The organism is Allobosea psychrotolerans (assembly GCF_002917105.1).
GTDB classification, from domain to species: domain Bacteria; phylum Pseudomonadota; class Alphaproteobacteria; order Rhizobiales; family Beijerinckiaceae; genus Allobosea; species Allobosea psychrotolerans.
In genome coordinates this window covers 338,588-394,710 of the sequence record NZ_PQFZ01000005.1, presented here as the reverse complement: position 1 = coordinate 394,710, position 56,123 = coordinate 338,588, and the positions used below count along the sequence as shown (strand labels likewise).

Below are 56,123 nucleotides of genomic sequence, written 5' to 3'. Positions count from 1 at the left end.
CGACCGATGCGGGGGGTATTGTCGGAGACGAGCGAGCCGGCCTCCAGCTTGGTCCCGAAATACCGGGCATCCGGGTCGGCGACGACAATGCGCGGATCTCCGATGGCCTTGAGATAGCGCGCGACGAAATCGCAAAGGCGCGCGCGTTCGGGACCGGAGATTTCGATGATGCCGTTGACCGGCGCGGCCAGGGCGGCCTCCGCCACGAAATCGGCGACATCGTCTGAGGCGATCGGCTGCAGATTGCCCGTCGACAGATGGGTCGTGTCGCCGACCGTTCCAGCTTGGGCGATGCCGCCGAGGAATTCCATGAACTGCGTCGACCGCACGATCGTATAGGGAATGCCGGCCTCGCGGATGATCGCTTCCTGCGCCAGCTTCGCGCGCAGATAGCCGCTATCCGGCAGCCGATCGGTTCCGACGATCGAGAGCGCAACATGGTGCTTGACCCCGGCCTTCTTCTCCGCTGCCGTCAGGTTCTGGCCCGAGATCTGGAAGAATTCGAGCACGGCCTTGTCCTCGAAGGACGGCGAGTTGGCGAGGTCGATCACCACCTCGGTCTTCTCGAGCGCCTCCGCCAGGCCTGCGCCGGTGATCGTGTTGACGCCGGTATTGGGGGCGGCGGCGATGACGTCATGCCCCTGTCGGCGCAGGCGCTCCGCGGTCTTGGAACCGATCAGGCCGGTCCCGCCGATAATCACGATTTTCATCTGCTGTCTCCTTTCGCAGCATCCAAGCGGCGCGCCGTTCACCAAATCCGTGGGCGAACGGCGCTGCCGGTGCGGAAAACCAGGGGTCAGTAGTCCCAGAAAGCCGGGACCCAGCGGAAGGTGTCGCCCTCGGCGGCCACCCGGCCGACGGACGGGAACGGCAGATGGGTCGCCACGAGCTGTTCGCCGGTCCCCGCGAGCTCGGTCAAGAGACGGATCCGGACGCGTGCTGCTTCCTCGGGATCGTGCTCGAAGCCGTTGTGCCAGTCGGGGTGATCGAACCCGACGGTGAAGACGGCGTCGCCAGCGAAGGTCAGCCGGTCGCTGCCGGACGCCAGGCGGACCACGCTGTGGCCGGGCGTGTGGCCACCGGTTCGGCGGACGATCACGCCCGGCGCCACCTCATGCTCCTCCTCGAACAGCCGCAAATGGCTGCGATACTCCTGCGCGAACCGTTTAGCGGTTGCCCTGAGCGCGTCGGGGAAGCCCTCTGGCATGTTGACCTGGGTGAAGTCTGGCGCTTCCCAGAACTTGACCTCGGCGGCGGCGACATGGATCCGCAGGTCCGGACGCAGCCGGTCTTTCACACCCTCGACGAGCAGCCCGCCGACATGATCCATATGCATGTGGGTCAGCACGACATCCGTGACGGACGCCAGATCGATGCCGGCGGCGGCAAGCCGCTTGACCAGTTGTCCCGCCCTCGGCAGGTTCAGATTGGGATCCAGCCCCAGTCCGGCATCGACGAGAATGGTCTGATCGCCGCTGTGCACGACGACGACGTTGAGCGACCAGTCGAAAGCGTCCTGCGGCAGGAACATCTCGTTCAGCCAGCTCGCCCGCTCGGTCGCGTCGACATTATGTCCCAACATCTTGGTTGGAAGCGGCAGCACGCCATCGCTGATGACCAGCACGTCGATTTCGCCGACCTTCACCGCATAGCGCGAGGGAACGAGCTCCTCCGGCCCCGTCCTGCCGGGGCGTGAGCTAATGTCCAGGCTCATGATTGTCTCCTCTTGACCGCCGTTCTGCACGGCACCGAGACGCTATTGGGAGGCGTCCTGCCGGTCGATTGGGTCAAGGAATAGGGCGAACCATACCATGTTATAGGTTCAGGCCGTCAGGCTGGCTTCCTGATCAAAGACGCGCTGCCCCAATACGTGGAGATTTGCCGTCTGGGGTTGGCAAGAATGCGGACGAGGCAAGAACGGCCTTTTCAATACTGCACGCCGAGAGTGCATCTCCTAGACATTGGTTTAAATCCACTAGACCGTTGTTTGATTCCGCTGGACACAGAATCCGAGCCTATTGGCCGATGCCGCTGCCACTGACGGAAGTGGCCGATACGGCTGAATTGCAGGATCAGCAGGAGGCTCTCGTGGGACAGCCACAAACGATGAAGACCTTTAATACCTCATCCGACGAAGGGCCGGGGCCCGACGACCTGGTTCCGTCGCGCTACGCAGTGCGCGTCGGCGACATCGATGTACTCGTGATCAGCGACGGCGTTCTGGAGCCGCCGGCCGAGTCGATGGCGACCAATGCCGACCCGGCGACCCGGAACGCCTGGCTCGACCGTTCATTCCTGGCGCATGATACATTCGATTGGGCACTGAATGCGGTCGTGGTGCGCAGCGGAAACCAGACCATTCTCATCGACAGCGGGATTGGTGGCGAAGTTCCGGACTTCACGCGGGCCGGGCTGTTCGGCCATCGACTGGCGGCCGCAGGCGTCGATCTGGCTTCCGTGACCGACGTGGTGCTGACGCACATGCACTTCGACCATATCGGAGGGCTGCTCGTCGAAGGGGTTAAGGAGCAGTTGCATCCGGACCTGCGGATCCATGTGTCCGCCGCGGAGGCCCGGTTCTGGGAAGCGCCTGATTTCTCCCGCACCGGCATGCCGCCGGCGCTTGCTGAAATCGCCAGAAATGCGTCGAAGCGCTTCTTGAAAATCTATCATGCCAAGCTGCGCACCTTCGAGCAGGAACAGCAGGTTGCGCCGGGGGTGGTCGTCACGCGCACCGGCGGCCACACTCCGGGGCACAGCGTGGTCCGCATCGCGTCCGGCAGCGACAGGCTAATGTTCGGCGGCGACGCCATATTCCCGGTCTCGTTCGACCATCCCGAGTGGCACAACGGTTTCGAACACGACCCGGAGGAGGCGACCCGCGTTCGGCTGCGCCTGATGCAGGAACTGGCGACGACCGGCTCCTGGCTGATATCCACGCATATGCCATTCCCATCCGTCGGCCGCGTGGCGGCGGAAGGCGAGCTCTTTCGCTGGGTGCCCGCCTGGTGGGACTACTAATCGGCCGGTCGGGGCGGGGCCAGGCTGGAGGCCGGCAGCGCCAGAGCGCCGAAGATCTCAACTGAACCCTGCCAAGTGCCGGGATTGCACGCGCTGCGCATCCTGACGTGGAGCCGGCCAATCACAGCGTCACATCGCTGGGAACGGACGGTTCCACCTCACGTAAAACGGATCTGAGGGATGCAGGCCAATCTCAGGCGTGCTGCCCGACGGCGTGGAATGCAGGTGCACAGGGACTGTCCGGTTTCGGGCAACCTCCCAATGTCCACTCCCGGCGCACCATGTTCAGTCGCTCACGCGGCAAGGCGGGTTCCGCGACGTCCTGATTCAATAGATGCTGCGTGGATCCAGCGCGTCGCGCAGACCATCTCCCAGGATATTCACCGCGAGCACGGTCGCAGAGAGGAAAGCTGCCGGGATCAGCACGATGTAGAACTTCAGCTGCCAGAGCGTCCTGCCCTCCGCCATGATGTTTCCCCAGGACGGCGTGATCGGCGGTGTGCCGGCGCCGATGAAGGACAAGACGGCCTCGGTCACCATGGCCGCCGCGCAGATATAGGTCGCCTGGACGATCAGGGGCGACAGGGAATTCGGCAGGATGTGGCGGATGATGATTCTCGGCGTGCTTGCCCCGGCTGAGATCGCGGCCTCGACATAGGGCTGTTCGCGCAAGGAAAGAACCGTCGAGCGCACAAGGCGGGTCACGCGCGGTATCTCGACGACGGTCAGGGCGACGATCACGTTGAGGACCGAACCCTTGGTCAAGGCCATGAGGGCGATCGCCAGGAGCATGGAAGGGATCGACATCAGGCCGTCCATGATCCGCATGACGACGACGTCGATCCGCTTGATGAAGCCCGCGATCAAACCCAGGAAGAGGCCGCCGATCGAGGAGAATACCGCGACGGAAAACCCGACCAGCAGCGAGATGCGGGCGCCGTACAGGACGCGCGAGTAGAGATCGCGCCCGAGCATGTCGGTGCCGAAGAGGAACTGGGCCGAGGGCTCCCGCAGCCGGCGTGCCAGCGACGTCGCGGTCGGGTCTATCGTGCCGAGCAGGGGAGCGCATATCGCGATCGCGACCATGACGATGAGCACGGTCGCGCCGGTCGGGATCGTCGGATGGCGCCGCATCTGGGTGAGGGCCGCCGAAAGCCGCGAGCCCTCCGGCTGCAACGCCGCGGCTCCGGCATGACATGTGGGTGAGCTCAATAGCGGATCCTCGGATCGACAAGCGAGTAGATGAGGTCCACGGCCAGGTTGACGAGCACGTAGACGAAGGAGAACACCAGCACGAGCCCCTGGATGACCGGGTAGTCACGGCGCAGGATGGCATCGACCGTCAGCCGCCCCATCCCGGGGATCGTGAAGACGGTTTCGGTGACCACCGTGCCGCCGATCAGGGCGGCGAAGCCGATGCCGATGACGGTGATGACCGGGACGGCGCCGTTCTTGAGCGCGTGGAGGAAGAGGACCTTGCGCGGTCCCAGCCCCTTGGCGCGGGCCGTCCGCACATAGTCCTGCTGCAGCACCTCGAGCATGGACGCCCGTGTGATCCGCGCGATCAGGACGATGTAGACGAAGCCGAGCGTGATCGCGGGCAGGATCAGCCGCTGCAGCCAGGGCCAGACCCCTTCGGAGAGCGGGGTGTAGCCCTGTGGAGGCAGCCATTGCAGCTTCAGGGCGAAGACCCAGGCAAGGATGTATCCGACCACGAACAGGGGGACCGAGAAGCCGACGACGGAGACGCTCATGATCGCGCGGTCGATCCAGCTGCCGCTTTTCCAGGCCGCGACCACTCCGAGCGGAATCGCCGTGCAGATGGACAAAAGAAGCGTCAGCAGCATGACCGAGACCGTTGGTCCCACCCGCTCCGCCATGAGTTTCGTCACGGGTTGGCCGGTGAAGACGGAATTGCCCAGATCGAAATGGACGAGCTGCCACAGCCAGGTACCGAACTGCACGAGGAACGGCTGGTCCAGGCCAAGGCTCTGCCTGATCCGCTCGACATCCGCCGCGGAAGCCTGGTCTCCCGCGATCATCGTTGCGGGATCGCCGGGCGCCAGGAACAGCAGCGAGAACACCGTCAGCGCGACGACCAGCATGACCGGTATCGTCGCGAGGATGCGCTTCAGGATATAAGCGAGCATGGAGCCAGCCTCCTCACAATGCAGGGACGGCCGGATCAGCCGCGGCGGATGTTCCAGAACACCGTGGCGGTCGGCACCCGATCGACGAGGTCTTTCTTGAGCGCGGTCTGGCGGTAGACGGCGCCGAGCGGAATGGCCGGCAATTCGTCCATCGCGACAACCTGCATGTCCTGCGCGATGCGCTTGCGGTCGTGGACGGATGAGGCGTTGAGCCAGGCGTCGCGGAGCTCTTCCAGCTTCGGAATGGTGGGCCAGCCGAACCACGCATTGCGCCCATTGCCGCGCAGCATGATGTTGGTGCCGGGATCGACGAACCAACTCCCGGGGAACAGCCAGCAGCTCAGCGACCAGCCGCCCTTGTCGACCGGCTCTTCGGAGCGGCGGCGCTGGGCGACGGAGGCATTGTCGAGGAGCGCGATGTCCAGGTTCAGCCCGAGCCTGCCAAGCATGTCCGCCGCGACCTGGGCCAGCGGCGTGGTGGAAGCGGGGCTGTCGGCTGCGCCAAGCAGACGGACGCGCTCGTTGGCATAGCCCGCCTCCTTCAGAAGTTGCCGGGCCTTTTCGATACTGCGCGGACCCTTCAGCGCCTCGAGGCCGGCATCGCTGGCCAGCGCCGTGCCGGGCGGGAAGAAGCCGCTGCCGGTGGCGAAGTTCTGCGGGTTGGTCCCGGCAACGGACATGCAGAATTCGGCCTGGTCTATGGCGGGGAGAAGCGCCTGGCGGATCTTCTTGTTGTTGAACGGGGCATGGAGCGCATTGATCCGCATCATCGCCATCGAAGGAATGTCCTCGAGGCGCGGGAGATCGATATCCTTGAAGCCGGCGAGCAGCTCGACCGTTTCGGAGGTCGGGCCGCCGATCCAGTCGACATCGCCCGTCTGGAGGGCCGCGGCGGCCGTCGCGGCGTCGGGAATGCGGCGCCATTCGACACGCTCGAAATGCACCATCTTCGGACCGGCGGTGAGGCCGCGCGCCGTATTGGGCGTTGGCCGGTAGCCCTGGAACTTCTCGAACACGGCGAGATTGCCGAGCTGGAACTCATCCGCCTTGAACTTGAACGGGCCGGAGCCGGTCCGGTCGGTGATCTGCGTCTTGACGTCGGTCTGCGCGACCCGTTCGGGCATGATGAGGGGCACGGGAGCGCTGAGCTGCCCCAGCACCGCGGGCAGGATCGGAAATGGCCGCTTCAGGCGGAAGCGCAGCGTCCGGTCGTCGACCGCGACGAGTTCGTCCGTCAGTGCGAACAGCGTCGCGCCCATGGGGGCCACCTGCGACCAGCGCTTCAGGCTGGCGACGCAATCGCGGGCGCGGATCGGCACGCCGTCATGGAAGGTGATGCCGGCGCGAAGCGTGATCGTGCAACTGCGACCGTCGTCGCCCCAGAGCAGGCCCTCGGCAAGCTGTGGCTGCGGCTGGAAACTGGCATCCAGCCCGAACAGCGTATCGTAGATCATGTAGCCATAGTCGCGGGTGATATCGACCGTCGACCACATCGGGTCGAAGATCGTGAGGTCCGTGTAAGGTACGAACCGAAGCACCTTTTGCCGGGATTGCTGCGAAAGTGCCGGAGCGCTGATGCCGGCCAGTGCTGCGGCGGCGCCGGCCTTCATGAAACGACGTCGATCCATGCTGGTCCCCTGTTGGTTTGCGCGGCCCAAGGGGGCAACGCGGATTGGTCGAATGCGTCAGAGCGCGTCGCCGCGTGCGGCCTCGACCAGCTCGATGGCCTGCGAGAGGCCGTGCGCAATGCGATTGGCGCGCTGGCGCAACTGCACCCGCGCCATTCTGGCGGCATCGGCGTCGAGGCGATCGAGCGTCAGTGCCGCCGCCAGCCCCGGCAGGATGCGGCTGGCTCGGCCGAGGTCGAACTCGAAGGCGCTGCGCGCGTGATAGAGAACCGGATTGAGGTGGCGCCCGAGCCGCAGCAGGAGCCGGTCGTCGGCTGCGGTCGGCGTCCAGCCGGCGAGCGCATCGGCCAGTCTCTCGGCGAGGCCGGTCAGGCGCGCGATGTCGGCAAGCCCGGGGGCGGCCTCGCGATAGGCACGCAGGCCTGCGAGCACGTCGCCCGCCATGGCTTGGGGGCTGAAGGGCAGGGCCGGCGCGTCGATCAACCCCGCGACCAGGTTGCGATAGATCAGCGTGTCGATGGCCAGGACATCGGCATCCATATGCTCGATCGTGTCCTGATCGGTGTGCCACCACCAGGCCAGCCCGCTGCCGTGGAGATGTTCGGGACTGGCGGCCGGGAGAAAGGCGCTGACCTGAGCCGAAGCGAGCCCGATCCCGCTGAAGCTCTGGTCCGAGTTCCGCGCCGAGCGCCGCGGATCGACATAAGGATCGAGGCGCTTGACCGAGCGGTCGACGAACTCTTCTTCCTCTTGCGTCTGCTTGCCGACCGTTCCGTCAAGAACCTGCCGCACGTAACCGGCCAGTTCGGCCGTGGTGTTTCGCAGGGCCTTGGTCGTGCCGCCGCGGCTGCCGACGATGTCGACATTGAGATAGGCGATGGCGTCGCGGTAGAGCGAGTCGCGAAATGCGTCGGCATACCAGGACGAGCCGGCATACCCGCCCTGTTCATGGCCCGTCCAGAAGGCGAACTTGATGCCGTAACGGGGCTGGGGCTGCTGCTTCAGCAGCCGCGCCAGCTCGATCAGCAATGCGACGCCGGCCGTGTTGTCGGTCGCCCCGTCGCCCCATGTGCAGTAATGCGCCCCGAGCAGGACATAGCCCGGCTCGCGCCCTTCGATCTCGCCGAGGGGTTGTCGGGCGGCACGCCATTCCGTGCGGATGTCGCTGGCCATGGTGACCTGCGAACCGCTTGCGATGGCCTGCTCCAGAACGGCCGAGGCATCGCGCGAGACCTGAACGGCGGGCACGCTTGGCAGCAGGGCCAGATCGGCAGGGCCTGTCGGCGCCCCCCAAAGCGGCGACGCCTGGACGTAATGGCGCTGCGGGCCATGCGAGATCGCGATGACACCCAGTGCGCCGGCGCGCTGCGCGCTGATGCAGGCGTCGTAGCGCGGCAGGCCGTCGATCACCAGAAAGGCGCCCTGCAGGTCGCCCGGCGCCAGAGAACGGGTGACGCGACCCGTCAGATTGTCGGCGGGAGCGGTAAAGGCGGAGCCGTTGGCCGGAAGCACGCTGTCGCCGAGCGTCAGAGACGCTTTGACGGGCCAGCTGACAAAGGCCTCGAGCTCGAGGACCTGATTGGCAACGCCGGCGGAGGTCAGCCGCTCGCAGATGAGGCTGCAGGCGGTCGCGGCGCTGTCCGATCCCGGCAGTTTCCGGCCGAGCGCGGACAGGGTGGCCACCGTCTCCTGCAACCTCTGCGTGGAGATGCCGGCAGCTTTCGGGTCGGTGATCATCGCGCGCGTCTTCTGGCCCTCGGCCGTCATGATGGTGGAGTTTGCGGAGCCATGGCCGGGCAATCGCTCCGGCCATCGCTGGTCATCGAGCGACAGAGACATTCCAGTAGCGCGGCTTCTGGCCGGCCCAGGATTGGAATCCGGTGACGCTTTTCCGGAAGGCCACCGTGGTGGCGCGCGTGCCCCACACGACGAGCGGCGCTTCCTCCATCTGCAGGCGATGCAGCTCATCGTAGAGCGCCTGCTTGTCCTGGTTCTCGTCGGCAAGGACGAGCTTCTTCAGGAGTTCCTTCGAGGTCGGGCTGTCCCAGACCTTGTCGGCCTGGCGCCCCTTGTCGCCGGTGAAGCGCTCGATGATGAAGAGCGGATCGAGGTAGGGCGTGAGGTTCCAGACCATCATCTGGTAGCGCCCGCTGTAAAAGCGCTCGAACTGCGTCGCGAATTCCAGGATCTCGACATCGACGTTGAGGCCGACGGCCTGCAGCATCGACTGGAGGTAGATCGCGGTATCGCCCATGACAGGCGATGCCTTGCTGGTGATCAGAACAATGCGCTCGCCCTTGTAGCCCGAGGCCTTGATCAGGGCGCGCGCCTTGTCGGGATCGTATTCGGCGCCGCTGCGCTGGACCTTGCCGTAGTATTTGCTCGTCAGCGGGATCAGCGACGCAGAGGCGATGCTGTCATCGTCCAGCACCGCCTTGGCGAGGCTCGACCGATCGATCGCATGGCTGATCGCCTGGCGGATCCGCGGATCGGCCAGCATCGGATCGCGGGACTGCAGCGGGATCGTGTAGATGCCGGCGACCGGTGTGGTTACGACCGTGACGTTCCTGTCGCTGGCCAGGTCCTTGATCGAAGCCGCGTCGACATCGGTCCAAAGATCGAGCTGGCCTTGCAGGATGCCGAGCTTCGCAACCTGCGCGTCCGGAATGAGAGTGATCCGAACCTTCTCGAGCTTGGCTTCCTTGGCGCCGGAAAGGCCGTCCGCAGGTTCCGTCCGCGATTTATAGTCGGCGAACTTCGTGAGCTCGATGAACTGGCCCTTGCGCCACTCGGTCATCCTGAAGGGGCCGGTACCGATCGCCGTCGCCCAGTTGCCGTTGGCATCGACTGCATCGGGATGAGCGATGCCGGTGGAATCGCAATCCGCGCGGGCCATGGCGCTCAGGAAGGAGCCGCTGGGCTCGGCGAGCTGGAATTCCACCCGGTGGTCGTCGAGCGCCTTGACGGACTCGATCTTCGTCGCGTTCGTCCCGTTGAAGGCGCCGCGGCAGGGCCACGCGGATTTGGGATCGAGGAAGCGCTCCCAGGTCCAGACGACTTCCTTCGCGGTCAAAGGCGCGCCGTTGTGAAACGTGATGCCGTCGCGGAGCGTGAAGACATAGGTCCTGCCGTCGGCGGAGGTGTCGATTTTTTCGGCCAGCATCGGGGCCACGCTTCCGTCGGCCCGCCAGGCGACCAGGCCCTCATAGATGTTCTGGAGGACACTTCCCGTTGCCGTGTCGGGACTGCGCCCCGGCATGACGCCCCGGATGTCCGATGTGAGCATCGTCCGAAGCGTCTGGGATGAGGCAGGACCTCCGGTTGCCGCGAATGCGGTCAATCCGAGGACGAGGGCTGCGAGGGCACGCATCTCAATCTCCGATCATGTCAGGGTGCCGGCACGACGGCGGTCGCGCGGAAATGCTGTGCCAGCCAGCTGCAGAGGACGGGTTTGGCTCCCTGCTCCCCAGCCAGCTCGACAAGGCGCCGGATCAAGGGCAGGCGCGCGGCGCGGCCGACGCCGATATCGGCACGTGGATGGAAGGTGAGGCAGGCATAGCCATCGACCGCGAGCAAAGCCGTGAGCTCCTCGCGGATGAGTTCTTCGGCACGGTCCTGCGTGACGCGCCGGCGGAAATGCGTAGCGTCCGTCAGGCCTTCCGAAACGGGCAACTCGACCATGCGCTCGCCGCCATGAACGCCCAATCCATAGGGGCTGTCATCGTCGAGGAAGCTCGAATCGTAGAGATAGCCGAGGCTTTGTAGGATCGGGATCGTGTCGGGGGACAGGGTGCCGGTCGGAGAGCGGAAACCGCGCGGCGGCGATCCGCTCAGGCGAAGCAGGGTCTCATGGGCCTGGCCGATGGCGGCTGCTTCCGCCGCGCGACCCAGCGCCGCGTGGTCCTCGAACGCGCGTCCATGACTGGCGATCTCGTGGCCGTCCCGCAGGCAGCGTTCGACCAGGTGAGGCAGCCTTTCCGCCTCCATCGCCGGCCAGAAGAAGGTCGCGGGAAGCCCGTCGTCGCGCAAGGCATCGAGTAGACGGGCAAGGCCGATGCGATAGGTGTAGCGGCCATGGGCATCGCGGCCGAACAGTTCGGCCTCCGGAATGCCTGCAGCTTCCGGGCCGATACCGTGCACATTCACGGTGATCAGCAGAGAACCGGTCATGCCCGTGGCTCCTTCCAGCGGGACGGCTCGCTCAGGCAATATTCCGCAAGGTCGCGGCAGGTCATGAAGCGGGTGCCAGGCGTCGCTTTGGCATGGGCCAGGAAGCGGTCGACCGCTCCCGCCCGCGCCGGCGTGCCTGATCCGCCACCCGCCCGGGGATGCACCGTGAGGTGAACGTAACCGTCGCGGTGGAGCGCGGCGTCGAACTCCTGCACGAAGTTGCGCTCGACCTCCGCAGCCGAAGCCCCGCCCGTGAAATACATCGGGAAATCGTCGAGCGAGACAGTGTTGTTCGGCAGGATCATGAAGCCATCCTCCAGCAGATAGGGGATGTCCTCGTCCTTCTCGCTCGCGTCGTAGATATAGCCGAGGCGTCGCAGCGTCGGCAGGGTCAGCCGGCTCTTGCGTCCGGACGGCGAGCACCAGCCGACCGGTTCCTGGCCGAAGCCGGCGAGGATCCGATGGGTCTTTTCGAGCAGCTCCGGCTCCCTGTCACCAAGGTCGAAGCCTTCGTGCTGGTAGCCATGGGCTGCAATCTCGTGCCCCGCTCGCTGGATCGCGAAGAATGGCTCCGGCCAATGCTCGGCGTCGTAGCCGCAGCAGAAGAAGGTCGCCTTCACGCCATGCCGGTCGAGCATCTCCAGATAGCGGTGGATGCCGCGCCGGAGCGCGTAACGGCCGCGGCTGTGAATTCCGAGCGCGTTTTGCCCACGGCCGGCTTCGACGGCGGGGCCGTCGACATGGATCGTGACGCAGACGACCGCTCCGGCCTTGCCGGGCCAGCGGACCCGGCCGGCTCGGTCTTCTGCATCCTGGGCCAGTGCATCTTGGGCCATCGGCTCTTCGTTCCCTGCGATCTCGATGGCGCGGCCCGTGCCGGGTGAGCGCTGCCAAAGCTCGATTTCGAGGGAGCTTGCGTCGGACTCGTGTCGATGTCAAATTATTGAACCATTGGTTCATCTAGCGAACCAATCGGCGTTGTGCTAGGAGCGAACTTCACGAGAGGGTGGCCCCGTCGGTTCGGGGCTGAACAGAAGAAGAGCGCCCAAGATGAGAGCGTCCCCGCCAAAAGAGATCGAGAAGTACCGGGTCGATGCGGTCGATGCCGCGCTCGGCGTTCTTCAGCTCATTGCGGAGGCGCCAGACCTGGGTCTTTCCGAGATCACGCGCCGTTCAGGGCAGAGCAAAGCCAGGGTGTACCGACTTCTGTGCAGTCTCGAGGCCAGTAATTTCATCAGCTCGACAGCCGAAAAGCGAACATATCGGCTGGGTTTGGCCGCATTGGCGATCGGGAATGCGGCTGAGCGACAAATCGACATCGCGCGGATAGCAGGCCCCATTATCGCGAAGCTCGGAAGCAGCACCGGCGAGACGGTCCAGCTGCGCGTTCGCGATGGCCGAAACAGCCTTTGCGTGGCGGGCTGGGAACCGGAAAGGGCGGTGAAGGTGCTGGCGGGCATTGGCGGCAGCCGGCCGATGCATGCCGGTTCCGGTGTGGTTCTTCTGGCCTTTCAGGATGAAGCCTTTCGAGAAACGCTTCTCAGCGAGCCGCTGAAGGCGTTCACGGAGCGGACCTGCGTCGACCCTGATCGGCTTCGGCAGGTGCTCGCGAATGTTCGCAGCCAAGGTTTCTATGTCAGCCATGGCGAGGTGAGCCCCGACCTGATTTCGATTTCCGCGCCAGTGATGGGCCCGGACGGCAAGATCATCGCGACGATCCACATCGGAGCGCCCACGGGGCGGGTGAGCGAGAGCCTTCTTCCCACTCTTGTCGAGACTGTTCGCAGTGCGGCCCGGGAACTCTCGGCGCTGCTCGCGGCATCAAGAAACCCCGGCTGAGGAGTAGGCTTGCCCTTCCATGCAGACGTCAAAGACGAGGATGCCATCACCATGGCTTTAGCAACGCAAACCGAAGGCGACCTGGAACCGGTGCTTGTCGATAAAGTATCTGCGGCCGGCATGATGACCGGGCTGAAAGCACTGGCCCAGTGGTCCAAAGTGGCGGGAACCGCGGGGGAAGCCTCCAGCTTCGCCTGGCTCGAGGAGCGGCTCGATCAGCTTGGGCTGAAAACCGAGCTCATGGCTCACGACGCGTATATCAGCATTCCCGGCCCTGCTCGGCTCGTCGTCGGGGGGCGATCCGTGACGGCGATCACGCATTCGATGTCGCTTTCCTCGCCGGCCGGTGGTCTGACGGGGGCGCTCGTCGATCTTGGCGAGGGCGCTCGCACAGCCTTCGCCGAACGAGACCTCCGCGGCCGAATCGCCCTGGTCAATGGAATCGCAAGTCCCGGCATAGCCCTGCTGGCCTCGCAGGCGGGCGCAGCGGGCGTGGTGCAGATCAGCCCTCACCACTTGCTGCACGAGATGTGCATCTCGCCGATCTGGGGCAATCCGTCTGTCGATACGCGCTCGGCCCTGCCGAACGTCGTCGTCCTGACGATCAGCAATGCGGAGGGCGAAGCCCTGCGGAACGCGCTGAAGGCTGGCGCGGTCGAGGTCACGCTTCATGCGGACGTGGATACCGGCTGGCGCAAGACGCCGCTTCTCGTCGGCGATCTGCCGCTTGCCGACGATCCGCAAGGGCCTTTCATCCTGCTCTCATGCCATGTTGACACCTGGTTCAACGGGGTCATGGACAACGGCTCCGCCAATATCGCGATGCTCGAGGTCTTGCGACTGTGCCTGGAGCAGCGGAAGGCGTGGCGCCGGGGCATTCGCATCTGCTTCTGGTCCGGGCATTCGCAGGGGCGCTATTCCGGATCGGCCTGGTACGCGGACCATCACTGGGCGGAACTCGACGCGCGCTGCGCCGCGCATGTGAATCTCGACAGCCCCGGCGCGATCGGCGCGAACGATCTGACCCGGACCGGCTCGGCCGGCGGACTTTTTGGAATCGCCGCGGCTGCGATCGCGGAGGAGACCGGGCAGGAACTGGCCGGGCGCCGCAAGGCGCGCTCGGCCGACGACTCCTTCCCGGGGATCGGTATTCCCTCGGTCTTCGGCAGTCTCAGCCTGCAAGAGCCGAGCGCTCTCAAGATGCGCAATGATCTCGGGTGGTGGTGGCATACCGAGCACGACCTGCTCGACAAGATCGATCCTGCCTTGCTGGTTCGCGACGCGCGGATCGTGCTGCGCGTCGTGCTGGAACTTCTGACGCGAGAGCGGTTGCCGATCGATTACGCCAATCAGCTCGGCGATCTCGCCGGTGAATTGGCCAGGCTCGAGGATCAATTGAACGGCGCGCCGCGTCTTGGTCAGGCGCTCGGCAAGGCCAAGACCCTCGCACTCGCCCTTTCCGCGTTCGACGGAATGGCGCTCGATGCGTCGACGCATGATCGCGCGGTCATGAAGCTGAGCCGCATCCTCGTGCCGCTTGACTACACCAGAGGGGATCGCTTCGTTCACGATCCCGCGCTCTCGCTACCGTCGTGGCCGATCCTCGATCCGATCCGGCGGCTGGTCTCCAGTGCAGCCGGCGACGCGGCCCGGTTTGCGGAGGTGGATGCGGTGCGTGCGCTCAACCGGCTGACCCACAGCCTCACCGCAGCATCGAGCCTCCTGGCGGCGGCATCCCTGGCCAAGCCGTCGAACGCGGCGGCCTCGCACTCCTCCACCGACTTGGCAGGAGCCTGACAGGATGGGTACGGCGGCTTCAAGCGGAGAGCCCAGGCTGCTCCGGGACGTTCTGGTCACCATGCGGGACGGCATTCGCCTCGCCACCGACGTCTATCTGCCTGCGGGACGAGACGGGCCTTTTCACGCGATCCTGGAGCGCACGCCATATGGAAAGCATCTGGCGTCTCGCTCCGAGCTGACGGTCGGCAGCGATCGGCCGATGAGCCGGAGCGAGGTTGCGAAGGCGTTTTGCGAGGCCGGCTATGCCGTGGTCTTCCAGGATTGCCGTGGCCGTTACGGCTCCCAGGGCGAGTTCACCAAATACCTCTCCGAGGCGCCTGACGGCTACGACACCATCCACTGGATCTCCGAACAGGAGTGGTGTTCCGGCAAGGTCGGCACGATGGGCCTGTCCTATGCCGCCCACACGCAACTGGCGGCGGCCTGCCTGGCTCCGCCGGCGCTCTGCGCGATGATCCTGGATAGCGGCGGTTTTTCGAATGCCTATCGCTGCGGGATTCGGCAGGGCGGGGCCTTCGAGCTGAAGCAGGCAACCTGGGCGTATAATCGCGCGAGCGAAGGGCGCGCCTGTGCGGATGATCCCAACCTGCGCGCCGCTCTGGATGCCGAAAACATCATCGATTGGTTCGGGCGCATGCCGTGGAGCCGCGGCAATTCCCCGATCCGGTGGGAGCCTGAATACGAGAGCTACCTGCTGGAGCAATGGCAGAACGGGTCGTTCAGCGACTATTGGAAGGCGCTCGGCATCTATGCCGCCGGCTCTTACGACCAGATCCCGGACATCCCCATCCTGCTGATGTCGAGCTGGTACGATGTCTATGTTCCGACGACTTTCGAGAATTTCGCTGGCCTGAGCCGGGGGCAGTATCGGCCCGAACTCGTGATGGGCCCTTGGACGCATGGCAACCGCACGCATCGGGTCTTCGGCGACGTCGATTTCGGCCCGGCAGCTCCTTTCGACGGCAATCTCGCCGAGAATTGGCTGCGCTTCCGGATCGACTGGTTCGATCGCCGGCTCAAGCAGGCAGGGCCGACCGGGGAAAACCCTCCCGTGCGCCTGTTTGTAATGGGGGGCGGATCCGGCGTCCGGACTCCCGCGGGACAGCTCGACCATGGCGGGCGTTGGATGGAGGCCGAGAGCTGGCCGCCGCCACAGACTCGCGAGACCGCCTTCCACCTGCGCCCGGACGGCATCTTGTCGGTCGATGGGCCAGCCGCGACGGCACAGGCGATCACCTATGATTTCGATCCGCGCGATCCCGTTCCGACGATCGGCGGGGCGCTGACGAGCGGCCAGCCGGTCTTCGAAGGCGGCGCCTTCGATCAGCGCGAGGACAAGCGCTTCCTCGGATGCAGGACGCCGGGCCTGCCGCTTTCGGCGAGGCCGGACGTTCTGATGTTCGAAACCGAGCCTTTGCCGCGGGACGTCACTTTCGTTGGGCCGGTCTCGGTCCATCTGTGGGCCTCATCCGATGCGCCGGATACGGATTTCACGGCCAAGCTCATCGATGTTCATCCCCCCAGCGCGGATTATCCGACCGGTTTCGCGATGAACCTTAGCGATGGCATCTTCCGCTGCCGCTATCGCAAGTCCTGGGAAGAGCCGGAGCCGATCCGTAATGGCGAGATTTTCAACATCGTGATCGAACTGTTCGCCGTGGCGAATCTGTTCAAGGCCGGACACCGGATCCGCCTCGACATCTCGTCGTCCAACTTCCCCAAATTCGACGTGAACCCGAACACCGGCGCAGCGGAAGGCAAGGGGCGCACCAGCAACGTAGCGCGCAACACGGTGCATCTCGGACCCGGAACGCCGTCGAGATTGGTCTCGCATGTCGTGGCGTGAGACGATGCGTTTCGCTCGCTTTCAGGTCTGAAAGCTCACCAACCGAAGCAGGCATGTGGCGCAAAGCCGGCAATGCCGCTTCCAGGCAAGTCGCCAATGTTCGCTCCTGGCGCATCGCCGGCATCGGGCAAACCGGCTTTCAGGCAATCCTGGCGCAAGCCCAAGATCATCACGCGTGCTCGCCGATGGGCGGGCAGGGCGCGCGCCGCACGGTCATTGCGGCGGTGCGGCACACTCTCGGCGAGACCAGGGGCAGGGGCCAGCTACCGGGCGATCGCGTAGAAGCGACTCGTCTTCCAGCGCTTGGATCGCTAATGTAGCGGATGTGAGGTTGCGTAGCGATGAGGTGGTGTCATGCCCAACGCCGACGCCGTGACGATCTCGTCTTATGAACAGCGGAAGGCTGCTGTGCTGCGAGCTGCACAGCTCATCTCGTCACCGAGGAATTCCGATGGTGAGCGGGAATTCGAGATGCTGACCGAGGCTATCGCGGAGTTCGATATCGGTCAGCAAGCGCTCGACTTCATCGAGCTCCCGCCGGCTTTCATGCAGTTCCTCTCCAGTGGGCATCAGGGCCGGGTTTCGAGCAGCCGTCGCTGAGACGAAAAAGGGCTGTTCGGGACCAAAGCGATCGTGGCGAAGTCTGCGGCGGCAGCCCGTCGTCCCAGGGGCATGGCCGGTCCAAAGGCTCCGATCTCAATGTCCGCCTGCAGACACCCGTCCACTGCAGGCGTCGCCGGCGAGCTGCCGGGCGTCACTCGCGCGATCCGGACAGCCCCGCGAGAAGCGGAGCGTATGCGGCGAGCCTGCGGGAGATGAACTCGGTGAAGAGCCGCACGCGCTTCGTCTTGCGCGCCTCGCCTTGCGTGAGAAGCCAGAGCGTCCCATGCATGGGCAGGCCGGTACCCGGCACCCTCACCAGGAGAGCGTCGGCATCTCCGACGAAGCAGGGCAGTTTCGTCATGCCGATCCCTTGCCGTACAGCGACGATCTGCGTCTCGGCGTCGGGGGTCCTGAACGGAACTCCCGTGGTGTGAACCTCTCCCTCGCGCGCCCAGACCGGGAGGCCATGATTGTCTATGACGATCCACCGGATGGGATCAGGCGTTCCCGCACGCCACGCGGCCAGTCGATCGCGAGACATGTAGACGCCGCTGAACAGCTCCGGCCCCTTCAGGCCGTGAAGATTGAGCGGCAAGGTCTTGCGATCGCCGACGATGCGGATCGCAACATCGGCCTCTCGGTTGGTCAGATTCGCCACTTCGCCGGTCGACACGATTTCCATCTCGATATCCGGATGGAGGCGCGCGAAATCGGCGAGATCCGGCATCAGCAGGTGCGTCGCGAGGAAGGGTGGCAGCGTCACCCGCAGAAGCCCGCGGGCGCTCTGGTCGCGCCCGAAGATACGCGTCTCCAGCTGGTGCGACGACGCTTCCATCTGGTGGGCGAGTTCGAGAACCTCCTCGCCCGCAGCCGTCAGGCGGTAGCCCGAAGGCAGCTTTTCAAACATCTGCGCCGCAAGGCGGTCCTCGAGCTGGGCGATGCGTCGCAGCACGGTGGAGTGGTTCACCTCGAGGTGCTTGGCAGCAGCCCGCACCGAGCCTCCGCGCGCCACGGCAAGAAAATAGCGAACGTCATCCCAGTCGATCATGGTGCATTCCAGCACCACTGGGGTGCGCCTCCAAAGCCCTGGCTCATCGCAGGGCAGTTCAGGCTGTCATCGTAGCACAAGCCGGCGAGCGCGGCCCAAATCCGATTGGCGCAACCTTATCGTCTCGCCTGGCGTTGGCCCCTTACTGGATCGTTTCTGCACCACCGATATGCGCGCCTCGCCACTCAGCGCCTGACCTCGGCGGACCCATGTTCGGGATCTCGGGGAAGCCCCCCATACCACGGCGAAAGCCTGGAAGGATCCATGACATGACCAGATTGAATGGAAAGACCGCCGTCATCACGGGCGGAGCGACCGGCATCGGCCTGGCCTCGGCAAAGCGCTTCATCGCGGAGGGCGCCTTCGTCTTCATCTATGGCCGCCGGCAGGCAGCACTCGATGCGGCCGTGGCCGAGCTTGGACCCAATGCCCGGGCGGTGAAGGGCTCGGTCTCGAATGAGGTCGACCTCGACCGCCTCTACGCGGCAGTGAAGGCCGAGCGCGGAAGCCTCGACATCGTCTTCGCCAATGCCGGTGCGGGAAGCCCGCTTCCGCTCGGCCAGATCACCGCCGAGCATATTGACGAAGCCTTCGACACCAATGTGAAGGGTACGATCTTCACGGTCCAGAAGGCGTTGCCGCTGATGGGCCCGGGCGGCTCGATCATCCTGACCGGATCGAGCGCCGGCACCACGGGCGCCCCGGGGTTCACGGCCTACAGCGCGAGCAAGGCCGCAGTCCGCAACCTCGCGCGGAGCTGGGCGGAGGATCTGAAGGGCACCGGCATTCGGGTCAACGTGCTGTCGCCCGGGGCGACGGCGACCGAACTTGCGAAGCAGGCATTGGGCGAGGCGGGCCAGAAGGCCTACGGCGCGATGACCCCGCTCCAGCGCATGGCCGATCCGGCCGAGATCGCGGCCGTGGCTGCCTTCCTCGCCTCGCCGGACAGCAGCTTCATGACAGCCAGCGAAGTCGCCGTCGACGGCGGCCTGGCCCAGCTCTGACCCTCACCTTGGCCCAAGCCTGGCCCACGCACAACGAAGGATAAACACCATGAAAAAACTTGCAGGCAAGATCGCCGTCATCACCGGCGGGAGCAGCGGGATCGGGTTGGCCACGGCCAAACGTTTCGTGGCAGAAGGCGCACACGTCGTGATGACCGGGCGACGCGAGAAAGAGCTGAATGAGGCCGCTGCCCTCATCAGGGACAACGTGACGACGGTCGTCGGCGACGTGGCGCGCCTGGACGATCTGGACCGGCTCTACACCGTCGTGAAAGAGAAGCATGGTCACATCGACATTCTCTTCGCGAATGCGGGCGCGGGGACAATCGCTCCGCTCGCGGCAGCGACTGAGGCTCATTTCGACCAGACCTTCGACGTGAACGTGAAGGGGCTGTTCTTCACCGTGCAGAAAGCCCTTCCCCTCTTCCGGGACGGCGGTTCGATCATCCTCACCTCTTCGGTCTCGAACGTGATGGGGCTGCCAGGCTTCAGCGCTTACGCCGCGAGCAAGGCGGCTGTGCGCAACTTCGCGCGCGCTTGGACGCTGGAGCTGAAGGACCGCAAGATCCGGGTGAATTCGATGAGCCCCCGGACCGATCGAGACCCCCGCTTTGGCGACGACGACGGGCCTCACAGCTGAGCAGGCCGAGCAGGCGGCCGCCCAATTTGCCTCGCAGGTCCCGATGGGTCGAAGGGGCCAGCCAGAGGAAATCGCGGCCACCGTCACCTTCCTCGCCTCCGATGAAAGTTCCTACATCACCGGCGTGGATCTCGCGGTGGACGGTGGGCTGGCGCAAGTCTGACCGCCGACATCACGCAAGATCGGAGCAACATCATGAGCTACGCCATTATCGGCTTTGGCCATATCGGCCAGGCCCTGGCCAGGGCGTTCGCCCGCAAGGGCATCGACGTATCCGTCGCAACCACGCGCGACCCGGAAAGCTTTGCAGCCGATGCGGCCGCGATCGGGCCTACGATCATTGCCAAGACGCTGGCGGACGCGCTCAAGGCGGACATCATCTTCTTGGCTGTTCGTTTCGCGTCGCACCCGGATGTCGCCAACGCGCTGCCCAGCTGGCAGGGCAAGACCATCGTCGATGTGACCAATGCCTACGGCGTGCCCCCCGAGGAACTGGCAAAACAGCCTTCTTCCAAGTTCATCGCGCAGGCTTTCTCCGGGGCAAGGCTGGTCAAAGGTTTCAACCATCTGATCGCTGCCACCCTTGACCAGGATCCGGCCGTGCATGGTGGCAGGCGGGTCGTGTTCCTGGCGAGCGACGATGACGCTGCCGCAGCGGAGATTGCTGCGCTCGCGGACAATCTCGGTTTCTCGCCGATCAAGCTTGGCGGGCTGTCAGAAGGCGGGCTGCTGGTCCAGGCGCGCGGAAACAGCTGGGGTCAGCTGATCTTCAAGGACCTGGTCAAGTTCGACTGAACACGACGCGCCTGCCGGCAGGGTCACGATCCATGCGACATGGAGACATTCCCGTGAGTATCGAAAAGAATATCGAGACCGTGAAGGACTTCTTCGCCGCGATCGGCCGCGGCGACAGGGAAGCGCTGCTGGCGCTGACCGCCGAAGACATCGAGTGGATCATTCCCGGCAAGGACTGGCCGCTGGCCGGAACGCGCCACGGACATGCCGGGCTGGCGGATTTGCTCGAGACGGCATCCACCTCGACGGAAACCTCCACGGAACCCCGGGAGTTCGTGGCGCAAGGAGACCGGGTCCTCGTCGTCGGGTTCGCGCGGGGAAAGATCAAAGCCACGAACAAGGCGTTCGAGGACGACTGGATCTTCGCCATCACGCTCCGGGACGGCAAGCTGGCGAGTATCCGGGAATACATCGACACGCAGGCCCTGGCCCGGGCCTCGCAGATGGGCGCCTCCGGGCCAGGCTAGCCTGTCCCGCTGCCGCCATCGGCTCGGGGCGTAGCCGGTGAATCAGCCGCGGATTGCCCCACGCGCATGCCGCCTGCTCATCATAGGCCCAACCGCAAAGGAGATTGCGATGTATGACCAATCCAAACTATCCGAGTTGATCGAGTTCGCCCGCATCGAGGCGGGCTCCACCGTGATCGACGTGTACCCAGGCGACGGCGACTGGACGCGCCTCTTCTCCGACATCGTCGGACGGGAGGGGCGGATCTACAGCTTCGTGCCGGCCGAAGTCGCCCACTTCAAGAACGACCCGCTCGGCCGCATGCAGGCGCTTGCGAAGGAGCCGGGCCGAGAGAATGTCGAAGCCGTCTCGGCGGACCTCATAGCGATGCCAGAGGTCACGCAACCAGCGGATGTCCTGTGGTTGCACCTGTTCTACCACGATCTCCACACCGCGCTGATGCAGGCCAAGGGCGCGACGGCGGCCGATTTCAATCGAGCCGTCTACGAGCGGCTGAAGCCCGGTGGGCGCTACGTCATCGTCGATCACGCCGCCGCCGCAGGCGTGGGCACGAGCGACGCCCAGTCGCTGCATCGGATCGACCCTGCCTCCGTTCGCAGGGAAGTGGAGGCGGCCGGCTTCGTGCTGGACGCGGAAAGCACCATGCTCGCGAACAAGGACGATCCGCACGCGATCAAGGTGTTCGATCCCGCGATCAAGGGCGAGACCGATCGCTTCGCCTATCGGTTCGTGAAGCCCTGACAGGTCCCGGCGCCCACCCCCAAGCGAATGTCAGGAGGCCGGCTTACCAGGCAACTGCAGAGCGCTGACGCATAGCGCCGCCTTCGCGAAGAATGCGGCGGCGCGGAAGCGGACGTAGAGCGCACCCGCGGGCGTCAACACCGCCCTCGCCACGCCGGCTGCGAGTGCATGGATCGCCAGACCGGTCGCCGCGAGCTGCGGCGGCACTCAGAAAGGCGATTCACTGAAGAGGCACCAGCTGCACTAAATCAGCAAAAATATCGATCGTTTCGACGAAAACAATAAGTTGGATCGAACGATTGCCGGGATGCGATCAGTTCGGGAGCTGAAGGAGCCCCGTCATGATCGGATCAACCTCAACTCTCCATCCCCGTCACGCAGTCGGTGAAGGCGGGTCTCGCGCGCAAGCGGACATCGCAGATCACGCCGCCCGGAAAGCGGCGATCTGGCCGGGCTTGCTGCTGACGGCGTTGATCGCAGCGGCGTCATTCGCGCTCAGGCAGGTGCCGGGCGTCGGAAACTTCAGCCCGATGATCCTGGCGATCATCATCGGCATCGCCTTTCACAACCTCATCGGCACGCCGACGCGGGCCAGGCCCGGCGTGACGATCGCACTGCGCAAGCTGCTTCGGCTCGCGATCATCCTGCTCGGCCTGCAACTCACGGCGGCGCAAGTGGTACAGGTCGGCGTCGACGGCATCGCGGTGATCGTGCTCACGCTGGTCGCGACCTTTCTCTTCACGACGGCGCTCGGCAGACTGCTTGGCGTCGAGCGCAAGCTGGCGGAGCTGATCGCCGCCGGCACCTCGATCTGCGGCGCCTCGGCGGTGATTGCAGTCAACACCGTCACCAATGCGCATGACGAGGATGTCGCCTATGCGGTCGCCTGCGTCACCGTCTTCGGCTCGGTCGCGATGTTCGCCTATCCGCTGCTGCCGGGCCTGCTGCATCTCGCACCGCATGCCTACGGCCTGTGGAGCGGCGCCTCGATCCATGAGATCGCTCAGGTCGTAGCGGCCGCCTTCCAGGACGGGCAGCAGGCCGGCGAGTTTGGCACCATCGCCAAGTTGTCACGCGTCATGATGCTGGCGCCGGTCGTGATCGCGCTCGGCTATGCAACCGCGCGCCGAGCACGCCACGCCGGTCATGGCGTCAGCCAGGCGAGGCCTCCGATGCCCTGGTTCGTGCTCGGCTTCGTCGGGATGGTCGGCGTCAACAGCATTGTCAGCGTCCCGGCTGAGACGAAGTCGCTCATCGTCCTCGCCACGACCTTCCTGCTCTCCATGGCACTCGCGGCGATGGGGCTCGAGACCGACATCCGCAAGCTCAAGGCGAAGGGCCTGCGCCCGCTCCTGCTCGGCCTTGTTGCTTTCCTCTTCATCGCCACGTTCAGTCTGGCGCTGGTGAAGCTCATGGCCTGAGGAGGCGCCGTGACCCTCGAACAACTCAGGATCTTCGTGGCCGTGGCCGAGCGCGAGCACGTCACCCAGGCCGCCGGAGTGCTCAACCTCACGCAATCGGCGACGAGCGCGGCGATCGGGGCGCTGGAGAACCGGCATGCGGTGAAGCTGTTCGACCGAATCGGCCGCCGCATCGCGCTTACCGATGCCGGCCGGCTCTTTCTCGCCGAGGCGCGGGCCGTCCTGGCCCGCGCCGCCTCGGCTGAGGCGGTGCTGGCCGATCTCGCCGGCCTGCGGCGCGGCCGGCTTGCCTTCGCCGCCAGCCAGACCGTGGCCAACTACTGGCTGCCGCCGCTGCTGCACCGTTTCCGCACGCGCTATCCCGGTGTCGAGACGCCGGTGACGATCGGCAACACGCAATCGGTGGCGCAGGCGGTCCATGACGGCTTCGCCGATCTTGGCATCGTCGAAGGCGAGATCGACGACCCGCATTTGGCGATCGATCCTCTCGCCGAAGATCAGATGGTGCTCGTGGTCGGCAGGGGCCATCCCTGGGCCACCCGGCGCATTGTCGAAGCGGCGGATTTCGGTGAGAGCGCATGGGTGCTGCGCGAGCCCGGCTCGGGCACGCGCCGGCTGTTCGAGGACATGCTGTCGCGCGCTGGCCGCACGCTCGATGAACTCGTGGTCGTGCTCGAACTGCCGTCGAACGAGGCGGTCAGTACGGCTGTGACGGCAGGAGCGGGGGCGACCGTGATCTCGCGCCTCGTGGTCCAGCCTGTGCTGCAGGCAGGCGATCTGGTCGCCGTCGAGGCGGAGCTGCCCCAGCGCCGTTTCTTCGTCCTGCAGCACAAGGAGCGCTATGTCAGCAGAGTAGCGGCGGCTTTTCGCGACCTCATCAGGGAACGCCGCACCACGGCTGGGCCGCGCGAACAATAAGCCGTGCAGTTCGGGAATAACCGCGCACGGCCCGAGCCCACTCTGAGAGAACCGCATGGCCCTCCCGAGAAATCGGACCATGCAGCAGAGAGTCCTTCCGCGTCTGGCGACCTGCGCCATCGGCGGGTTGTGTGCGTCAAGTTCTGCAAAATCGGTTGGCTGCGACGGCGACATCGCGGCTTGAACCGGGGGCGACGCCCGATGCCGGATCAGGCGCGGCAGAATGCACCGTGCTGCGCCGGTGCTGGCGTTTGTCTCGACGCCTGATCGCGAGGCAGGCGCTTTCGCTCGACGGACGGAAAGGCATCTCCGGAAAAAAAAACGGAGGCGGGGGAATAAATTGATCAGGCCGGAGTCTGCCTTCTCAAGAGCCCATTCTTGCGAAGGAGATCTTCCATGCGACGCCGAAGGCCGTTTCTGGCTGCCCTGATTGCCGCCGCCATGGCGGGCGGCGCGGCCGGCGCGCAGCTTGCGAAGGCGGATGATGCGGCGGCGAAGCCCGCTGATGCGGTGGCCGCCGAGGCGCCGTACCTCGCCGAGAACAATACCGCCATGGACAGGATGATGGCGGCGATGGAGGTGAAGCCGAGCGGCGACATCGACGCCGATTTCGTGGCGATGATGAGCCCGCACCATCAGGGCGCCATCGACATGGCGATCGCCTATCTGCGCTACGGCAGGAACGAGCAGCTCCGACGCCTGGCGCAGGAGATCATCGTCGAGCAGCAGCAGGAGATCGCGGCGATGCAGCTTGCGCTCGGCAAGCCTGCTCCCGCCTCAGTGCCCGCCCCGACCCAGCCTTCCCCATCCGCCCCGATCGTGCCTGCAGCCGCAGCCGCGAGCCACCATCACGACCACATGGGCGCGATGTCGCTATCGCCTTCCCCCCAGAAGTAGGAATCGTCCCGATGAAGACCCGTATCCTCGCCGGCCTGCTCGCGAGCAGCATTCTCGCCGGTATCGCCCCGGCCTTGGCCGGGCAGGCGCCCTTCGCCGCCTCGTCCCCGAACATCCCGGTCAGCAGCCGCGACCGCGTCTATGCGGCCGAGCAGTTCTCCAACACCGTCTCCGTCACCGACCCGGCGACCAACACGCTGCTCGGGGTGATCAGGCTGGGCGATCCGCAGCCCGGCAATTTCAGCCCGCTCTATCGCGGCCAGGTGCTGGTGCACGGCATGGGTTTCTCGCCGGACAAGACGACGATCGCGGTCGTCTCGATCGGCTCCAACTCGGTGACGTTCATCGACACCGCCACCAACACGGTGAAGCACACCACCTATATCGGGCGCTCCCCGCACGAGGCCTTCTACACCCAGGACGGCAAGGAGGTCTGGGTCACGGTGCGCGGCGAGGACTATATCTCGGTCATCGACACTGCGACCTATGAGGAGAAGACCCGCATCAAGGTGCCGAACGGACCGGGCATGCAGATTTTCTCGCCGGACGGCAAGTACGGCTACATCTGCTCGTCCTTCGTGCCCGAGACGGTCGTCGTCGACGTGGCGAGCCACCAGATCGTCGGGCATGTGAAGCAGGAAAGCCCGTTCTGCCCCAACATCGCGGCGACGCCGGACGGCCAGCAGGTCTGGTTCACGCTGAAGGACATCGGCAAGACGCAGGTCTTCAATGCGCTCCCGCCATTCGACCTGATCAGGACGATCGACACCGGGCCGATCACCAACCACGTCAATTTCGCCGCCAATGCGAACGGCACCTTCGCCTACATCACGATCGGCGGCCTGAACCAGGTCAAGGTCTACCGCACCGACACTTTTGAACAGGTCGCGACGATCCCCGTCGACAAGCTGCCGCACGGCATCTGGCCCTCGGGCGACGGCACGCGCATCTATGTCGGGCAGGAGAACGCCGACCGGCTCGCCGCCATCGATACGCTGACCAACAAGGTCGTGGCGCAGGTCCCGATCGGCCAGGCGGCGCAGGCGGTGAACTATGTGCCGAACGCCGTGCCGGAAGGCGACGGCCTGGCCAATCTCCAGCCGCTCGGTCTCGCCGGCCAGACCCTGCATCTCGCGCTGACGCCGGTCGCCGGCAAAAGCGAGGCCATGCCGACCAGCGTCTCGCTGTTCGACCAGGGCTTGCTGCAGGTCCTGCAGGCCTCCGTCACCGGGCTGGGGCCTAAGAAGCCCTATCTGCTGGCGCTGTCGAACAGCCCCGAAGGCAAGGGTGAGATCGAGCCGATCTCGGCCTTCATGACGAACCCGGCCGGCTCGGCCATCGTCAACGCGACCGGCCCGATCCGCCAGATCGTGCGCAGCGACGCCAAGGCCGAGCGGCGCTACTTGGTGATCCTCGAGGGCACGGCCGCCCAGCGTGGTGCCGTCGTGCAGAAGCAGGTGCTGAACTGAACCCTTCGGCCGCCGTTCCGTCGCTTTTGCAGGCGATGACACGGCGGCCGGCCATCACCCGCGAGAGAGCGTCATGACCGCCGACATGGTCCGCCAGATCGAACCCCTCGTGCCAGCGCTCCGGCGCTATGCGCGGGCGCTGCTGCGCGACCGCTCGGCAGCCGACGACCTCGTCCAGGATTGCCTGGAGCGGGCCATCGGCCGCTGGCACCAGCGGCGCGAGGGCGGCGACGCCCGGGCCTGGCTCTTCACCATCCTGCACAACCTCGCCATGACGCGGCTGCGCCGCGCCTCGGAACGGCCGTCGCATCTGGCGCTCGACGACACCGCAGAGGCGAGCCTCTCGGTTGCCGCATCACAGGAGGACCGCATGCGCTATCGCGATCTCCTCGCTGCGCTCCAGCAATTGCCGGACGAGCAGCGCACGGTGCTGCTGCTGGTCACGGTCGAAGAACTTTCCTATGCCGACGCCGCGAAGGTGCTCGACATCCCCATGGGAACGGTGATGTCGCGCCTGTCGCGGGCCCGCGAGCGCCTGCTCAGGCTGATGAGCGCCGAGCCGCCGGCCGCCGGCAGCGCCCGTCCCTATCTCCGGAGCGTGAAATGATCCCCCGCCCCATCACCGAAGACGATCTCAGCGGTTTCGTCGACCAGCGCCTCGATGCCGAACGGCAGGCGGAGGTCGAAGCCTATCTCGACGCGCATCCCGAGCTGGCGCAGCGTATTGCCGGCTACGAGGCGCAGCGCGATCTGCTGCGCGCCGCCTTCGCTCCGGTCGCTCAGGAACCGATCCCGCCGGAGCTCGATATCGGCCGGATGGTCGCGGAACGGCAGCGGCCGCGGCGCGGCCTGCCGCGCTGGACGATGGCGATGGCGGCGAGCCTGCTCGTCTGCGCAGGCGGGCTGGGCGGCTGGGCTTTGCGCGGCGTCGGCCTGCCGGCGCAGGAAGGCACGCAGGCGCTGGCCCGCGAGGCCGCCGCAAGCTTCGCGGTCTTCGCATCCGACCGCACCAATCCCGTCGAGATCCGGGCCGAGAACCGGTCCCAGCTCGTTGCCTGGGCCTCCCGGCAATTGCGTCGCCCGATCGCGATCCCCGATCTCGCCAGCTCGGGCTACAGGCTGATGGGTGGACGCGTCGTGCCGACCGAGCACGGGGCCGCTGCGCTCTTCATGTATGACGATGACCGCGGCTCGCGCCTCGTGGTGCTGGCTCGCCCGATGCAGGCGGACGGCGACGCTCCGATGGCCGCGCACTCCCAGGGCGGTGTCAATGGCTGGTCCTGGGCCGATGACGGCCTCGGCTACAGCCTCGTCGGGGCGGTGACGCCGGAGCTGCTCCATCCCATCGCCGACGATGTGCGCCGGCAGGCCCGTAATCCCATCTGAATTCTTCCGGAGTACGCGATGAACGCGTTCGCAAGGGTCGCACTGGCTGCGGCCGCGCTCTTGACCTCGACCTATGGCGCTCTGGCACCGGCCCATCTCTCTCGGCGCGGCAGTGTTGGTCCTCGTGGCGGTGTTCGGAATGATCGAGCCGGGCTGATGCGGGCATCCTGGCGCGATGCACCCGGACGTCTGGCTGCGCTTGCCGGCGCAATCATCCGCAAGGATGGGCTGTTTTGGCCTTGATGTCCGGGCACGAATGGCGCGCGACCGCCCCAAGGGTTAGCCGCTCTAGCGGAGCGACTGACCGAAGCGCTCGAGGCTCGCCGCCAGCGGTGTCGTTCCCGCGCCGGGGTGCTGGGGCAGGGCGTAGACGCCGCCTTCGACGCGGATCGGTTCCTCGAAATGATCCTTTATCCAGGGAATGTATTCGAGGATCGTCGAGGCCGGGTGCCAGTAGGACAGGTGGACATGGACCTGGCTCATCTCGCCGGCATGCGGCACGACCGGGAGCCGGTGCGCATGGGCGAGGTCGGCGACCTGGATGTATTCGGTGATCCCGGCAAGCCGCGTCACATCCGGCTGCACGAAGCTCAGCGCGCCGGCCGAGAGGAAGGCCTTGAAGGCGTCGAGCGTATAGAGCTGCTCGCCGAGCGCGACCGGAATGGAGGTCGCCCTGGCCAGCGCGGCATGGCTCGCGACATCATCATACCAGAGCGGCTCCTCGAACCAGAAGATGTCGAGCGGCGTGGCCTGCGCGCAGAAGCGCAGGCAGGTCGGCAGGTCCCATTTTCCGTTGCCGTCGATCGCGATGCGCACGGAGGGGCCGACCGCCGCGCGCACGGCGGCGAGCCGGTCGATATCCGTCGTCGGGTCGTCATGGCCGACCTTGAGCTTGATGCGGGTGAAGCCCTCGACCTCGACGGCGCGCTTGGACCCGGCGACCAGTTCGTCCTGGGTGAAGGACAGCCAGCCGATATCGGTGTTGTAGCCTTCGAGCCGCTGCGTGCCCTGTCCGCCCAGGAACTTCCACAGCGGCATCCCAGCCTTCTTGGCCGCGAGATCCCAGAGCGCGACATCGACTGCAGCCAGCGCGAGATGGGTGATGCCCGCGCGCCCGACCCATTGCAGGGCGGGGTGGCGCGCGAGCTTCGTCCAGAGCCGCGTGCGGTCGTTGGCATCCTCGCCGAGCAACAGCGGCGCATAGCAGTCCGAGATACAGCTGGTGATCAGCCTGTCCGAGGCCAGGTGGGAATGCGTCCCGGTAAAGCCGTAGCCCTCCAGCCCGTCATCGCTGCGGATGCGGGTTCCCACCACGCCCCAATGCGTGACGCTGTGGGTGGAGTCGGAAATCGAGCTCTGCGTCAGCGGCAGATGCATGATGAACGGTTCGACGGCGACGATCTTCATCCTGTTCCTGTCCCTTGATTTCGAATTCGGCGGGGGCGGCGGCTACGGCCATTAGAGACTGTTTTGAAACTCGCTCCGGTGGGTCGGCTGGCGTGGCTTTCGAGAACCGGAGCGCAGCGGACTTCATGTCCGTGAGCACCGGAAGCGCAGAAAGCCGCGTCAGACGGCCGCCGGAGTAGAGTTTCGGGACAGACTCTCAGCGGACCATCCCCATGAAGCGCGGCAGCCACAGCGTCAGCTCGGGAACGAAGGTGATCGCAAACAGCGCCGCAAAGAGCGGGATCAGCCAGGGCAGGATCGCCATGGTGGTGCGTTCGACCGACAGTCCCGCGACGCGCGAGAGCACGAACAGCACCATGCCGAGCGGCGGATGCAGCAGCCCGATCATCAGGTTGAGCGTCATGATCAGCCCGAAATGGATCGGATCGACGCCGAGCTTGAGCGCGATCGGCAACAGGATCGGCACGACGATGGTGATGGCGGCGATGGTGTCGAGGAAGCAGCCGATGAACAGCAGCAGCAGGTTCACCAGGATCAGGAACACCCACTTGTTCTGGGTGAGGCCGAGGATGAGATCCGACAGGATCTGCGCCGTCTGCGAAACGGTCAGGAGCCAGGCGAAGATCGAGGCCGCGGTCACGATGAACAGCACGGAGGCCGTCGTCTCGATCGTGTCGAAGGTCGCCTTGGTCAGGCTGCGCATCGTCATCGAGCGATAGCGGACGAGGCCGAGGAACAGCGACCAGATCACGGCCGCGGCGGCGGCTTCCGTCGGCGTGAACCAGCCCAGCGTCATGCCGCCGATCAGGATGACCGGCGTCATCAGCGCCATCACCGCCGAGAAGTCGAAATAATAGTCCAGCGCCAGCAGCATGGCGAGCGCCAGCCCGATGGCGACGTTCACGGACAGGCCCATCCAGACCAGCCCATAGGCGAGGATGGGAAAGCCGAGCACGACGGCGACTTCGACGCCGGCCGTGCCGAGCTCGCGCAGGGAGAACTTGGCGTCGGAACCCCAGCTATAGATGCGCGCGAAGATCGCGACCGTCGCCATCATGAACAGGGTCATCACCACGCCGGGGATGACGCCGCCGAGAAAGAGCGCACCGATCGAGGTGTTCGACATCATGCCGTAGATGACGAAGGGCAGCGAGGGTGGGATGATCGGCCCCAGCGTCGCCGATGCGGCGGTGACGCCGACCGCGACCTCGGTCGAGTAGCCATGGTCCTTCATCGCCTTGATCTCGATCGTCCCGATGCCGGCGGCGTCCGCGATCGCGGTGCCCGACATGCCCGAGAAGATCACAGAGCCGATGATGTTCACCTGTGCGAGACCGCCGCGCATCCAGCCGACGAGCGCGACGGCGAAGGCGTAGATGCGCCCGGTCACGCCGGCGATGTTCATCAGGTTGCCGGCCAGGATGAAGAACGGCACCGCCAGCAGCGGGAAGCTCTCGACGCCGGCGATCATGCGCTGGGCCAGGATGACGTCGGGCACCGTGCCGGAGATCAGGATGAAGGCGAGCGAAGCGACGGCCATCGCGATCGCGACGGGGACGCCGAGGATCATCAGGCCGAGAAAGGAGCCGAGGAGAATGAGCATGGCGGCCTCAGGCGTCCGAACCGTCGAAGGCGGACGGTCTCTCGAGAACGGAATAGCCGCGCTGCCAGTTGAGCCAGGCGACATGGATGGAGCGCAGCGTCATCAGCGCGAAGGCGATGACGACGGCATAGAAGACCACCGCTTTCGGGAACTGGATCGTGGTCATCATCTCGTCGGGGATCAGCGAGGCGTAGCGATGCATCAATATGGTCGCATAGGCGAAGAAGCCGATGCGGACGATGTCGACGAAGCTGGCCAGCACCCGCCCCGCGCGCGGCGGGAGATAGCGGTAGAGGAAATCCACCTGGATATGGCGCGAGGCGCGCACGCAGAGCGAGGCGCCGAGAAAGACCACGACGATCAGGGCGTAGATCGCGATCTCCTCGGTCCAGGCGAAGCTGTCGTTCAGCACGTAGCGGGTGAAGAACTGCAGGATGACGCAGCCGACCATCACCCAGAAGGCGGCGAGCGTGACCCAGTCCTCGATGCCGTAGCCGCTGAGATCGGCGGGCGGAGGCGCCTGGTCGAAGACATGGGCGAGCTCGTCGGCGGTGACCTCGGTGTGGATTTCGGGCGTCGGTGTCATGGACGGGTCCAGCGGCGGGGTGGGGCTCGGCAAGCACCGAGGGAGGAGGCGACGCAGCGTCCGTCGGGATGCCCGCGCGTGGCGAGCATCCCCATTCCGACCACTGCGTTCGATCGATGAAGCGAAGCCAGTCATGGCCGGGACAAGCCCGACCTGGACTGGCATACGCCGTGCAAGGCGCCGGAGCTCAGGAACCCTGACCGTCCTTGATGGCCTGGATCTTTTCCCAGTCCGCCTTGCGGTAGCCGAACTGCTCGAAGGTGACGTTCTTCTGGACGTTGGCGAGGAACTCGGCCTTGTCGACCTCGGTGACCGAAATGCCCTTGTCCTTGAAGAACTGCACCAGCTTGATCTCGTCGGCCTGGATCTTCTTGGTGGTGCGCGCGGCCGCCTCCTGGGCGACGTCGCTGAAGATCTTGCGGTCTTCCGGCGAGAGCTTGTCCCAGAGCTGCTTGGAGGCGACCGTGTTGAGGTGGTCGACGATATGGCCGGTCAGGATGATGTTCTTCTGGACCTCGTAGAACTTCTTGGCCTCGATGGTGTTGAGCGGATTCTCCTGCGCCTCGACCGTGCCGTTCTGCAGCGCGAGATAGACTTCGGCGAAGGCGATCGGTGTGGTGTTGGCGCCGCAGGCACGCGGCATGGCGAGATAGGCCGGCACGTCGGGCACGCGGATCTTGAGGCCCTTCATGTCGGCGCAGGACTTGATCGGCCGGTTGGAGGTGGTGTGGCGCGTGCCGTAATAGCTCACGGCCAGGATCTGGTGGCCGCTCTTCTCCTGATAGCCCTTGGCCATCTCGGCGAAGACGTCGCTTTTGACATAGGCGAGCAGATGGTCGGGCCCGCGGAAGGTGAAGGGGTAGTAGGTCACGCCGATCGGCGGGTAGGCGCGGGCTGCGAAGCTCGAGCCCGAGATGATCATGTCGACGGTGCCCAGCGTCAGGCCCTGGTTGATGTCGGTTTCCTTGCCGAGCTGCGAAGCCGGATAGACCGTGATCTCGTAGCGGCCATTGGTGCGCTTCTTGATCTCGTCGGCGGCCCAGACGGATTCGGTGTGGAAGGGCTCGGAGGTCTCATAGACATGGGCCCATTTCAGCTTGGTCTGGGCCTGCACGGGTGCGTTGAGCAGGCCGATGCCGGCGGCGAGCGCGGCAATGGTGACGAAGGTCTTCATGGTGGCGTTCTCCCTGGGTCGCTTGCGAACAAGTTGCGTCATTTCTGCCGTGGCGGACGCGCGCTGACGCTCGCTCGTCCGCTTGAGATCTGGTTCTCCGAGACTTGGGTCTCGCAGCCTTGGCCGTCGCCAAAGCTGCGCGAGAAGCGCGCCTGCGAATTCTGGATGTGCCGGCGCATGGCGCGGCCGGCGGCGGCGCCATCGCGGGCGGCGAGCGCGTCGCGGACGACGCCGTGCTCGGCCCAGGTTTCACGCCATGACTGGTCGTCCTCGAAATAGCGGGCCAGCCGCGCGAAGTACGGGTTGATCCGCTGATCGAACAATTCGCCGACGCAGCGCACCAGCACGCCATTGCCCAGCGTGCCGGCGATCGTGAGATGGAAGGCCCGGTCGAGCCGGATCAGTTCGTCGCTGCTGAGGCCGCCTGCGCCCATCTGGGACAGGATGGTGTCGAGCGCGGCGATGTCGCCGGGCGTGATGACCTTCGCCGCCTCCCGGCAGATGCCGCTTTCAATCAGCTCGCGGGCCTTGAGCAATTCGAAGGGGCCTTCGCCCTCGGGCTGGGCCGCCTTGCGCGAACTGGCGGGCTGGTCGAGCACATAGATGCCCGAGCCCATCTTGATCCGCACGATCCCCTCGACCTCGAGCGCGATCAGCGCCTCGCGAACGGAGGGGCGGGAGACGCCGAGCTTTTCGGCGAGTTCGCGCTCGGGCGGGAGGCGCGAACCCACGCCGAATTCGCGCCGCTCGATCAGCCCGCGCAGCTGATCGGCGATCTGGCGATACAGGCGTGGCGACTCGACCACCTCTAGCGGCAAAAACTCTCTCCCGGCGTTTCCTCGGTCCCGACGTTGCGGGAATTTTGGCCAGTTGGTCAGGCCAATCCCGGCCAAGTGACCATTCGTCAGAGCGTGAGTCAAGGCCACGGACCTGAACCGCCAGGGCGCCGTGGGGCTGCGCAGTTGGTTCTCGGGCCAGGCGGCAAATAGAGGTGATGCAGCGCTTGACGAATTAGGACGATTGCCCTAATTCCGAGATTAGGTCGATCGTCCTAATTCGGTTGGGGGCGAGCCTGCTCGGCTTCATCAATCTGCAGGATTGGCCGGGTCGTGGGGTCATGGCGCGTTGCCGCTTGAAGCGGCTGCCGTCGCAGCGGGGGCTAAGATGAGCCGCAACACCACTCGCCAGGAGATTGTCGCCGCCGCTGACGATCTGTTCTATCGGCAGGGCTTCGACCACACCTCCTATGCTCATATTGCGGATGCAGTCGGGATCTCGCGTGGCAATTTCTATCACCACTTCAAGACCAAGGACGAAATCCTCGCTGCCGTGATCGAGAAGCGCGTCGCGGACCGGGTGGCGATGATGGAGCGTTGGGAGATCGCCGGAGCCACGCCCGAGAAACGCATCCTGAGCTTCATCGATATTCTCACTGTCAACGGCGACAAGATCATGCAGTACGGCTGCCCTGTCGGTACGCTGACGAGCGAACTCGCCAAGCTCAACCACGCCGCACGGGGCGAGGCGAACAGGCTCTTCGGCGTGTTCCGGAGCTGGCTCGCCCGGCAGTTCGCCGCGGCTGGCTGCGAGGAGACGCAGGCCGATCAGCTGGCGATGCATCTGCTGATGCGCAGCCAGGGCGTCGCAACGCTGCTCAATGCCTCGCACGATACTCAGTTCGCCGCGCGGGAGATCGAGCTCATGCGCGAATGGGTCGGCGCAGCCCTCGCTCCAATCGGCGACAGGGCAAGGTCGGGGAAGGCCGCCTGACCGACACTGGTCGGTCGCTTTGATCATCATGCCGCGGCGTTCCTTCCGCTTGCGGCGTTTTCTGCGAGGCAACACATGTTCATCATCCTGCTGCGGTTTTCGGCCAACAGATCCGAGGCGGCCCGTCTGATGGACGGCCACAATGCCTGGCTCAGGAAGGGCTTTGACGACGGCGCCTTCCTGCTGGCCGGGAGCCTGAAGCCTGAAGGCGGCGGCGCCATCCTTGCGCATGGGGCGACGCGGGACGCGTTGATGGCCCGCCTCCAGCAAGACCCATTCGTCGCCGAGGACGTCGTCCGCGTCGAACTCCACGAGATCGCACCCGGGCGGGTCGACGAGCGGCTCGCCTTCCTGAAGGTGGCGGCATGAGCAGCGTCACCATGGCGGGGCCCGACGGCCGCCCGCGTTGCCGGTGGTGCGCCGCCGCTCCGGAATTTCTGCGCTACCACGACGAGGAATGGGGCTTTCCGGTCGCGGACGACGATCGCCTGTTCGAGAAGTTGAGCCTCGAGGCGTTTCAGTCCGGACTGAGCTGGCGCACCATTCTCGCCAAGCGCGAGAATTTCCGGCGGGCGTTTCATGGCTTCGAGATTGCCCGTGTTGCGCGCTTCGATGCCGGCGACGTCGAGCGCCTGCTCGGTGACAGCGGTATCGTCCGTCACCGCGGCAAGATCGAAGCCGTCGTCAATAACGCGCGCCGGGCCGAGGAACTCGTCCGGGAAGCCGGGTCCCTGGCGGCCTACATCTGGCGGTTCGAAGCGGCTTCCATCCAGCCGGAGGAGGCGCAGACCCGCTCGACCTCGCCAGAGGCCATCGCGCTGTCGAAGGACCTTAAGAAGCGCGGCTGGCGGTTCGTCGGACCGACGACAGTCTACGCCTTCATGCAGGCGATGGGCCTCGTCAACGATCATGCCGAAGGCTGTGTGATCCGCCCCGGGATCAACGCCGCACGCCTTGCTTTTACGAGACCAACAGCTCCAAGAGCCGCTCGGGACTATACCGCTCCCGCATACTCACCCCGAGCGGGATAGGCGTGCTTGATGATGAAATCCAGCGCCTGGAGCATCTCGGAAAAGTTCGGTCGCACGAACGGCATCGATTGGAGCGAGAGATAATAGATCGTCCGGTCAGGCTTGATCATCTGGGGCGACCTCTCAATCTCCGGCCATGGCACTTCGCCGGCATCGGGCAAGTCGGCTTTCCGGCAAGTCGGCTTTCAGGCAAATCCTGGCGCGAGCTGCAAAGCATCACGCGTGCCTGCCGATATGCGGATAGGGCGCGGGGCGCTCGGTCATTGCGGCGGCGCGGCGCATTCTCGGCGATACCAGGGGGAGGGGCCGGATCAGGGCCTCAATCAACCGCGCAGGCAATGTCAGGACCGAGAGGGACGGCGAGCGCCGCCGCCGCCCCTATGGGGCAAGCTCACTTCCCCAGCTGCTTCGCGGAGGTGGCTGGAGCGGCCTGGTCGACGCCAGCCTGACAGGCCGGTCGCGCTAGACGGTGGGGATGGTACCGCCGTCGATGATGTGCTCGGAACCGGTTATCGCGCCCGCTCGATCGGATGCCAGAAACGCGATCAGGCTGGCGACCTCTTCCGGCTGGGCCGGGCGCCCCAGAGGAATGCCGCCGAGCCCGTCCATAATGATTTTCTTTCCGCCCTCGTAATCGGTTCCGGCCTTTTCGGCCAGGCGCTCGGCGTAACGCCTGGCCGCTTCGGTCTCGATCCAGCCGGGCGAGACCCGCACCACCCTGACGCCCTTGGGCGCGACCTCCTTGGAAAGGGCCTTGCTGTAGGTCGACAGCGCAGCCTTGGCCGCCGCATAGGCTGTCGTCGACTCCGGCAGCGGCAGCAGCCGCTGGATCGACGAGACATGGATGACGACACCGCTTGCCTGCGCCACCATGCCCGGCACGAGCTCTCGATCGAGGCGAACGGCGGGAAACAGGTTATGGGCGAGCTCCTTGTGCCATTCAGCCTCCGTGAGAGCGGCAAAACCGCCGGCAGGAGCGGATGACCCGCCGAGCATGTGCACGAGGATGTCGACACCGCCGAGGCGTCCCCGAGCGGCCTCGGCGACCGTGGCCACGCCGTCTTCAGTCGCGAGATCAGCCGCGACAAACAGCTCGTCGGGCAGCGTGTCGGGTCGGGAGCGAGCACTGGTCAGCACGCGGGCGCCAAGCTCGCGGAAGAGCGCGACCGTCGCCGAGCCCGCGCCTTTCGTCCCGCCGGTGATCAGCGCCCGTTTGCCCATGAGAGAGATGAAACCGGTCATCATGCGATCTCCAGCCGCACGATCCTGTCGTCTTGAACTGTGAAGGCGAACTGCAACGTCACCGGGCTGCCGGGGAACTCGCCGCTGACCTTCGCGCGAACCCGCGTGACATTGCCCGTCGTCGCCGCGTCGATCGGCTCGTTCACATGCGGGGTCTTCTGCTTCGCCTCGGCCCACCACTTGCGGATCGCGTCGGCGCCGACGTGACGCATGCGCTCGTCTTCGACGATCGCATCGGTCGACAATGTCGCGACCAGCGCATCCGGGTCGTTGCGGCTATCGGCGTCGAAGTAATCCTTGATGCAGTTCGGCAGGTTCATCCTGTGCCTCCTCTGGCCACCGTTTTGGTGTGGCCAGAACATAGGGCTGGAGGATTGTCGGAATAATCAGGATAATATTGCATGCTGTAATGAACAGGGCGGGACAATGAATCGGCTGGCGGTCAACGATCTGGAGGCAGTCGTCGCGATTGCGCGCAGAGAGAGCTTTCGCGCGGCTGCCATCGATCTCGGCATCTCCACCACGGCGCTCAGCCACGCGATCGGCAAGCTCGAAGCAGGCCTTGGCGTGCGCCTGTTCAATCGCACGACCCGAAGTGTGTCGTTGACCGAGGCAGGCCGACTGTTTGTCGAGCGGGTGGGCCCGTCACTTCTGGATGTGCGCGAGGCCTTGGAAGCGGTGAAGTCTCATGGCGAGACGCCATCCGGGACGATCCGGATCAACGCCGCGCCATTCGCGGCGCGCGCGATCATGTCGCCCCTCGTCGTCGAATTCCTGCGGCGCTATCCCGAGATGAGCGTCGACATCGTCACGGAAGGCAAACTGATCGACGTCGTCGCCGATGGCTTCGATCTGGGCGTACGGGTCGCGGGGCTGGTCCCCAGCGACATGATCGCCGTGCCGCTCGGGCGGCCGCAGCGATATGCGGTGGTCGGTTCGCCGAGATATTTCGAGCGGCACGGCACGCCCCAGGTACCGCCGGACCTTTTCCGCCACAGCTGCATCCAGGTCAGGTTGCCGGACGGAGCGCTGTTCCGCTGGCGCTTCGAGAAGGACGGTGAGATCGCTCAGATCGATGTGCGTGGCCCGATCATCCTGGACGAGGGCAGCCTCGCGCGCATCGCGGTCCGCGAGAATCTCGGCATCGGCTTCTTCTTCGAACAGGACGTCATCGCCGATATCGCGAAAGGCACTCTCACCCGCATTCTCGAGGATTGGACGCCGCCGTTCGCGGGCCTGTGCCTGTACTACCCAGGCCGGCGGAACCTGTCGGCCGGGATGAAGGCCTTCCTGGCTCTGGCGCGGGAGATGGCCGCCCATGAGAGGACAAACGCCTAGCCGGTTCTCGGCGACGACGTCGCGGCGAGACAAGCGGGGAGGGGCCGCAACCGGTGGCCGATGCCGGAGATGCCCAGGAGACCGGGTCCCGCGAGCAGCGCAGCGGCGGCGCCAATGCCCGCACCTTCCGCGGCATTGGTTCAAGTCATCAGGCGGCGCGCTGCTCCACGCGCGGATGCTGGCCGCTGCTGGAATGTCGGGTGTCCGCTGCCGGGATCACGCTGAAAGGGCGCTTGTCCAGGCCCGGAAGATCGGCATAGAGCTCGACGCGGTCGCGGCCGCCTCGCTTGGCCAGGTGGAGCGCCTGGTCGGCCCGATCGCGCAGCTTCTGTGCGTTGCAATCGCCTCGCCAGAGGGCAACGCCCGCGCTCACGCTCGGCGTGATCGTCTCCTTGCCCGCTGCGAAGCCCAGGGCCTTGACCGCCCGCCGGATCTGCTCGGCCATGGCGAGGCCGGTTGCCTCGGTCTGGTCGCGCAGAAACAGCCCAAACTCTTCGCCACCCAGACGGCCGATCATGCATCCGGACCCGGCTGCGGCAGCGATGGCCTGCGCGACGCCGACAAGAACCACATCCCCCGCCTCATGACCGTAACGGTCATTGACGCCCTTGAAATGGTCGATGTCGATCATGACAAAGGCGTCCCCGGTCCGGAGCTGGTTGGGAATGGACGCCAGGAAATGCTGCCGGTTGGGGATTCCCGTCAGCACGTCGGTATTGGCCAGGCGCTTGAGTTGCGCTTCCGCACGCTCCTGGACGAGGACGATCACGAACAGCGCAATGGCGAAATGGCAGATGATCAGCATGAAGAAGGCATAGCGCGCCTCGATCGGCCCATAGTGCGGAGCGATCATCTTGACGACGACCAAGGCCGAGAAACCCATCGCAGCCGCCAGCGATGCCAGAAGCCCCCATCTTGCCGGCAGGCGCTCGGGGAAGAAATCCTTCAGGATGACGAAGCAGCAGAAACCGAGGAAGGCGGCGGTGTCGCCATTGAAGAGCGCAGCGCGTATCTGATTATCGGCATGCCAGTGCATGCCGCCGACGGTCGCCGACAGGCTGAGCGCGATTGCTGGGAGAAGCCAGTCCGCAGGCTTGCTCTGCCGGCCGCTCAACCGCAGCAGCCCCATCGTCATCAACGCATAGCCGGTGACGCCGATGGAAAAGCTGCCGAAAGTCCAGACCTCATAGGGCAGTGCGCCCTGTTCCCCGGCGCCGGCAAGCGTCGAGGCAAAGCCGAGAAGGCCATAGCCGATCGCCAGAAAATCGAGACCCGGCTCCTTCGAGCGCCACCTGACATAGAAAAAGCAGATCGCCCCGACGATGAACGAAGATTTGTGAAGCAGAAGAACTGTAGCAAGATCCATCGTCTGACCGAAAGCGAAGCGCGGGCGTGACCCGCCTACGCCTAAAGACCTATTTTTGAATGAATCGTCGTTCGCAACCTGCCGCGGGCGGCTGACCCGATCCGAGGCGCTCACCGCGACCGGCCCGAGCTTGCCGAGGGTCGTGGGGCGGCATCGCGTTCGATGCATCCAAATGACGTCCACGCGGCTCTTTACGACATGCGGTTTCGGGTGCGCGTGACGGACCGGCACGGACGAAGGTGGACCGCTTGCGGAAGATCGCATTGGAGCTCGCCAATGCCTGCACTGGCACGCTCTTGTCTCCGCACAAATTTTAGCATCATGCTCGCGCCTCGGCTCGTAACCGGCAGGCCAGCGTCCTGCTCACGACGCCTTGCTGGGGGCCGGGTCGCGAATGGTTTCGGTAGAACTCAAAGCCGTCTCGAAGAGCTGGGGCGGCGCTGCCGCCGTCGATGATGTCAGCTTTACCGTCGAGGGCGGCAAGCTCGTGGCGCTGCTCGGCCCGTCCGGCTGCGGCAAGTCGACCACGCTCAGGCTGATCGCGGGGCTGGAGGACAGCAGCACCGGTTCGATCGTCATTGGCGGACGCGACGTCACCCGCGCGGCGCCCTCGCAGCGTGGCATCGCCATGGTGTTCCAGAATTATGCGCTGTTTCCGCATCTGTCCGTGGCGGAAAACATCCTGTTCGGGCTGAAGGTGCGCAAGGTGTCGCGCGCGGATCGCGACGAGCGGCTCGCCCGCGCTGCCGCGATCCTGGGCCTCACCGCCCTGCTCGAGCGCAAGCCCTCGCAGCTGTCCGGCGGCCAGCAGCAGCGCGTCGCGCTCGGCCGGGCGATCGTCGCGGAAGCTCCGGTCTGCCTGATGGACGAGCCGCTCTCCAATCTCGACGCGCAATTGCGCGTCGAGATGCGGCGCGAGATCCGCGAGCTGCAGCAGCGCCTCGGCATCACCATGGTCTATGTCACGCATGATCAGGTCGAGGCGATGACGATGGCCGACCAGGTCGTGCTGATGCGCAACGGGCGCATCGAGCAGGATGCGCCACCCGACCAGCTCTACGAGAATCCGGCGACGATCTTCGTCGCGCGCTTCGTCGGTACGCCGCCGATGAACGTCATCCCGCTCGCCTCGGTCCTGGCAGGCGGCGGCGACAGCGGCCTCTCAGCCCCAGCCCATGCCGAGCCGAGCCGGCTTGCGGTCGGCATCCGGCCCGAGATGACCGAACTGACTGACGCCGGCATCGCCGCCGATGTCGTGGCGGTCGAGTATCTCGGCGCCGACACGCTGGTCGAGACCCGTATCGACGGCCAGCCCTTCATCGTGCGCCGGCCCGGCAAGGTGCGCGCCGCGGCGGGCGAGCGGGTGCACATCAGACTGTCACAGGCGGCGGTGCATTGGTTCGACCTGAAGACCGAGCAAAGGCTCGTCCTCGGCTGACGACTGGACAACCAAGGCGTTCAAGACGCCGTACAAAGGGGAGTGAAGATATGGACAGGCGTGAATTCATCGGCGGCGGCGCGGCTCTGGCCGGCTCGCTTGCGCTGGCGCAACCGGCGCTGGCCCAATCGGCCGAGCTGTCCTTCTTCTATCCGGTCGCCGTGGGCGGGCCGATCACCAAGCTGATCGACGCCTATGCCGCCGGATTCGAGAAGGAAAATCCGGGCATCAAGGTCAAGCCGATCTATGCCGGCACCTATCAGGAGACGATCGTCAAGGCGCTGACCGCGCATAAGAGCGGCACGCCGCCGGTGCTCTCGGTGCTGCTCTCGACCGACATGTTCACCCTGATCGACGAGGAAGCGATCGTTCCCTTCGACCCCTTCATCAAGACCGAAGCCGACAAGAAATGGCTCTCGGGCTTCTTCCCCGGCTTCATGGAGAACAGCCAGACGGGCGGCAAGGACTCTGACAAAAAGACCTGGGGCATTCCGTTCCAGCGTTCCACCGTGGTGCTCTACTGGAACAAGGAGCTGTTCAAGGAGGCCGGGCTCGATCCCGAGAAGCCGCCGACCAGCTGGGCGCAGCAACTCGAATTCGCGCAGAAGCTGACCAAGCGCGATGCCGCCGGAAACACCAGCCAGTGGGGCATCCAGATTCCGTCTTCGGGCTTCCCCTATTGGCTCTTCCAGGGGCTGACCACGCAGGCCGGCGCCATTCTCGCCAACCCGGCCGGCGACAAGACCGACTTTGCCAATCCCGGCGTCGTCGAGGCGCTGCAGTACTGGGTCGACCTGGCGCAGAAGTACAAGGTTCACCCGCCCGGCATCGTCGAATGGGGCACCACGCCGCGCGACTTCTTCGAGAAGAAGGTCGCGATGATGTGGACCACCACCGGCAACCTGACCAATGTCAGGGCCAACGCCAAATTCCCCTTCGGCGTCGCCGTGCTGCCCGCCGGCAAGAAGCCCGGCAGCCCGACCGGCGGCGGCAATTTCTATCTCTCCAAGAAGGCGAGCCCCGCCGAGCAGGAAGCCGCGTTCAAGTTCGTGCGCTGGATCACCACGCCCGAGCGGGCCGCGCAATGGAGCGCCGATACCGGCTATGTCGCGGTGACGCCGGCAGCCTACGAGACCGAGGCGATGAAGAAATACGTCGCCGATTTCCCCCAGGCCCTCGTCGCCCGCGACCAGTTGCCGACCGCCGTGGCCGAGCTCTCGACCCATGAGAACCAGCGCGTCACCAAGGCGCTGAACGACGGCCTGCAGGCGGCCCTCACCGGCACGAAGCAGCCGGCGCAGGCGATGACTGACGCCCAGGCGGAAGCCGAGCGCATCCTGAAGGCCTATCGCTGAGCCGATGAGCAACCGCGCGACCGCGACGATCCATGGCTGGCTGCTGCTGCTGCCGGCCATGGCTTGCCTGGCCCTGTTCACGCACTGGCCCGCGCTCGCGAGCTTCGTCGACAGCTTCATGTCGACCCCGCGGGCGCGCCGCCCGGCGCGTTTCGTCGGGCTCGACAATTACCAGCAGATGCTGGCCGACCCGATCTTCTGGAAGGCGATGGCGAATAATCTCTGGTTCGCCACTGGTACGATCCCGTGCTCGATCGCGCTCGCCTTGCTGATGGCGGTCTGGGTCAACGACAGGATCGCCGGCCGCACTCTGGTCCGGATGGCCTATTTCACCCCGACCATCCTGCCGATGATCGCGGTCGCCAATATCTGGCTGTTCTTCTTCACCCCGCAATACGGCCTGCTCGAGCAGATCGTCGCGGCTTTCGGCGGGCGCAGCACCAATTGGCTGGGGTCGCAGGACACCGCGCTCTACGCCGTCACCATCGTTGCGATCTGGAAGGAGGCCGGCTTCTTCATGATCTTCTACCTCGCGGCGCTGCAGGCGATCCCGCCCAGCCTTGGCGAGGCGGCGGCGATCGAGGGCGCCTCGCGCTGGACCTTCTTCCGGCGTGTCCAGTTCCCGCTCCTGATGCCGACGACGCTGTTCGTGCTGATCAATGCGGTGATCAACGCCTTCCGCATGATCGACCATATCTTCGTGATGACGCGCGGCGGCCCCGACAATGCGACGACGCTGCTGCTGTTCTACATCTACCAGGTCGGCTTCAGCTTCTGGGACACGGCCTATGCCGCGGCGCTGACCTGCGTGCTCCTCTTGCTGCTCGCGCTGGTCGCCTTCGTCCAATATGGCTGGCTCGAACGCAGGACGCATTATCAATGAGCGCCGCGCCTCAGCCTCAGCCGGCGGCCACCACCCGTCCCGACCCCTACGCGCCCAAGGGCCTGGCGCTGACGCTGGAATCGACCGGCGCGATCCTGCTCGCTTTGATCTGGGTGCTGCCCCTGGCCTATGCCGTCTGGGCCGCGATCCATCCCGCCGAATACACGACCCGTTTCGTGCTGAGCGCGCCGCTGACGCTGGACAACTTCACCCGCGCCTGGGCGGCGGCGCCCTTCGCACGCTATTTCCTCAACACCTTCATCCTCGTCACCATGATCCTCGCCTTCCAGCTCGTGCTGGGGACGCTCGCGGCCTATGCGCTGGCGCGGCAGGATTTCTGGGGCAGGGACCTCGCCTTCGCGCTGATCCTGGCGCAATTGATGATCATGCCGGACGCGCTGATCGTCGAGAACTACCGCACGCTGGCCAGGGTCAACCTGATCGACACGATCCCGGCCATCGCCTTGCCCTATATCGCCTCGGCCTTCGGCATCTTCCTGCTGCGGCAGACCTTCAAGACCGTGCCCAGGGAGCTCGACGACGCGGCCCGCGTCGAGGGCGCAAGCCCGCTTCAGGTGCTGATGAAGGTCTATGTGCCGCTCGCCAGGCCGACCTATATCGCCTACGGGCTGGTCTCTGTGAGCTATCACTGGAACAACTTTCTCTGGCCGCTGCTGGTCACCAATTCGGTGGAGTCGCGGCCGCTGACGGTCGGCCTCCAGGTCTTCTCGTCGAGCGATCAGGGCATCGACTGGGCGGTGATCTGCGCCGCGACGCTGATGACCTCGGCGCCGTTGCTGGTCGGCTTCCTGCTGTTCCAGCGCCAGTTCGTGCAGAGCTTCATGCGTGCGGGAATCAAGTGAGATGCGGCTGATCACCTGGAACATTCAGTGGGCCCGCGGCATGGACAACCGCGTCGATCCGGCGCGCATCGTCGCCCATGCCCGGCAGATGGCGGATTTCGACGTGCTCTGCCTGCAGGAGGTCGCGGATAATTTCCCCGAGCTCGACGGCAATGACGAGACCGACCAGTTCGCCCGCTTCGCCGAATTGCTGCCGGGCTTCACCGCGATCGAGGGCATCGGCGTCGATGTCGATGACGGCCGGGGCGGCCGCAGCCGCTTCGGCAATCTCCTGCTGACGCGCTATCCCGTCGCCCAGGCGTTGCGCCATCTCCTGCCCTGGGAGGCGGCCGAGACCCGCAACATGCCGCGCATGCTGATCGAGGCGGTGGCGCTGACCCCGCTCGGCCCGGTCCGGCTGATGACGACGCATCTCGAATACTCGTCGTCGCGGCTGCGCGCCGCGCAGGTCGACGGCATCCGCGAGGCCCATCGCATGGCGCTCGCCCGCCACGCCAGGCCGCGCGAGGCCGGGCCGCACACCTATCGGATGACGCCGAGCGCGGCGAGCGCCGTGCTGACCGGCGACTTCAACATGCGGCCCGATGATCCGGTGCTGGCGCGATTGCTGGCGCCGTTCGAGGGTGGCGAGCCGCCATTCGTCGACCTCTGGCCCGCGGTGATGGGCGAGGCGCCGCATCCGCCGACCGCGAACCTGTTCGACCAGATCTATGGCGAGCCCGGCTGCCTCGACTATGTGCTGGCGACGCCCGATCTCGCGGCGCGCGCCCGCACCGTCACCTGCGATGTCGAGACCAAGGTCTCCGACCACCAGCCGATCCTCGTCGAGTTCGCCCCCGGCTGAATGGTGCTCAGAGCCCGCTTGGAAACTCCAGCCCTCATCCTGAGGAGCCGCGGCACGCGGCGTCTCGAAGGATGCTCCAGATGGTTCAGGAGCCTCCTGGAGCATCCTTCGAGACGCCATTCCCAGGAGTATGGCTCCTCAGAGGCTGACCGGAAACGAGCGATATCCGCGGTTTCCGTTCGCTTGCCATCACCCGCACCGTCATTCCGGACAAGCCGCGCCAGCGGCGCAGCTCCGGAATCCATCGGAGGGCTCCGGAATTCTACGATGGATCCCGGATCTCCGCGGGCCCTGTCCTTGGGCCGATCGAAGATCGGACCCGGGGGCTGCGTCCGGAATGACGGCGCAGAGGTGGTCAAGGCAGAGCCATTGAAATCTTTGGCTTCATTTCGGGCAAGGCTCTCGGGATGAGGGCTTGCAGAGTTTCCAAGCGGGCTCTTATCGGGTCACATTGTCTTCACGCGAACCGGTTTCCACTTCGCTCGAACATGCTCTATCCGATCGGACCACGATGATCTTCACACGCCAGGACCATGAGACGCTCGCCGGAATCCTCGCCGAGGCGGGCCGCCGCGAGGTCATGCCGCGCTTCCGCAACCTGGCCGCGGGCGAGATCCGCGAGAAGCGCTCGGCGACCGATCTCGTCACCGAGGCCGACGAGGCGGCGGAGCGCTTCATCAACGCCGAGCTCGCCCGGGCCTTTCCGGGCGCCGTGCTGATCGGCGAGGAGGCGGTCGCCGCCGATCCGGCGCTGGTCGAGCGTCTCGGCGATGCCGAGCTCGCCGTCGTCATCGACCCGATCGACGGCACCCTCAACTACGCCTCCGACCTGCCGCTCTTCGCCGTGATGGCCGCGGTGCTGGTCAAGGGCGAGGTCGTCGCAGCGGTGATCCATGATCCCATCGTCGAGGACAGTGCGATGGCGCTGCGCGGGGAGGGCGCCTGGCTCGGCTCTGCCGGCGGCAGGAGCCGCGACCTGCGGGTGGCGCCGGCCGCCGCTCCCCGCGAGATGACCGGCATGATGAGCTGGCAGTATTTCCCGGAGCCGCTGCGCAGCACGCTGCCCGGCCACATGCCGGCCTTCGCCAATGTCTCGTCGCTGCGCTGCTGCGGCCATGAATACCGGCTCGCTGCCGCGGGCAATGGCCATTTCCTGCTCTATGGCCGGCTCAGCCCCTGGGATCACGCGCCGGGATCGCTGATCTATGCCGAGGCCGGCGGCTATGTCCGCATGCTGGACGGAGAGCCCTACCGGCCGGCCCAGCCGACGCTCGGCCTGCTCTGCGCGCCCGACGCCGAGAGCTGGCAGGAGATCCGCACGATCCTGCTGAGCTGATCGGGGCCGACGCCACCAATGTCCGGAGCCGGGCAGTCTCGTTTGTCGGCTCAAAGGGCCGTCGTGCTTGCGCGTCGGCTGGCTCTACGGCTCCTGACCCAGCGGTCGGTTAAGTGAGTTACGTAAAAAGCGTTGCACCTGGGCGAAGTGAACGCGATTAAAGGAAAGCCGTAGATGCAGCCCGCATCTCGCGTAGTGGATTGCATCAAGATGAAATTTCGTCGCACGGCCGTAATTGCGCTAGCTTTGTCACTCCTTGGCTCCCCCGTGCTCGCAAAGAATTTTGCTGTCCCCGACAAGGATCCGGCGATAATTGTTTCGATCCCTAACGATTGGGATACCAAAGAAGTTAAGTACGGATACGAAGGTTGGTCTCCAAATAAAGATGTCTATATTTCTGTTGAATTCGCCGCAATCAAGAATGTTAAGGCGATGATGGAAGCCAACCAGAAGTGGATGAAAGATACTGGTATTAAAGTAAATAAGCCAATCGAGGCCGAAACGAATTTGAATGGTATCGCGGCGACGATTTACAAATTCGAGACGACCTACAAAGATGAGCCAACCACTGTAGATTTTATCATGTTGCCCGGTGGTAAGGACCGCGTTGTCCTGCTTACGCTCTGGGGCAACGATGAGGAGCGCACGAAGCACGGCAAGGCGATCGATTCGATCCTCTCTAGCGTCAAAGCGATTAACTGACCTGGCAGCGAAAGCTTGAGTTGCAGTCGCCGGGGCCATCATCGGGCTCCGCCGACCGCAATGCACCCCGGCTATTCTACGTCACTCGGCGGCCCCGAGCGTTGGGTCGCCGAGTGGCCGAACGTATCGCCGAACCGACGGGCGGCAATCTGGCATGTCCCGCGCTCCGGTTCGGCCAGCGCCGCCTCAGACCGTCCGTCAGCGCACAGCCCGTGTTCGAAATGCCTGCCCCGTCTCCCGGATAAGTGCGTCGAACAACGCGCCTGCCGTAGCGTGACGCAGCAGGGCCGCCGATTGGCCGGCATAGATCGGGAGCAGGTCGTCGCGGCCACGCTCGATGGCCGCGGCGCGGAGGCTGTTCGTCAGCCAGTTCTGTGCCGGATATGGCGCGAGATCATCTCCATAGGCTGCCATGTCCTCGGAATATCGGTTGCGGATGGCGCGTGCCAACCGCCCCGAGAAAGCCCGCGTCAGCGTCGTGTGACGCGCCCGATCGGACAGCAAGGCTGCACGATGGAGAGATGATGCGCCAGATTCCGAGCAGGCCAGGAACGCCGTGCCGACCTGCACGCCGTCGGCACCGAGCGCCATAGCAGTTGCAACCCCTCGGCCGTCCGCAATGCCGCCGGCGGCAACGACCGGGATTCGGACGGCATCCCGAACCTGCGGGATCAGTGCGAACGTCCCCACGAGAGAACGCTCGGGCGGCTCCAAAAACGACACCCGATGGCCACCCGCCTCCGCACCGGATGCGAGAACGAGGTCGATACCCGCGGCTTCGATCGCGCGTGCCTCCTCGACCGTCGTCGCATTGCCGATCATGCGGATGCCACGGGATCGGCACGCCTCGATGATCCGCGGCGAGGGAATGCCGAAGACGAAGCTGATGACCGGAGGTGCGACCTCGATCAGCGCCTCGATCTGCTCGTCAAAATTCTGCCCGAAACGATCGGGGAATGCTGGGGGATCCAGTCCGAGCGCTGCGTAATGAGCATGCAGCCGCCCGACGTGACACTCGAACGACGCTTGGTCGAATCCGGCCATCGCCGGATCTTCGTTGTCGACCCAGAGATTGATGGCGAATGGCGATGCCGTACGCTCGCGTATGTGCGCAACGATGTCCCTGATCTGGACGGGACTGAAGATATGGGCTCCGAACGAACCGAGGCCACCGAGATTGGAAACCGCGGCAGTCAACTCTACCGAGGAAAGCCCTCCGCCGAACGGGCCCTGGACGATCGGATAGGTAATCCCTAGCAATCGCGCCGCTTCGGTGTCATTCCACATTGTCTCTCGTCCCACGATAGCATCCAGCAAAAGATTGGATGAGTTCCGGCGCTTTGCGCCCAACCGCGGCCCGATTGCGCCGCCCTCAACGAGCGTTCACGCTAGAGCCGGATGATTTCAGACGGAGTCACAAAGTGACACCGTCTGAAATCTGAATCCGTCTCTCATCAAGGAGTTAGAGCAGGATCAATGCGAAAAACCGGTTCCCACTTTTTCGCATTGATCCTGCTCTAAGGCTTCGCGGCTGTGATCTCATCCCGGGCCGCGATCTCGGTTGGGTTCGGCAGAACGAAGCGCCTTCCCGATGCAGGGCACGAAAGCGCGCACGCTTCTCGGACTGATAGACGACCAATTGGCGCCCCTCCCGTTGCGACAAGCGGGATTTAGGGAGCCGACGTCGTGCGGGGCAAACGAGTAATACTGGAGCTCGCGTGAATGATGTTCACCCGCGACGCGACCGTGAAAGCTCCGGCTTGACGCCTTCAGCAGCTCAACCTGCCGATGTCGCGCTTTCCTGCAGGATCCAGGATCGGAATGCGAGGATGCGCGGATCGTCCGCTCGGCTTTCCGCGCCCACGAGCCAATAGGCGGTCTGGCTCAAAACGACGTCCCAGACTTCGACCAGCTTGCCCGAAGCCAGCTCCTCATTCACCAGGGGCTTACGCCCGATCGCCACGCCGAGGCCCTGGCAGGCCGCTTGGAACGCCATGTGAATGGTATCGAAGCGAAGCCCTTTCGCCGCATCGGGCATGGCACGGCCGGTCGCGCTCGCCCACATCTCCCAGTCCTCGCTGGTGCTCGTCACATGGATCAAGGGCGCCTGCTCGATATCGGCGAGATCGCACACGCGTTCACGGATCGACGGCGCGCAGACCGGGACGAGTTCCTCCGCGAACAGCTTGTCGGCGATAAGGCCTTGCCAGTTGCCGCGGCCCATGCGGATGGCCAGGTCCACGCCGTCCTCCGACAGCTCCGCCCGCTCCTGGGACGTGTCGATGACGATCTGGATGTCTGGATGGAGCTCGCGGAATGTGTGCAGCCGCGGCAGCAACCACCGAGCCGCGAATGTCGGCGCCGCGCTGATCGAAAGCTGGCCCGAGGCATGCGTGTTGATGACCTGGGCGCTGCCGCTGGCCAGAAGGTGAAGCGCCTGACGGACGGTCGGGATATAGGTCTGTCCCGCCTCGGACAGCACCAGCCCCTTGGTCGTCCGCAGGAAGAGTGGCACGCCGAGCCATTCCTCCAGCGATTGAATGCCGTGGCTGACGGCGCTCGGCGTCAGCAGCAGCTCCTCCGCCGCGTTCTTGAAGCTCAACAGCCGGGCGGCCGCCTCGAACAGCCGAAGTGAATTCAGCGGCGGTAACCGGGAGCGCATCGCACTGGCCTCCTGCCGAACATCGCGTCGCATGCGCGCTCCGGCGCAGATCACGAGGTGAGATTTTCTCATGCGCCGGAGACAATTATCCGTTTGTTCGATCGCGCGCCCGATTGCAACGTCCGGCCACGCAGCAAGGGCAGGAACCGCAATCATGACGTCGACGACAGAGCAGCCAGTCCTGATCGACATGGCCGGCAGCATCGCCACCCTCACGCTCAACCGGCCGGCCAAGCTCAACGCGCTGAACTACGCGACGATCGATGCGCTCCAGCGACATCTCGATGCCATCGAGCGGGACGAAGCCGTTCGCATCGTGATCCTGACGGGCGCCGGCGAGAAGGCCTTCAGCGCGGGCGCCGACATTGCCGGCTTCTCGCTCAGCGTCGAGGCCGGCGTGACCACCGCGATGCGGGAATTCGTCGGGCGCGGCCAGGCATTGACCCGGCGCATCGAGAATTTTCCGAAGCCCGTCATCGCCGCGGTGAACGGCCTCGCCTTCGGCGGGGGCTGCGAGATCGTCGAGGCCTGTCCGCTGGCTATTGCCAGCGAACATGCCCGCTTCGCCAAGCCGGAGATCAATCTCGGCTTTCCGCCGACATTTGGCGGAACCCAGCGCCTGCCGCGCCATGTCGGCCGCAAGCGGGCCTTGCAGCTCATCCTGACCGGCGATCCGATCTCGGCCGAGGACGCCGTGCAGATCGGGCTGATCAACGAGATCGTGCCCGCTTCCCGGCTCTTGACGCGGACGCGGCAGCTCGCGGCGACGATCCTCGGAAAATCGGCGGCGGCCGTCAGCGCCTGCCTCGCGAGCGTCACCCGCGGCATCAACCTGTCGATCGACGAAGGTCTGGCCGTCGAAGCCAGCCAGTTTGCGCAATTGGCCCATAGCAGCGACGTGCGCGAGGGCATCAGCGCCTTCCTCGAGCGCCGGCCAGCCCATTTCAGCGGGCGCTGACGGCCGCAGGAACCAAAACCACAACCTCCGATCACCGAGAGGCGATGAACGATGTCGGGCCATGTCGATCTCGAGAAGGCACAGTTCCTGGCGCTTCGCGACAGCGGGCATCAGGGCCCCTTGCATCTGCTCAACCTGATCCGGCTGCGCGAGCGGGCTGACTATCTCGACGGCCGCGAGGTCAGCGGCATCGAAGCCTATCAAAGTTATGGCCGGGCCAGTGAAGCCGTGCTCGCCCGCATCGGCGCGAGAATCGTCTGGGAGGGCCAATTCGAGATGGTGCTGATCGGACCGCAGGCCGAGCATTGGGATCTCTGTTTCGTCGCGGAATATCCCAGCCTGCAGGCCTTCGTCGAACTGATCCGCGATCCAGCCTATCGGGAAGCCGCGCTGCACCGGAAGGCCTCGGCACAGGACACTCGCCTCATCGCACTGCAGCCGCGGCCGGGAGCGACCCGGTTCGGCCAGTTTCTTGAAGAAGCCCGCGGCTGATCGCCGGCATCAGCGCGAACGTAAGCCAATTCGTGATGTTCAAGCTGTGGTCGGCGCTGGCCCTCGGTCCACTCATGGCGCCTCGCCGGCATCGGGAAAGGCCGCTACCGGGCCGTCATCGAGCGAGCAGGAGGATCGGTCGGCGGCCATGTCCGCATGCTGGACGGAGAGCCCTATCGGCCGGCCCAGCCGACGCTCGGCCTGCTCTGCGCGCCCGATGCAGAAAGCTGGCAGGAGATCCGCACGATCCTGCTGAGTTGAGTGGGGGGTATCCAGGTCTCCTGCGGCACCTCGCTGGCATCTGGCAAGGCCGCTACCGGGCCGCCCAGGCCCCGCGCTTCCTGATGGCCGGCGAGATTATCGACAAGGCGAAAGCCTGGCTTGAGGCAAGGCTGTCATCTGAGCCAAGTCTGTCACCGGCATCGTCGCCTCGACGCATGGCGATGACGGCGCCGTCTTCGACAAGAGCGCGATGGGCCAGGAAGGCATCGTTGCTCCCTTTGAGGTCTCATCGGCACAGATTGCGGCAACGGCCCGGGAACGTCGGCTCCTGGCCCGTAGCGGACGCTCGGAATGCCTGCTTATCAGCAAACTGCCGTGGGTCTCGCCGACAGCCTTTGGCCGCCGGCGGCTCAGCCCGTAAATGCGACAAGCACCTGAGAGGCGCCGCCAAGAAAAGCGGTTACGCCGGACCAGAGTGCAGCGCGCGCATTGAGCCGGGCTCCTCGCTCTGCCGCCTGGAGGATGCCGGCTGTCCAGCCGGCTTGTGAAGCCTGCTGGTCCACGGGCTCAAAACGGCTCGCGCCCTGCGCCCATGACGGAATGATTGTTACCCGGCTCGCGGCAAACCAGAGCCATGCAGAAACGCACCCTGCAATGAACGTCAGCCCGGCCATCACCAATGCGATCATCGATGTGGCTCCCCTGCGCGGCTCCGCGATGCGCCCCATGCCCTTGCGCATACTGCCCCCGCAGCAATATGTCCGCTGAAGCTGAAGCCTCAACCAACGGCGCGCTTCTAAAGCTCCAGCACTCGCATAAGATGCCGTCAATGGCGGTCTCGAATCGCCTCGGGGAGAGCAGTTATAGCCAAGCCGTCGCCAGTCGTAGGGCTCACGCCCACCGTCCTGAAATGGGCGCGCGAAAGCGCGAACATGACCACGGCTGACGTGGCAGGGCGGCTGAAAAAGACGACTGACCTCATTGAGGCGTGGGAGGCGGGTGAGGATGCCCCGAGCTACCCTCAGCTAGAGACGCTGGCCTATGACATCTACAAGCGCCCCCTCGCGTTGTTCTTCATGCCGGCCCCACCGGATGAGCCTCGCCCGCGCGCGGAGTTTCGGTCGCTGCCCGACGCCGATCTCAGCCATCTCTCGCGCGACACGACCTTACTCATCAGAAAGGCCCGTGCGTTCCAAGCTGCTCTGATCGAACTCTATGGCGACCGAAGCCCGGCGGCAGCACCGATATGGCGGCAAGCGCGCTTGAACCCCCGTGCCGGTGTGGCTCAGCAGGCCGCTCGTGTTCGCGAGGCGCTTGGCGTTAGCCTGGAGGAGGTTGGGCAGCGGCCGGATGCCGATTCGGCCTTGAAGCTTTGGCGGCGTGCTATCGAGCGCGGTGGCGTGCACATCTTCAAGGACACCTTCAAGCAGCGCGAGTTGTCCGGCTTTTGCCTCTGGCACTCCGAGTTCCCTGTCATCCTCATCAATAACAGCACGACCAAGACGCGGCAGGTATTCAGCCTTGTCCACGAATTGGCCCATGTGCTCTGTGACCGAAGCGGCATCAGCCGATTTGACAGTCGCGGGATTGAGGAGTTGCCGCCAGCGGACCGAGCTATTGAGCGCTTCTGCAATGCGATAGCTGCTGAAATCCTCGTGCCCATGGCCGATTTTGAGATTGCTGCGCGCGGCATTGATCCCGAACGAGCGTCCGATGACCAGTTCGCCGCTCTAGCCGGGCTGTATCATGTCAGCCGGAGTGTGGTGCTTCGCCGCTTTGTCGAGCGTGGTGAAATAGCCATGGACCGATACCTCGTGAAGGATCGGCAATGGGCGGATCAGCAGCGAGACGGAGGCAACGGCGGCAACTACTACGCGACCCAAGGAGCTTATCTCAGCGAGCAATTCCTCCGCGAGGTAGTGTCTCGCTATTCGCGAAGGCTATTGACCAAGACTGAGGCCGCCGATCTGATCGGCGTGAAGCCGAAGAATTTTGAGCAGTTTGAGGAGATGGTGCTGCGAGGTGCGGCGGCGTGATTTACGTCTTCGATACTAGCTCATTCAACGAGTTGAGCCCGCTCATACCCGATGTCTTTCCGACGTTCTGGGCCAAATTTGCGGAAGCGCTGGAAGACGGAGAAATAACCTCGACCCGCGAAGTGCTGCGCGAGATGGCGAATGGACCGCAGCACCATGTTGTTGACTGGTGCAATCAGAATAAGGGTCTGTTCGCCACGCCCGACGCGCGGGAAACGGCCTTCGTCGCGAGAATTCTCGCCGTCCCGCATTTTGGAGGCTTGATCGGCGAAAAGCAGCGTCTTCGCGGAACGCCTGTCGCGGACCCCTTCTTGATCGCTCGGGCTTCTGTCCTCAAGGCCACGGTGGTCAGCGAGGAAAGCGCAAAACCCAACAAGCCGAATATTCCAGCCGTGTGCGGTCATTTCGGCGTGCCTTGCATAAAGCTAAGCGACTTTTTTCGAGCAAAAGGCTGGTCGTTCTAATCTCACCGCGCCTTGCTTCGGTCCTCTTCATTACACCGATGATGCTGGGGGGCGCTCACGTCACAATGTTACGGACCAGCGCCGTCCGTAGGAGCGAGCGCTCCTGAACGTCGGCTTCAGAGAACAGGGACAACGGCAGCTCATGGCGCGCGTTACGCATGTGCGGGAGTTTCAAAAGCCACTTCCAACTGAGCAAAGGCTAATAGTTTCACGTTGTGGCCTATCCGCTCGGCCGCAAAGCTCATCGGGACAGTGTGCGCAAAGACCAGAGCGCCATCGATCTTCGCTTCAGGTAGATGAAGATGGGATTGAAATGCGGTCGTGTTCTCTCGTGCGAGCTCTATCCGTTTAAGATGCTTTCCAAGGAGGTCGTGTCGTCCCTTTTCGTCCATTTTACCCCGAAATTTGTAGAGTTGTTTGGCAATTTCACTGGAAGTCTTGGCGAACTGGAGGTCCTTGCATTCAAGGAGCATGACACGTCCATCAGAATGCCACGCAAGCACATCGATATCGCCGGGATCTTCGGATAACTTGCGGCCAAGAATATGAGAGAACTTCGCGCTTCGTTTTGCCTGCCATCCGAGTTGCTGTAAGCGCGTAACAACCCGCTCCTCAAACTCCGTCGCTTCCTTCGCGACAATGCGCTCTCTCCAGCTTCGCATCTCTTTGGACGCAATCGAACTGAGATCATACTGGCCGTAGTAAAAATTATACAGCTGAATACGAAAGGCGTCCCGGATCATGCCGGGCGCGATCACGACATCTGAACCGGGGGACGGTTCGAGGCGAAGAAGGGGACGCTGTGCGACGGAGAGGCGCCGTCTGAAGCGCCACGGCTGTCGATCCTGATCTGTATAGGGCGGGGGGACGTTCTTCCAGCCGTCTCGCGGTAGGAATTCGAGCGAGGTAATAAATTGCTCGGCGCAGTCGACGCATTCGGAGAGGTGTTGAAGCAATGCCGGTCTAGGCAATATCTCCCATGCCTTTCCGAGCTTGACCATTCGATTTTCTAGCACCTCAAGCGCCGTGCGAAAGTTCCCGAGCGAAATGCCCATTTCCGCTTCCCACGCGGCGGCGAACGACGCGTCAGTTTGACTGGTCGCGTGTTCTTCGGTCAGTGGTTCGGGACTACGCAGCAATTCCGAATAGTCGCGGCGGCTTCTGTCGATCTGCCCGGTAACGAATGACTCTCCAACCGGTGTCACGATGGCCTGGAAGAACGACACATCAATTTGAACCTCACCAGCCGGCGAGATGCGTATTTCGGGGCGCATGCCTTCGTAGCGGATGGCATCGGAGTAGCCGCCGAGATGATGGATCGTCATCGCCAAGGCCATCAGATTGGATAGGTCGAAATCTGCAACCTCGAAGCCGGCGCCTACCGGGCATTCGCACAATGCCGCCTCTAAAATAATCCGGCTCGCTAAGCCGGTGGCATTTGCCTTCTGAATGCTCTTGGAGACTTCTTCGCGGGTTTCCTGAGGGTTGGCCGAAAGGTCGAGAACAGCGCCTGAGGTTCGCTCCCATCGTGCTTTGTCGATAATCGATGCCTCGTGATTTTCCACCACGCGGCGGATCAGGGCGTGTCTCTCGAACTGCTTGAGCTGCTCGCAGAACATCTCCTCTGCGGCAGTAGTGATCGTGTTGAGCACCTTAGTGCATTCATCACGTCCGCGAACCGTACCACCGGGCCGGGGAATCCCATGCCACCCCAATCCTAGTCGCTGGGAGGCATCATCAAACCGACTTATCTCAACGATCTTGCTCGGGACCGAGTCGCGAACATGATCGCGGAAATCCTGCGGCGCGAACGCGTGGAGCTGCCGAGCCTCAGTAGAGGGAACGATTTTGCGCAAAAGCGTGGCAATATCGACCGCCGTGCCCTTTGCGAGCGTAGTAACCTGTTCAAGAAAAACCTCTACCAAGGTGACTTCAGAAATGTTGCCGGGATGCGAAAGCCCGTGGAAGAACGGCAATCCTATTTCCGTGGTAACAACGCGTGCGTCCTGATCGCAGGATGCTCTGATGGCTGTCTTCAGTTCTCCCGCGGGTGGTGGATTGATCTCTTCCTGTCGGATAGCGGGCCAAGCGGGCGCTACAATCTTCCACGTCAGAGAATCCGGGAGGCTCGGCACATGCTCCATCAATATAGGGGCAAGGCGCTCCATCCAGACCATTTGCATTTCAAAAACGGGGTAGAGGTCGGAGCGTTCTTCCAACGGTACCGTTTCAAGCCACCATGTTCGGCTACCCGACCTCCACACTCCACGATAGCGGAGTGATCGGGCATCGAGATGCGAGACATAAACCCGCTGCGTATTCTGCGGCGAACGCCTGCCGCCATCCTTACGGCGGAAAACTAGCACTTTGCCGGCCGGATCGCGTACCGCGTGCTTGTCGAACCGGACATGGTGCTCGGCTCTTAGCCGCAGATGTGCGTTGGTGGGCACCATGAGGGTGGCGCCATCAGCGCCATCCGGCATGGCTTCGTGGGGCACCACGTGGCC

At 64.8% G+C, this 56,123-nt stretch carries 54 protein-coding genes and 1 pseudogene (2 of these 55 running past the window's edge); 31 read left to right on the top strand and 24 right to left on the bottom strand.

Features of this window, described 5'->3' with window-relative positions; all coding sequences use genetic code 11:
* Together CYD53_RS11880 and CYD53_RS11875 are read right to left on the bottom strand one after the other, a co-directional pair.
* Positions 1-710: the 5' portion of an SDR family oxidoreductase gene (locus tag CYD53_RS11880; RefSeq protein WP_103718283.1), read on the bottom strand. Its footprint begins 43 nt before the window's first position; the window shows 710 of its 753 coding nt (coding positions 1-710); it begins with the start codon at positions 708-710; its stop codon lies off the left edge, out of view.
* 86 nt (positions 711-796) lie between these two features.
* Positions 797-1,714, bottom strand: coding sequence for an MBL fold metallo-hydrolase (locus tag CYD53_RS11875; RefSeq protein WP_103718282.1), 918 nt, complete (start codon positions 1,712-1,714; stop codon positions 797-799).
* A gap of 392 nt (positions 1,715-2,106) precedes the next feature.
* Between CYD53_RS11875 and CYD53_RS11870 the strand changes: the two genes are divergently transcribed.
* Entirely contained in the window at positions 2,107-3,021 is a 915-nt protein-coding gene (locus CYD53_RS11870) for an MBL fold metallo-hydrolase (protein ID WP_103718326.1), read from the top strand.
* 327 nt (positions 3,022-3,348) lie between these two features.
* Here the strand turns inward: CYD53_RS11870 and CYD53_RS11865 are convergent, their stop codons facing one another.
* The 7 genes from CYD53_RS11865 to CYD53_RS11835 all read right to left on the bottom strand — a co-directional run bounded on the left by CYD53_RS11865 (position 3,349) and on the right by CYD53_RS11835 (position 11,805).
* The gene (locus CYD53_RS11865; protein ID WP_103718325.1) at positions 3,349-4,155 is read right to left on the bottom strand and encodes an ABC transporter permease; all 807 of its coding nucleotides are present in this window, start codon (positions 4,153-4,155) and stop codon (positions 3,349-3,351) included.
* A 74-nt stretch (positions 4,156-4,229) separates the two neighbouring features.
* Positions 4,230-5,171 carry an ABC transporter permease gene (locus CYD53_RS11860; RefSeq protein ID WP_103718281.1) on the bottom strand — a complete coding sequence of 314 codons (942 nt, stop codon included), beginning with the start codon at positions 5,169-5,171 and terminating at the stop codon, positions 4,230-4,232.
* Between the two features lie 35 nt (positions 5,172-5,206).
* Complete coding sequence (locus CYD53_RS11855) at positions 5,207-6,799, bottom strand: ABC transporter substrate-binding protein (protein WP_103718280.1); 1,593 nt, start codon at positions 6,797-6,799, stop codon at positions 5,207-5,209.
* A 57-nt stretch (positions 6,800-6,856) separates the two neighbouring features.
* On the bottom strand, positions 6,857-8,638 hold the full coding sequence (locus tag CYD53_RS11850; protein WP_103718279.1) for a M20/M25/M40 family metallo-hydrolase: 1,782 nt from the start codon (positions 8,636-8,638) through the stop codon (positions 6,857-6,859).
* Positions 8,619-10,085, bottom strand: coding sequence for an ABC transporter substrate-binding protein (locus tag CYD53_RS11845; RefSeq protein ID WP_245928196.1), 1,467 nt, complete (start codon positions 10,083-10,085; stop codon positions 8,619-8,621). Before CYD53_RS11845 ends, CYD53_RS11850 begins: the two co-directional genes overlap by 20 nt.
* Before the next feature lie 101 nt (positions 10,086-10,186).
* Positions 10,187-10,969 (bottom strand): polysaccharide deacetylase family protein, encoded by a 783-nt coding sequence (locus tag CYD53_RS11840; RefSeq protein WP_103718277.1) that lies wholly within the window; start codon positions 10,967-10,969, stop codon positions 10,187-10,189.
* The gene (locus CYD53_RS11835; RefSeq protein ID WP_103718276.1) at positions 10,966-11,805 is read right to left on the bottom strand and encodes a polysaccharide deacetylase family protein; all 840 of its coding nucleotides are present in this window, start codon (positions 11,803-11,805) and stop codon (positions 10,966-10,968) included. The genes CYD53_RS11840 and CYD53_RS11835 overlap by 4 nt, the downstream gene beginning before the upstream one ends.
* A gap of 214 nt (positions 11,806-12,019) precedes the next feature.
* On the opposite strand from CYD53_RS11835, the gene CYD53_RS11830 reads away from it, so the two are divergent.
* The 4 genes from CYD53_RS11830 (at position 12,020) to CYD53_RS11815 (ending at position 17,054) form a co-directional block, all read left to right on the top strand.
* On the top strand, positions 12,020-12,808 hold the full coding sequence (locus tag CYD53_RS11830) for an IclR family transcriptional regulator (RefSeq protein WP_103718275.1): 789 nt from the start codon (positions 12,020-12,022) through the stop codon (positions 12,806-12,808).
* 9 nt (positions 12,809-12,817) lie between these two features.
* Positions 12,818-14,605 (top strand): M28 family peptidase, encoded by a 1,788-nt coding sequence (locus tag CYD53_RS11825; protein WP_210202333.1) that lies wholly within the window; start codon positions 12,818-12,820, stop codon positions 14,603-14,605.
* 4 nt (positions 14,606-14,609) lie between these two features.
* Positions 14,610-16,454 carry a CocE/NonD family hydrolase gene (locus tag CYD53_RS11820; RefSeq protein WP_103718274.1) on the top strand — a complete coding sequence of 615 codons (1,845 nt, stop codon included), beginning with the start codon at positions 14,610-14,612 and terminating at the stop codon, positions 16,452-16,454.
* A gap of 354 nt (positions 16,455-16,808) precedes the next feature.
* Positions 16,809-17,054, top strand: a complete 246-nt coding sequence (locus CYD53_RS11815; RefSeq protein WP_103718273.1) for a hypothetical protein — start codon at positions 16,809-16,811, stop codon at positions 17,052-17,054.
* A 154-nt stretch (positions 17,055-17,208) separates the two neighbouring features.
* On the opposite strand, the gene CYD53_RS11810 is transcribed toward CYD53_RS11815, so the two are convergent.
* Entirely contained in the window at positions 17,209-18,105 is an 897-nt protein-coding gene (locus CYD53_RS11810) for a LysR family transcriptional regulator (protein ID WP_103718323.1), read from the bottom strand.
* 269 nt (positions 18,106-18,374) lie between these two features.
* Here CYD53_RS11810 and CYD53_RS11805 point away from each other — a divergent pair, with 269 nt between their 5' ends.
* The 5 genes and pseudogenes from CYD53_RS11805 to CYD53_RS11785 all read left to right on the top strand — a co-directional run bounded on the left by CYD53_RS11805 (position 18,375) and on the right by CYD53_RS11785 (position 21,753).
* Positions 18,375-19,109 carry an SDR family NAD(P)-dependent oxidoreductase gene (locus tag CYD53_RS11805; protein WP_103718272.1) on the top strand — a complete coding sequence of 245 codons (735 nt, stop codon included), beginning with the start codon at positions 18,375-18,377 and terminating at the stop codon, positions 19,107-19,109.
* Positions 19,110-19,158: 49 nt separating this feature from the next.
* Positions 19,159-19,912, top strand: a pseudogene (locus CYD53_RS11800) (SDR family NAD(P)-dependent oxidoreductase).
* A 32-nt stretch (positions 19,913-19,944) separates the two neighbouring features.
* Positions 19,945-20,544, top strand: a complete 600-nt coding sequence (locus CYD53_RS11795; RefSeq protein ID WP_103718271.1) for an NADPH-dependent F420 reductase — start codon at positions 19,945-19,947, stop codon at positions 20,542-20,544.
* A gap of 53 nt (positions 20,545-20,597) precedes the next feature.
* The gene (locus tag CYD53_RS11790; RefSeq protein WP_103718270.1) at positions 20,598-21,011 is read left to right on the top strand and encodes a nuclear transport factor 2 family protein; all 414 of its coding nucleotides are present in this window, start codon (positions 20,598-20,600) and stop codon (positions 21,009-21,011) included.
* A gap of 109 nt (positions 21,012-21,120) precedes the next feature.
* Positions 21,121-21,753, top strand: a complete 633-nt coding sequence (locus tag CYD53_RS11785) for a class I SAM-dependent methyltransferase (RefSeq protein ID WP_103718269.1) — start codon at positions 21,121-21,123, stop codon at positions 21,751-21,753.
* A gap of 30 nt (positions 21,754-21,783) precedes the next feature.
* Here CYD53_RS11785 and CYD53_RS30245 read toward each other — a convergent pair whose 3' ends face one another.
* Complete coding sequence (locus CYD53_RS30245; protein ID WP_181011824.1) at positions 21,784-21,960, bottom strand: hypothetical protein; 177 nt, start codon at positions 21,958-21,960, stop codon at positions 21,784-21,786.
* A gap of 214 nt (positions 21,961-22,174) precedes the next feature.
* Positions 22,175-22,300 carry a hypothetical protein gene (locus tag CYD53_RS30865; protein ID WP_281261260.1) on the bottom strand — a complete coding sequence of 42 codons (126 nt, stop codon included), beginning with the start codon at positions 22,298-22,300 and terminating at the stop codon, positions 22,175-22,177.
* Here CYD53_RS30865 and CYD53_RS11780 point away from each other — a divergent pair.
* The 6 genes from CYD53_RS11780 to CYD53_RS11755 all read left to right on the top strand — a co-directional run bounded on the left by CYD53_RS11780 (position 22,257) and on the right by CYD53_RS11755 (position 27,844).
* Positions 22,257-23,174: a YeiH family protein gene (locus CYD53_RS11780; RefSeq protein WP_245928207.1), complete on the top strand. Its 918-nt coding sequence runs from the start codon at positions 22,257-22,259 to the stop codon at positions 23,172-23,174. The two genes, CYD53_RS30865 and CYD53_RS11780, sit on opposite strands and share 44 nt — an antisense overlap.
* Before the next feature lie 9 nt (positions 23,175-23,183).
* On the top strand, positions 23,184-24,092 hold the full coding sequence (locus CYD53_RS11775; protein WP_103718267.1) for a LysR family transcriptional regulator: 909 nt from the start codon (positions 23,184-23,186) through the stop codon (positions 24,090-24,092).
* A gap of 396 nt (positions 24,093-24,488) precedes the next feature.
* Positions 24,489-24,989 (top strand): DUF305 domain-containing protein, encoded by a 501-nt coding sequence (locus CYD53_RS11770; RefSeq protein WP_103718266.1) that lies wholly within the window; start codon positions 24,489-24,491, stop codon positions 24,987-24,989.
* 11 nt (positions 24,990-25,000) lie between these two features.
* On the top strand, positions 25,001-26,458 hold the full coding sequence (locus tag CYD53_RS11765; RefSeq protein ID WP_103718265.1) for a YncE family protein: 1,458 nt from the start codon (positions 25,001-25,003) through the stop codon (positions 26,456-26,458).
* Positions 26,459-26,531: 73 nt separating this feature from the next.
* On the top strand, positions 26,532-27,065 hold the full coding sequence (locus CYD53_RS11760) for an RNA polymerase sigma factor (RefSeq protein ID WP_245928195.1): 534 nt from the start codon (positions 26,532-26,534) through the stop codon (positions 27,063-27,065).
* Positions 27,062-27,844, top strand: coding sequence for an anti-sigma factor family protein (locus CYD53_RS11755; RefSeq protein WP_103718264.1), 783 nt, complete (start codon positions 27,062-27,064; stop codon positions 27,842-27,844). The genes CYD53_RS11760 and CYD53_RS11755 overlap by 4 nt, the downstream gene beginning before the upstream one ends.
* 288 nt (positions 27,845-28,132) lie before the next feature.
* On the opposite strand, the gene CYD53_RS11750 is transcribed toward CYD53_RS11755, so the two are convergent.
* The 5 genes from CYD53_RS11750 to CYD53_RS11730 form a co-directional block, all read right to left on the bottom strand.
* On the bottom strand, positions 28,133-29,251 hold the full coding sequence (locus tag CYD53_RS11750) for a mandelate racemase/muconate lactonizing enzyme family protein (protein WP_103718263.1): 1,119 nt from the start codon (positions 29,249-29,251) through the stop codon (positions 28,133-28,135).
* A gap of 196 nt (positions 29,252-29,447) precedes the next feature.
* Positions 29,448-30,854: a TRAP transporter large permease gene (locus tag CYD53_RS11745; protein ID WP_103718262.1), complete on the bottom strand. Its 1,407-nt coding sequence runs from the start codon at positions 30,852-30,854 to the stop codon at positions 29,448-29,450.
* A gap of 7 nt (positions 30,855-30,861) precedes the next feature.
* Positions 30,862-31,440: a TRAP transporter small permease gene (locus CYD53_RS11740; RefSeq protein WP_103718261.1), complete on the bottom strand. Its 579-nt coding sequence runs from the start codon at positions 31,438-31,440 to the stop codon at positions 30,862-30,864.
* A 187-nt stretch (positions 31,441-31,627) separates the two neighbouring features.
* A complete protein-coding gene (locus tag CYD53_RS11735) occupies positions 31,628-32,614 on the bottom strand; it encodes a sialic acid TRAP transporter substrate-binding protein SiaP (protein WP_103718260.1) in 987 nt (328 codons plus the stop codon).
* A 38-nt stretch (positions 32,615-32,652) separates the two neighbouring features.
* Entirely contained in the window at positions 32,653-33,432 is a 780-nt protein-coding gene (locus CYD53_RS11730; RefSeq protein WP_103718259.1) for a FadR/GntR family transcriptional regulator, read from the bottom strand.
* Between the two features lie 346 nt (positions 33,433-33,778).
* On the opposite strand from CYD53_RS11730, the gene CYD53_RS11725 reads away from it, so the two are divergent.
* From CYD53_RS11725 to CYD53_RS11715, 3 genes are all read left to right on the top strand, one after another.
* A complete protein-coding gene (locus tag CYD53_RS11725; protein WP_103718258.1) occupies positions 33,779-34,384 on the top strand; it encodes a TetR/AcrR family transcriptional regulator in 606 nt (201 codons plus the stop codon).
* 75 nt (positions 34,385-34,459) lie between these two features.
* On the top strand, positions 34,460-34,753 hold the full coding sequence (locus CYD53_RS11720) for a YciI family protein (RefSeq protein WP_103718257.1): 294 nt from the start codon (positions 34,460-34,462) through the stop codon (positions 34,751-34,753).
* Positions 34,750-35,415: a DNA-3-methyladenine glycosylase I gene (locus CYD53_RS11715; protein ID WP_103718256.1), complete on the top strand. Its 666-nt coding sequence runs from the start codon at positions 34,750-34,752 to the stop codon at positions 35,413-35,415. Before CYD53_RS11720 ends, CYD53_RS11715 begins: the two co-directional genes overlap by 4 nt.
* A 462-nt stretch (positions 35,416-35,877) precedes the next feature.
* On the opposite strand, the gene CYD53_RS11705 is transcribed toward CYD53_RS11715, so the two are convergent.
* Complete coding sequence (locus CYD53_RS11705; RefSeq protein WP_103718255.1) at positions 35,878-36,657, bottom strand: SDR family oxidoreductase; 780 nt, start codon at positions 36,655-36,657, stop codon at positions 35,878-35,880.
* Complete coding sequence (locus CYD53_RS11700) at positions 36,657-36,977, bottom strand: nuclear transport factor 2 family protein (RefSeq protein ID WP_103718254.1); 321 nt, start codon at positions 36,975-36,977, stop codon at positions 36,657-36,659. Before CYD53_RS11700 ends, CYD53_RS11705 begins: the two co-directional genes overlap by 1 nt.
* Before the next feature lie 106 nt (positions 36,978-37,083).
* Here CYD53_RS11700 and CYD53_RS11695 point away from each other — a divergent pair, with 106 nt between their 5' ends.
* On the top strand, positions 37,084-37,995 hold the full coding sequence (locus tag CYD53_RS11695; RefSeq protein ID WP_103718253.1) for a LysR family transcriptional regulator: 912 nt from the start codon (positions 37,084-37,086) through the stop codon (positions 37,993-37,995).
* A gap of 148 nt (positions 37,996-38,143) precedes the next feature.
* On the opposite strand, the gene CYD53_RS11690 is transcribed toward CYD53_RS11695, so the two are convergent.
* On the bottom strand, positions 38,144-39,361 hold the full coding sequence (locus tag CYD53_RS11690) for a GGDEF domain-containing protein (RefSeq protein ID WP_103718252.1): 1,218 nt from the start codon (positions 39,359-39,361) through the stop codon (positions 38,144-38,146).
* Between the two features lie 394 nt (positions 39,362-39,755).
* Here CYD53_RS11690 and CYD53_RS11685 point away from each other — a divergent pair, with 394 nt between their 5' ends.
* From CYD53_RS11685 to CYD53_RS11655, 7 genes are all read left to right on the top strand, one after another.
* Positions 39,756-40,799 (top strand): ABC transporter ATP-binding protein, encoded by a 1,044-nt coding sequence (locus CYD53_RS11685; RefSeq protein ID WP_103718251.1) that lies wholly within the window; start codon positions 39,756-39,758, stop codon positions 40,797-40,799.
* Positions 40,800-40,849: 50 nt separating this feature from the next.
* The gene (locus tag CYD53_RS11680; RefSeq protein WP_103718250.1) at positions 40,850-42,154 is read left to right on the top strand and encodes an ABC transporter substrate-binding protein; all 1,305 of its coding nucleotides are present in this window, start codon (positions 40,850-40,852) and stop codon (positions 42,152-42,154) included.
* A gap of 4 nt (positions 42,155-42,158) precedes the next feature.
* Positions 42,159-43,037 carry a carbohydrate ABC transporter permease gene (locus CYD53_RS11675; RefSeq protein WP_103718249.1) on the top strand — a complete coding sequence of 293 codons (879 nt, stop codon included), beginning with the start codon at positions 42,159-42,161 and terminating at the stop codon, positions 43,035-43,037.
* Complete coding sequence (locus tag CYD53_RS11670) at positions 43,034-43,900, top strand: carbohydrate ABC transporter permease (protein ID WP_210202332.1); 867 nt, start codon at positions 43,034-43,036, stop codon at positions 43,898-43,900. The genes CYD53_RS11675 and CYD53_RS11670 overlap by 4 nt, the downstream gene beginning before the upstream one ends.
* Position 43,901: 1 nt before the next feature.
* Positions 43,902-44,744 (top strand): endonuclease/exonuclease/phosphatase family protein, encoded by an 843-nt coding sequence (locus CYD53_RS11665; protein ID WP_103718248.1) that lies wholly within the window; start codon positions 43,902-43,904, stop codon positions 44,742-44,744.
* A gap of 511 nt (positions 44,745-45,255) precedes the next feature.
* Positions 45,256-46,080 (top strand): inositol monophosphatase family protein, encoded by an 825-nt coding sequence (locus tag CYD53_RS11660; RefSeq protein ID WP_103718247.1) that lies wholly within the window; start codon positions 45,256-45,258, stop codon positions 46,078-46,080.
* Positions 46,081-46,290: 210 nt separating this feature from the next.
* Positions 46,291-46,782 carry a hypothetical protein gene (locus CYD53_RS11655; RefSeq protein ID WP_146055902.1) on the top strand — a complete coding sequence of 164 codons (492 nt, stop codon included), beginning with the start codon at positions 46,291-46,293 and terminating at the stop codon, positions 46,780-46,782.
* 198 nt (positions 46,783-46,980) lie between these two features.
* On the opposite strand, the gene CYD53_RS11650 is transcribed toward CYD53_RS11655, so the two are convergent.
* Together CYD53_RS11650 and gcvA are read right to left on the bottom strand one after the other, a co-directional pair.
* On the bottom strand, positions 46,981-48,069 hold the full coding sequence (locus CYD53_RS11650) for an NAD(P)H-dependent flavin oxidoreductase (RefSeq protein WP_103718245.1): 1,089 nt from the start codon (positions 48,067-48,069) through the stop codon (positions 46,981-46,983).
* 490 nt (positions 48,070-48,559) lie between these two features.
* Positions 48,560-49,477, bottom strand: a complete 918-nt coding sequence (gene gcvA / locus CYD53_RS11645; protein ID WP_210202331.1) for a transcriptional regulator GcvA — start codon at positions 49,475-49,477, stop codon at positions 48,560-48,562.
* Positions 49,478-49,598: 121 nt separating this feature from the next.
* Here gcvA and CYD53_RS11640 point away from each other — a divergent pair, with 121 nt between their 5' ends.
* The gene (locus tag CYD53_RS11640) at positions 49,599-50,402 is read left to right on the top strand and encodes a crotonase/enoyl-CoA hydratase family protein (protein ID WP_103718244.1); all 804 of its coding nucleotides are present in this window, start codon (positions 49,599-49,601) and stop codon (positions 50,400-50,402) included.
* Positions 50,403-50,453: 51 nt separating this feature from the next.
* Positions 50,454-50,894 carry a DUF1330 domain-containing protein gene (locus CYD53_RS11635; protein WP_103718243.1) on the top strand — a complete coding sequence of 147 codons (441 nt, stop codon included), beginning with the start codon at positions 50,454-50,456 and terminating at the stop codon, positions 50,892-50,894.
* A gap of 632 nt (positions 50,895-51,526) precedes the next feature.
* On the opposite strand, the gene CYD53_RS29920 is transcribed toward CYD53_RS11635, so the two are convergent.
* Positions 51,527-51,805 (bottom strand): hypothetical protein, encoded by a 279-nt coding sequence (locus CYD53_RS29920; RefSeq protein ID WP_146055901.1) that lies wholly within the window; start codon positions 51,803-51,805, stop codon positions 51,527-51,529.
* 243 nt (positions 51,806-52,048) lie between these two features.
* Between CYD53_RS29920 and CYD53_RS11630 the strand changes: the two genes are divergently transcribed.
* Entirely contained in the window at positions 52,049-53,152 is a 1,104-nt protein-coding gene (locus CYD53_RS11630) for an ImmA/IrrE family metallo-endopeptidase (RefSeq protein WP_103718242.1), read from the top strand.
* The gene (locus CYD53_RS11625; protein ID WP_210202330.1) at positions 53,149-53,616 is read left to right on the top strand and encodes a PIN domain-containing protein; all 468 of its coding nucleotides are present in this window, start codon (positions 53,149-53,151) and stop codon (positions 53,614-53,616) included. Before CYD53_RS11630 ends, CYD53_RS11625 begins: the two co-directional genes overlap by 4 nt.
* Before the next feature lie 152 nt (positions 53,617-53,768).
* Here CYD53_RS11625 and CYD53_RS11620 read toward each other — a convergent pair whose 3' ends face one another.
* A protein-coding gene (locus CYD53_RS11620; protein WP_103718241.1) for a hypothetical protein crosses the window boundary here: on the bottom strand, positions 53,769-56,123 show its 3' portion. Its footprint extends 1,365 nt past the window's final position; only the last 2,355 of its 3,720 coding nucleotides appear in the window; the start codon falls outside the window, past its right edge; the stop codon is at positions 53,769-53,771.

Bases quoted from the DNA above. Each gene is read 5' to 3' on its own strand.
- CYD53_RS11745 (WP_103718262.1), bottom strand. From the start codon at position 30,854: ATGCTCATTCTCCTCGGCTCCTTTCTCGGCCTGATGATCCTCGGCGTC.
- CYD53_RS11670 (WP_210202332.1), top strand. From the start codon at position 43,034: ATGAGCGCCGCGCCTCAGCCTCAGCCGGCGGCCACCACCCGTCCCGAC.
- CYD53_RS11650 (WP_103718245.1), bottom strand. From the start codon at position 48,069: ATGTGGAATGACACCGAAGCGGCGCGATTGCTAGGGATTACCTATCCG.
- CYD53_RS11690 (WP_103718252.1), bottom strand. From the start codon at position 39,361: ATGGATCTTGCTACAGTTCTTCTGCTTCACAAATCTTCGTTCATCGTC.
- CYD53_RS11735 (WP_103718260.1), bottom strand. From the start codon at position 32,614: ATGAAGACCTTCGTCACCATTGCCGCGCTCGCCGCCGGCATCGGCCTG.
- CYD53_RS11720 (WP_103718257.1), top strand. From the start codon at position 34,460: ATGTTCATCATCCTGCTGCGGTTTTCGGCCAACAGATCCGAGGCGGCC.
- CYD53_RS11820 (WP_103718274.1), top strand. From the start codon at position 14,610: ATGGGTACGGCGGCTTCAAGCGGAGAGCCCAGGCTGCTCCGGGACGTT.
- CYD53_RS11700 (WP_103718254.1), bottom strand. From the start codon at position 36,977: ATGAACCTGCCGAACTGCATCAAGGATTACTTCGACGCCGATAGCCGC.
- CYD53_RS11870 (WP_103718326.1), top strand. From the start codon at position 2,107: ATGAAGACCTTTAATACCTCATCCGACGAAGGGCCGGGGCCCGACGAC.
- CYD53_RS11640 (WP_103718244.1), top strand. From the start codon at position 49,599: ATGACGTCGACGACAGAGCAGCCAGTCCTGATCGACATGGCCGGCAGC.
- CYD53_RS11750 (WP_103718263.1), bottom strand. From the start codon at position 29,251: ATGAAGATCGTCGCCGTCGAACCGTTCATCATGCATCTGCCGCTGACG.
- CYD53_RS11810 (WP_103718323.1), bottom strand. From the start codon at position 18,105: ATGATCGACTGGGATGACGTTCGCTATTTTCTTGCCGTGGCGCGCGGA.
- CYD53_RS11875 (WP_103718282.1), bottom strand. From the start codon at position 1,714: ATGAGCCTGGACATTAGCTCACGCCCCGGCAGGACGGGGCCGGAGGAG.
- CYD53_RS11685 (WP_103718251.1), top strand. From the start codon at position 39,756: ATGGTTTCGGTAGAACTCAAAGCCGTCTCGAAGAGCTGGGGCGGCGCT.
- CYD53_RS11840 (WP_103718277.1), bottom strand. From the start codon at position 10,969: ATGACCGGTTCTCTGCTGATCACCGTGAATGTGCACGGTATCGGCCCG.
- CYD53_RS11755 (WP_103718264.1), top strand. From the start codon at position 27,062: ATGATCCCCCGCCCCATCACCGAAGACGATCTCAGCGGTTTCGTCGAC.
- CYD53_RS11865 (WP_103718325.1), bottom strand. From the start codon at position 4,155: ATGCGGCGCCATCCGACGATCCCGACCGGCGCGACCGTGCTCATCGTC.
- CYD53_RS11770 (WP_103718266.1), top strand. From the start codon at position 24,489: ATGCGACGCCGAAGGCCGTTTCTGGCTGCCCTGATTGCCGCCGCCATG.
- CYD53_RS11765 (WP_103718265.1), top strand. From the start codon at position 25,001: ATGAAGACCCGTATCCTCGCCGGCCTGCTCGCGAGCAGCATTCTCGCC.
- CYD53_RS11725 (WP_103718258.1), top strand. From the start codon at position 33,779: ATGAGCCGCAACACCACTCGCCAGGAGATTGTCGCCGCCGCTGACGAT.
- CYD53_RS29920 (WP_146055901.1), bottom strand. From the start codon at position 51,805: ATGATCGCATTGGTGATGGCCGGGCTGACGTTCATTGCAGGGTGCGTT.
- CYD53_RS30865 (WP_281261260.1), bottom strand. From the start codon at position 22,300: ATGATCGCCAGGATCATCGGGCTGAAGTTTCCGACGCCCGGCACCTGC.
- CYD53_RS11795 (WP_103718271.1), top strand. From the start codon at position 19,945: ATGAGCTACGCCATTATCGGCTTTGGCCATATCGGCCAGGCCCTGGCC.
- CYD53_RS11680 (WP_103718250.1), top strand. From the start codon at position 40,850: ATGGACAGGCGTGAATTCATCGGCGGCGGCGCGGCTCTGGCCGGCTCG.
- CYD53_RS11805 (WP_103718272.1), top strand. From the start codon at position 18,375: ATGACCAGATTGAATGGAAAGACCGCCGTCATCACGGGCGGAGCGACC.
- CYD53_RS11815 (WP_103718273.1), top strand. From the start codon at position 16,809: ATGCCCAACGCCGACGCCGTGACGATCTCGTCTTATGAACAGCGGAAG.
- CYD53_RS11850 (WP_103718279.1), bottom strand. From the start codon at position 8,638: ATGTCTCTGTCGCTCGATGACCAGCGATGGCCGGAGCGATTGCCCGGC.
- CYD53_RS11630 (WP_103718242.1), top strand. From the start codon at position 52,049: ATGACCACGGCTGACGTGGCAGGGCGGCTGAAAAAGACGACTGACCTC.
- CYD53_RS11785 (WP_103718269.1), top strand. From the start codon at position 21,121: ATGTATGACCAATCCAAACTATCCGAGTTGATCGAGTTCGCCCGCATC.
- CYD53_RS11675 (WP_103718249.1), top strand. From the start codon at position 42,159: ATGAGCAACCGCGCGACCGCGACGATCCATGGCTGGCTGCTGCTGCTG.
- CYD53_RS11855 (WP_103718280.1), bottom strand. From the start codon at position 6,799: ATGGATCGACGTCGTTTCATGAAGGCCGGCGCCGCCGCAGCACTGGCC.
- CYD53_RS11705 (WP_103718255.1), bottom strand. From the start codon at position 36,657: ATGACCGGTTTCATCTCTCTCATGGGCAAACGGGCGCTGATCACCGGC.
- CYD53_RS11665 (WP_103718248.1), top strand. From the start codon at position 43,902: ATGCGGCTGATCACCTGGAACATTCAGTGGGCCCGCGGCATGGACAAC.
- CYD53_RS11635 (WP_103718243.1), top strand. From the start codon at position 50,454: ATGTCGGGCCATGTCGATCTCGAGAAGGCACAGTTCCTGGCGCTTCGC.
- CYD53_RS11715 (WP_103718256.1), top strand. From the start codon at position 34,750: ATGAGCAGCGTCACCATGGCGGGGCCCGACGGCCGCCCGCGTTGCCGG.
- CYD53_RS11695 (WP_103718253.1), top strand. From the start codon at position 37,084: ATGAATCGGCTGGCGGTCAACGATCTGGAGGCAGTCGTCGCGATTGCG.
- CYD53_RS11860 (WP_103718281.1), bottom strand. From the start codon at position 5,171: ATGCTCGCTTATATCCTGAAGCGCATCCTCGCGACGATACCGGTCATG.
- CYD53_RS11655 (WP_146055902.1), top strand. From the start codon at position 46,291: ATGAAATTTCGTCGCACGGCCGTAATTGCGCTAGCTTTGTCACTCCTT.
- CYD53_RS11845 (WP_245928196.1), bottom strand. From the start codon at position 10,085: ATGCTCACATCGGACATCCGGGGCGTCATGCCGGGGCGCAGTCCCGAC.
- gcvA (WP_210202331.1), bottom strand. From the start codon at position 49,477: ATGCGACGCGATGTTCGGCAGGAGGCCAGTGCGATGCGCTCCCGGTTA.
- CYD53_RS11660 (WP_103718247.1), top strand. From the start codon at position 45,256: ATGATCTTCACACGCCAGGACCATGAGACGCTCGCCGGAATCCTCGCC.
- CYD53_RS11835 (WP_103718276.1), bottom strand. From the start codon at position 11,805: ATGGCCCAAGATGCACTGGCCCAGGATGCAGAAGACCGAGCCGGCCGG.
- CYD53_RS11740 (WP_103718261.1), bottom strand. From the start codon at position 31,440: ATGACACCGACGCCCGAAATCCACACCGAGGTCACCGCCGACGAGCTC.
- CYD53_RS11760 (WP_245928195.1), top strand. From the start codon at position 26,532: ATGACCGCCGACATGGTCCGCCAGATCGAACCCCTCGTGCCAGCGCTC.
- CYD53_RS11830 (WP_103718275.1), top strand. From the start codon at position 12,020: ATGAGAGCGTCCCCGCCAAAAGAGATCGAGAAGTACCGGGTCGATGCG.